Raw genomic sequence first — 45378 nt, 5'->3', positions numbered from 1 at the left:
CAGCACCACCGCGCAGGCCAGGAAGCCCAGCACGGTCGGGCCGGGCGCGTCCGGCGCGGTGCCGAGCGGCGCCTGCGCCATGCCCGCCGAGATCGGGTCCAGCCGTTCCTCCCGCCCCACGCGCACCTGCCCGGTCAGCAGGGCGGTACGGGGGTGCGCGTGCAGCAGCTCGGCGGCCCGCTCCAGCGCCCCCGGCGCCCAGTACGAGTCGTCGTCGGCGAACGCGACGAACGGCGTGTCGGCCAGCGCCACTCCGACGTTGCGGGCCGCCCCGGCACCGGCGTTGCGGCCCAGCGGCACCACCCGTACGTCGGGGAAGGCCCGCGCCACCGCTTCCGGGGTCCCGTCGTCGGAGCCGTTGTCCACCACGATCACCGGGGCGGTGTGCCGGGGCAGCAGCTCCAGCAGTTGGTCCCGACGGTTGCGGGTGGCCACCACGATCGTCACGTCCGTCATGGCCGCCCAGGTACCCGGGCCGGCGCGCGTTCACTCGATCCCGACCGGTGCAATTCCCGCCACCAGTCCGGTGCGCGAGCCCTCCGGCGGGAAGACTCACCGCATGGCCGAGCTGACCCTCTTCCTCGCCGGCGACGTGATGACCGGCCGGGGCGTGGACCAGATCCTGCCCCGACCCGGTCCGCCCGCGCTGCGGGAGCAGGCGGTCACCGACGCCCGCCGGTACGTCGAGCTGGCCGAGTCGGTCACCGGACCGCTCCCGCGCCCGGTACCGCCCGACTGGCCGTGGGGCGACGCGCTGCGGCTCCTCGACGCGCTCCGCCCCGACGTGCGGATCGTGAACCTGGAGACGTCGGTGACCGCCCGCGGCGAGTACGCCCCCGGCAAGGGCATCCACTACCGGATGCACCCGGAGAACGTCTCCTGCCTCACCGCCGCCCGCCTCGACATCTGCGCTCTCGCGAACAACCACGTGCTGGACTTCGGCCCGGAGGGGCTCGCCGACACCCTGGACACCCTTCGGCGGGCCGGGATCACGCCCGCCGGCGCCGGCCGGGACGACACCGCGGCGTGGCGCCCGGCCGAGGTGCCGCTCGATGGCGGCGGCCGGCTGCTGGTCTGGTCGGTGGGTGCGCCGTCCAGCGGGATCCCGCCGCAGTGGGCCGCCGGGGCCGGGCGCGCCGGCGTCGCCTACCTGCCGGAGATCTCCGAGGCGACGGCGGACGCGCTGGCCGATCGGATCGCCCGGGTGGCGGGCCCGGCGGACCTGGTCGTGGTCTCGGTGCACTGGGGGTCGAACTGGGGCTACGAGGTGCCGGACGAGCACGTCCGGTTCGCGCACCGGCTGGTCGAGTCCGGCGTGCACCTGGTCCATGGGCATTCGTCGCACCACCCCCGCCCGATCGAGCGGTACCGGGGCCGGCTCATCCTCTACGGCTCCGGGGACCTGATCGACGACTACGAGGGCATCGGCGGGCAGGAGACCTATCGGCCGGAGCTGCGGCTGCTGCACCTGCCGACGTTCGATGCCGCCACCGGCGAGCTGCGCCGGCTGCGGCTGGTGCCGGTCCGGATCCGGCGGATGCGCCTGGAACCGGCCCCGGCCCCGGACGCCGCCTGGCTGGCCGACCTGCTGGACGGGCTGGGCGCGCCCTACCGGACCCGGTTCACCCTGGATGAGCAGGGCCTGATCAGGCTGCGCTCGGCCTGATCCGGCACGTGGCCTGGGCCACCTTTCGGCGCCCGGCCTCGTGCCTGCTCGATCCTGGGACGCAGGATAGATACATGACGCATCCCACCGCCTCCCCGCGGGCCGCCGGGCCCTCGGCCGCCGAGCGGGCGTACCAGCACCTCAAGCAGGCGATCCTCGAGCAGGTCTACCCGGGCGGTCTGCTGATCAGCGAGGGTGAGATTGCCGAGGCGGCGGGTGTCTCCCGCACCCCCGTCCGCGAGGCGCTGCTGCGGCTGGAGGCAGAAGGGCTTGTCGCCCTCTACCCGAAGCGCGGCGCGCTGATCCGGCCGGTCTCCGCCCGGGAGATCGCCGACGTCATCGAGGCACGCCGGCTGGTCGAGCTGCACGCCGCCGAGCGGGTCTGGCCGCGCCGGGCCGAGATCCGGGCCGACCTGGCCCGCTGGCTGACCGAGATGCGCCGGGCGTACGCCGCCGGGGACGTCACCGCGCTGATGGCCGCCGACCGCGCGTTCCACGCCACCGTCGTGGAGGCGGCCGGCAACGAGATCCTCGCCGAGCTGTACCACCGGCTGCGCGACCGGCAGCTCCGGATGGGCGAGGCCGGTTTCCGGCTCTCGCCCGGCTGGGCCGAGGTGGTCCTCGCCGAGCACGCCGCCCAGCTCGCCGCCCTCGACAGCGACGACCCAGCCGCCTGGCTCGACGCCGTCGGCGCGCACATCGACAACGCCGCGAACGTGCTGCGGAACCTGCGGTGAGCGCCGGGCCCACCGTGACCCCGCGCCGCTCCGCCGCCCTGGTCTTCGGGGTCGCCGTCACCGCCTACGTGGCGGCGGTGTTCCACCGCAGCTCGCTCGGCGTGACCGGGGTGGACGCCGCCGAGCGGTTCCACATCAACGCCTCGGCGCTGGCCACCTTCTCCGTCGCCCAGCTCGCCGTGTACGCCGCCATGCAGGTCCCGGTCGGGGTGCTGCTCGACCGCTTCGGCTCGCGGCGGCTGCTGCTCGCCGGCGGGTCGCTCATGGTCGCCGGGCAGCTCTGCTTCGCTGTCGCCACCGACGTACGCCTCGCCGTCGCCGCCCGCGTCCTGGTCGGCCTCGGCGATGCGATGACCTTCATCAGCGTGCTCCGCATCGTGGCGTTCTGGTTCCCGGGACGGCGTAACCCGCTGCTGGTGCAGCTCACCGGCACCATCGGTCAGCTCGGCGCGGTCCTCGGCGCCGTACCCCTGGTGGCGCTGCTGCACCACGCCGGCTGGACCCCCGCGTTCCTGACCGCCGCGGCGCTCGGCGCGACGGTGCTGCTGCTGGTGCTCGTCGCGGTGCGGGACACCCCGCTCGCCGAGCACGTCACCGCCGTCGCCCCCACCCTGGCCACCGTACGCCGGCAGCTCGCCGACGCCTGGGCGCAGCCCGGCACCCGGCTGGGGCTCTGGTCCCACTTCGTCACCCAGTTCTCCGGCGCGGTCTTCGCGCTGCTGTGGGGCTACCCGTTCCTGGTGCAGGGGCAGGGGCTGAGCCCGACCGCGGCCGCCACCCTGCTGACCCTGATGACCGTCGCGACCCTGGTGTGCGGCCCGGTGATCGCGCACCTCTGCGCCCGGCACCCGTTCCACCGCTCCGTCGTGGTCTTCGCGATCACCGCCGGCACCGCGGCGGTCTGGGCGGTGGTACTTGCCTGGCCCGGGCCCGCGCCGCACTGGCTGCTGGTGACCCTGGTGATCGTCCTCGCCGTCAACGGCCCCGGCTCGGTGATCGGCTTCGACTACGCCCGCACCTCCAACCCGGTCCACCGGATCGGCAGCGCCACCGGAATCGTCAACGTCGGCGGCTTCGTCGCCTCCATGGTCCTGATCCTGGCCATCGGGGTGGTCCTCGACCTGACCACCCCCGCCGGCCACTCGGCCCCGACGCTGGACGCGTTCCGCTGGGCGTTCGCGGTGCAGTACCTGCTCTGGGGCCTCGGTGCGGTCCAGGTGCTGCGATACCGCAACGCCGCCCGCCGGCGGCACGCCGCCGAGCGCGCCGCCACGCCGGTCCCGGCCGTGGCGGGTGCCTGACAGTTCAGTGGCCGGCCCCGTGTAGCGGGGCCGACCCGGTCAGCGGCGCCGCCGGTGGGTCACCGAATCCAGCGCCAGGGTGAGCCCGGCACCGACCAGCCAGACGTCCTTGGCCAGGCCGATGCCCGCCTCGCTCGGCTTCAGGCTGTGCGGCTGCCGCATCCCGGGTGTCTTCAGATAGAGCTGCACCAGCCCCGCACCGAACGCGGCCAGCCCCAGACCGGCGAAGAGCGACGGCACGAACGGGGTGAGCAGGGCGGCACCCAGGGCGATCTCGCTGCGGGACAGCAGCTTCGCGAAGCGGTCCGGCTCGAACTGCTTGAGCTGCGGGATCGCGCCCACCGCCATGCCGTGCATTCCCGCGGCGGCCTCCCCCTCGAGGGTGCGCTTGCCGAGGCCGGAGTTGAGGATGAATGCCCCCGTGGCGAGGCGCAACGGCCAGTGCGTCAGCTTCATGATCACTCCCGTCGGTGCCGGACAGACGTTTCCCCCGCGTACCCGGCAGCGGCCGGGATAACCGGCCGTTCACCGGTGGGCCGACGAGCGTGATCGGCGGTAGTTTCGCCAGGGAGCGTGATCACCGACCAGGGCAGGAGGGGACCGTGAGCCAGGAAGTCCGGGGAGTCGTGTCGCGGCGCAAGGGGGCGCCGGTGGAGGTGACCACGATCGTGGTGCCGGACCCGGGTCCGGGCGAGGCGGTCGTCCGCGTCCAGTCCTGCGGGGTGTGCCACACCGACCTGCACTACCGGGAGGGTGGCATCACCGACGAGTACCCGTTCCTGCTCGGGCACGAGGCCGCCGGCATCGTGGAGCAGGTGGGGGAGGGCGTCACCGGGGTGGCGCCCGGCGACTTCGTGGTGCTCAACTGGCGCGCCGTCTGCGGTGTCTGCCGGGCCTGTCGTCGGGGTCGCCCCTGGTACTGCTTCAACACCCACAACGCGGCGCAGAAGATGACCCTCACCGCCGGCACCGAGCTGTCGCCCGCGCTGGGCATCGGCGCCTTCGCCGAGAAGACGCTGGTCCACGCCGGGCAGTGCACCAAGGTGGACCCGCGGGCCCGGCCCGCCGCCGTCGGCCTGCTCGGCTGCGGCGTGATGGCCGGCCTCGGCGCCGCGATGAACACCGGGCAGGTGACCCGGGGCGACTCGGTCGCCGTGATCGGCTGCGGCGGCGTCGGGGACGCCGCGGTGGCCGGTGCCGCGCTCGCCGGCGCGACGACGATCATCGCGGTGGACACCGACTCCCGCAAGCTCGACTGGGCCCGCGAGTTCGGCGCCACGCACACCGTCAACGCCTCCGACGACGACCCGGTCGAGGCGATCCGGGCGGCCACCGGCGGCTTCGGTGCCGACGTGGTGATCGACGCGGTCGGCCGGCCGGAGACCTGGAAGCAGGCGTTCTACGCCCGCGACCTGGCCGGCACCGTCGTGCTGGTCGGCGTACCGACCCCGGAGATGAGGATCGAGCTGCCGCTGTTGGACGTGTTCGGCCGCGGCGGCGCCCTCAAGTCCAGCTGGTACGGCGACTGCCTGCCCAGCCGGGACTTCCCGCTGCTCACCGAGCTCTACCTGCAGGGCCGCCTCGACCTGAACGCCTTCGTCACCGAGGAGATCGCCCTGGACCAGGTCGAGCAGGCGTTCAGCCGGATGCACCAGGGCGACGTGCTGCGCTCGGTGGTGGTCTTCCCGTGACCGCCCGCGTCGACCACACCGTCACCTCCGGCACCTTCTCCCTCGACGGCCAGACCTTCGACGTCGACAACAACGTCTGGGTGGTCGGCGACGAGGCCGAGTGCGTCGTCATCGACGCGCCGCACGACGTGGCCGCCATCCGCCGGGTCGTCGGGGGCCGCCGGGTGGTCGCCATCCTGGCCACCCACGCCCACGACGACCACGTCCGGGTGGCGCCGGAACTGGCCCGGGCCACCGGCGCGCCGGTGCTGCTGCACCCGGCCGACCGGGTGCTCTGGGACATGGTCCACCCCGACACCCCGCCGGACGGGGAACTGGCCGACGGGGCGGACGTCGAGGTGGCCGGTACGACGCTGCGGGTGCTGCACACCCCCGGTCACAGCCCCGGCGCGTGCAGCTTTTACGCCCCCGAGCTCGGCGTCGTCTTCACCGGCGACACCCTCTTCGCCGGTGGACCGGGTGCCACCGGTCGCTCCTACAGCGACTTCGGCACCATCATCGCGTCGATCCGGAGCCGGTTGCTCACCCTGCCGCCCGGGACGGTCGTGCGCACCGGGCACGGCGACAGCACCACCATCGCCGACGAGGCGCCCCACCTCGACGAGTGGATCGCCCGGGGGCACTGAGCCGGGCGGCTTGGCCGGTCCTCGGGCCGGCCCGCCCCGCCGGGCTCAGCGCTCGCCGTCGAGCACCGGCTTGACGTCCAGCACCGGGGTGCCGTCCAGTGCCTCGAGGTCGGCCACCCGCACCCGCAGGCCGTCCACCTCGCGCACCCGGACCCGGTGCAGCCCGATCGGGTTCGGCCGGTGCGGGGAACGGGTGCTGAAGACACCGGTCTCCGGGCGGGACCGGTCTCCGCGCGGCTGGACGACCAGCACATCCCGCCGGGCCCGGTCCAGCCAGGTCAGCACCAGCACGTCGGCGCCGGGTCGCAGGTCACGCAGCGCCGGGGCGTACGCCTCGTCGAAGACCAGCCACGCCTCCGGCGCCCCCTCGTCGCCCTGCTTCGGGGCCAGGTCCGGATCGGTGAGCGGGGACGCCACCCGGCCCACCGGGCGCACCGCGTACCCGCTCACGCCGTCCCCGCCCGGAGCATGTGCAGCCGTACCGTGGTGCCGGCCGCGGTGCTGTGCACCAGGACCAGGTCACAGAGGGCGTGCACGATGACCAGTCCGCGGCCGCCGATGCCGTCGTGCGCCGGCGCCAGCCGGCCGGCGAGCGGGTCGGCCAGCCAGCCGTCGTCGTGGACCTCGCAGACCAGATGCGTACCGGTCCGCCACACCTGCAGGGTCCCCCCGCCGCCGGCGTGTGCGACGCTGTTCGTCGCCAGCTCGGTCACCGCGATCTGCAGGTCGGCCACCCGGTCGGCGTCCAGGCCGGCACCGGCCGCGTGGTCCGCGACGAACCGGCGCACCTGCGGCAACGTCTCCAGGTCGTAGCGGAGCGCGGCCACCGCCTCGGGCGGGACGGGCAGCGGCCTGTTGTGCCGGGCGACCACGTCGGACGGGGCGTAGCCGCCACTGCGCCGCCGTCCACTCCGGTCGACCAGCACCGGGTGGGTGCAGCGCGCCTCCGCCAGCACCCCGGCGTCGAGCGACCGCGCGTCGTACGGGCAGAGGATGCTCGCGTCGCGGCCGGCGAACGCCCAGTTGATCGACGCCTCGTGCTGCGCGCAGGCCGGGTACTCCTGCTCGGTGCGGCCGGCCCAGATCGGCTCGCCGATGATCCGCACCCGACGCCCGGGATGCTTGTCGGCGAACGCCTGGAGCACCCACGGGATGATCCGACCCGGGTTGCGCCCCGCCTCGGTCATGTCCGCGTACCGGACGCGGTCCCCGGTCGGCCCCACCGCGGCGCGGATCAGCTCCAGCTGGGGCCCGGGCGTCGCCACCAGCACCGGCTCACCGGCGGCGAGACCGTCCTCGACGAACGGCACGGCGGTCGCCAGCAGGCCCGCGGCGTCGGTGTAGAAGAGTCCCTCGTGGACGAAGCCGTCCACCAGCCCAGCGGTCGGTGCGGTCATCCGGCCCGCTCCACGGGGCCACCGTCGCGGAGCAGGCCGAGCAGCCGGCGCAGCGCCGGCCGACACCCCACCAGCCGTACGCCCCCGGCGGCGTCCCGGTCCGCGCGGGCCAGGGCGGCGGCGGCACCGACGTCGGCGAAGCTCAGCTCGGAGACGTCGACCACCACCGGCCGGTCGGCCGGGGCCTCGCGGGTCAGGCCGGCGAGCAGGGCGGCGAACGCCTCCCGGTTGCTCCGGTCCACCTGCCCCACCAACCGCAGCCCCGGCGGGTCCGTCGTGCGGTACGTTCGCAGCAGCGGCGTCCAGTTCCGGTCCGCCTGTGGTCCGGCGGTCGCCGGATGCGCGGCCGCGACCGCCCGTAGCTGCTCGGCCGGGAAGAGCCGCCGGTCGTACAGGCACATGCCGGCGACCTGACCGTCCACGAACAACCGGTTGGCGTGCGCCTCGTACCGGCACAGGTCGTCGAGGGTGGTGCCGCTGCCCACCACCCACGCCATGTCACCGGCCAGCCGGAGACCGGAGTAGCCCTCCCGCTGCGCCCGGGTGACCTCCTCGACGAGGGCCGCGAGAAGGGGCTGCGGGACCAGCCGGCGCCCGGTCGGGTAGTGCTCCACCGCGGGCTGGATGCGCAGCTGGCCGGCAGCCACCGCCGCCTCGGTCGGCACACCCGCGGCCTCCAGGTGGGTCCGCACCGCCTGCGGGGTGGAGGCGTTCGTGAAGCAGATGACCTTGTGGCCGAGCCGAAGACCGGTGGCGGCGAAGCGGCCGACGGCGTCGAGAGCCTCGCTCTCGTCGTCGTGGGTCCAGCAGACGTGGTCTCCCAGGTTGACCTGGTCGACCACCGTCGGAGCAGTCACTCTGATGGCCTTCCGGTCGGCGCGTCCCTCACTGTAACGCCGGCCTGGCCCGGACCCAACGGGCCGTTGCCGGTGCGGCGACGGTCGCCCGGTGTGGCAGGGCTGCCGGAAGCCGGACCCCCGGGGTGCTTGCCCTGCCGGCCGGCGGGAGCTAACCTGCGGGAAGACCCGGATGCCGGCGCTCGGCGCCACCCGGAGTCCTCATCGCACCGAAGCCGGTCCTGCACCGCGCCGGTGCGTCGTCCCTCCCACCGGTCCCGTTCCTGCCGGTACGGCGATCCCGCCGCACCCGTCACGGCGACCAGCCGACGTCGTCCCACATCGCGGCGGCCTTCGCCGTGGGCGGCGTCGACTTCGCCGGCGAACCGCCGCGTCGTTTCTGTGGCGCCGCGGCCATCGCGGGGCGGCCGATGCGCGCACCGCGCCGGCCCTCACCACCACCCACACCGGCCCGTCCATACCCGCCCGACAGCGGTCGCGAGCCGGTACGCCTCCACCGAAAGGCACCCGATGAACACTGACACCACCCTCGTCCCGGTGGCCGGCATCATCGACGTCGACAACTATCGCGCCTTCGTCCGGATCCACGGCTACCTGCCGGCCCCGAACGACGTCTACGTCTCCGATGTCTCGATCAAGAAGTACGGCCTGCGCCGCGGTGACGCCATCACCGGCGCCGTGCGCCCCGGGACGGCGAGCAGCGGCCGACAAGCCCCGCTGGTCCGGCTCGACACCATCAACGGGATGGAGCCGGAGGAGGCGAAGCGTCGTCCGGAGTTCTACAAGCTCACTCCGCTGTACCCGCAGGAGCGGCTGCGGCTGGAGACCGAGCCGCACATCCTGACCACGCGGGTCATCGACCTGGTGATGCCGATCGGTAAGGGTCAGCGGGCGCTGATCGTCTCGCCGCCGAAGGCGGGTAAGACGATGGTGCTGCAGGCGATCGCGAACGCGATCACCCGCAACAACCCGGAGTGCCACCTGATGGTGGTGCTGGTGGACGAGCGGCCGGAAGAGGTCACCGACATGTCTCGGTCGGTGAAGGGCGAGGTCATCGCGGCCACGTTCGACCGGCCGCCGCAGGACCACACGACGGTGGCGGAGCTGGCGATCGAGCGGGCGAAGCGTCTGGTCGAGCTGGGGCACGACGTGGTCGTGCTGCTCGACTCGGTGACCCGGCTCGGTCGGTCGTACAACCTGGCAGCGCCGGCCAGCGGCCGGATCATGTCGGGTGGTATCGACTCCACCGCGCTCTACCCGCCGAAGCGGTTCCTCGGTGCGGCCCGCAACATCGAGAACGGCGGCTCGCTGACCATCCTCGCCACCGCCCTGGTGGAGACCGGGTCCATGGCGGACACGGTCATCTTCGAGGAGTTCAAGGGCACCGGTAACGCCGAGCTCAAGCTGGACCGGAAGATCGCCGACAAGCGGGTCTTCCCGGCGATCGACATCAACCCCTCCGGCACCCGCAAGGAGGAGGTCCTGCTCGCGCCGGAGGAGCTGGCGATCGTCCACAAGCTCCGCAAGGTGCTGCACTCGCTGGACTCGCAGGCGGCGCTCGACCTCCTGCTGGACCGGCTCAAGCAGTCCCGGACCAACATCGAGTTCCTGATGCAGATCGCGAAGTCGACGCCGGGGGAGTGACCCTCTCCCGACCGGAGCGATGAGAAGGGCACGGCCGCGAGGCCGTGCCCTTCTTCGCGTCCGGTCGCGGTGCCGCCGTGGCGCCGCACGTGACCGTCGGTGACGCTGGAGCACCGGAACCACACCCGACACGGTCGGTGATCGGTCGGCGGACGGCGGACGGCGGGTCGCTAAGGCGAGGAGCTGCCCCGACGCCGTGACCTGCGATCCTCCCTTCCCGTCGGGGTCCCGAGCAGGACTCGGCATTCCCCCTTTGCTCTGCTGCCCTCGGCGCAACAGGAGCGGAGGGTGACTGTTGCGGATCGTGCAGCAGAGCAAAGGACGTGACAGTGGGGGCTGGCCCCGCGCCCGGCACACGCTGCGTCAGGGGCAGAGAAGGCCGGGGGCACGCGCACCACCAGGAGGAAGGCGTGAAATTTTCCTTCGGCCAAGCCGGAGGGTATTGAAACTTCTATTCGGTGCCGGTTGACTGTCGTCCATGCGTATCCGCAGTCGATCCGCCCGTCTCGCCGGCGTCCTGCTGCTGACGCCACTGCTCACCCTCACCGGACCGGCCCCGGCCGGCATCGCGGCGCCCGGCGGATACACCGCCACCGCCGCCGAGGACGCCCCCGCCTCCTCGTCCTATCCCGCGTCGGCGGTGACGCTGGCCCGGGAGACCCCGGTCGCCACCACCACCGGCCTGGAACCGGCCGGCGGCCTGGAGACCGCGAAGACCGTCCGCCCGGTCGCGCCCGGTCTCGACCTGACCTCCTTCGACCGGTACGACGCCGACGGCTGGCTGCGCGCCGACGCGCTCACCGCCGACCTGTCCGGCGGGGTCAGCGTCGATTACGTCAACTCCGGGGCGGTCACCCGGGACGAGCCGCTGCGCGCCGCGGTGGACCGCTCCCGCGCCGTCGCCGCCGTCAACGGGGATTTCTTCGACATCAACAACTCCGGCGCCGCCCAGGGCGTCGGCATCCGCTCGGGCGAGCTGATCCAGTCGCCGGTCGCCGGGCACACCAACGCCGCCGCAATCACCGCCGAGGGGCTGGGCCGGATCATCCAGGTCGGCTTCGAGGGCACCGCCACCCTGCCGGCCGGGCCGGTCGCGGAGGTCGCGGTGAGCGGCGGCCGGGTCGCCGTGGTCGCCACTACGGCCGGCGACGGCCCGATCCCGGCCGGCACCACCGTGCTGCTCGGCCGGGACGCCGGGGCGGACGCGCTCGCCGCGCTGCGCCCCGGTGACCCGGTCGACCTCACCTGGCAGCCGAAGTCGTCCGACGGCGGCACCCTCCGCTCCGCGGTCGGCGGCGGCAACGTGCTGGTCCGCGACGGGATGGTGCAGACCGTCGCGGACCCGACCCTGGCCCCGCGCACCTCGGTCGGCTTCTCCGCCGACGGCCGCCGGCTGATCATGCTCACCGTGGACGGCCGGCAGGTGGACAGCCGGGGCGTCACCCAGACCGAAATGGGCCGAATGATGGTCGAGCTCGGCGCGTACACCGCGCTGAACCTCGACGGCGGCGGCTCGTCGACCCTGCTGGCCCGGGAGCCTGGCGCGGTGGCGGTGCAGGTGGAAAACAGCCCCTCCGACGGCACCGAGCGGCCCGTCCCGAACGGCCTGGCCATCTACGCGCCGCAGGGCAGCGGCCGACTCACCGGGTACTGGCTGGAGACCGCGACCGACCCCACCGCCGCGCCCGGCGTCGCCCCGGTCCGCGGCGGCCGGCCGGACCGGGTCTTCCCCGGGCTGACCCGCCGCCTGACCGCCGCCGGCTACGACGAGACGTACGGGCCGGCCGCCGGGGAGCCGCAGTGGCGGGCCAACCCGGCCGCGCAGGGGAAGGTGGACGACGACGGCGTGTTCCGCGCCGGAGCGCCCGGCCGCAGCACCGTCACCGCGTGGCGGGACGAGGCCAGCGGCACCCTCGACCTCGCCGTTCTCGCCCCGCTGGCCCGGATCGACTCCACCGTGGACCGGGTCGGCCTGAACAAGCCGGGCGACACCGGGCTCTTCGGGGTGGTCGGCTACGACGCGGAGGGGAACACCGCGCCCATCGAGCCGGCCGACCTGAAGCTGGAGTACGACGACAAGCTGCTCGCCGTCACGCCGACCGCCGACGGCAACCTATCCGTCAAGGCGCTCGGGGAGAGCGGCTCCGCCCTGGTCACCGTCCACGTCGGAAACTTCACCACCGTGCTGCCGGTGACCGTCGGGCTGACCGACGTTTCGATCGCCACCTTCGACGACGCCGCCTCCTGGACGTTCAGCCAGGCCCGGGCCAGCGGCTCGGTCGCCCCGGCACCCGGCCACACCGGCACCGGCCTGAAGCTGTCGTACGACTTCAGCCAGTCCACCGGCACCCGGGCCGCGTACGCCGACCCGCCGGCCTGGATCGAGGTGCCCGGCCAGCCGCAGGCGTTCGGGATGTGGATCTACGGCAACGGCAAGGGGGAGTGGCCCAGCCTGCACCTGCACGACGCCCAGGACACCCAGCACGTGCTGCGCGGCCCGTACATCACCTGGACCGGCTGGCGGTACGTCGAGTTCACCGTCCCCGCCGGGGTGCAGTACCCGGTCCGGGTCCGCCGGTTCTACGTCGCCGAGACCAACCCGGCCGCGCAGTACACCAGCGAAACCGTCATCGACGACCTGGTGGCGAAGGTGCCCCCGACGGTCGAGGCGCCGGCCGAGGCACCCCGCACCGACCGGGTGGTCCTCCGCGACGGCACCCTGGACGGGGCGACCTGGCGTTTCGCGGTCATGTCCGACGCCCAGTTCGTCGCCGCCGACCCGGACAGCGACCTGGTCGCCCAGGCCCGCCGTACGCTCCGCGAGGTCAAGGCGGCGAAGCCGGACTTCCTCGTCATCGACGGCGACTTCGTGGACACCGCGTACCCGGCGGACTTCACGCTGGCGAAGCGGATCCTCGACGAGGAGCTGGGCGGCGAGCTGCCGTGGTACTACGTCCCGGGCAACCACGAGATCATGGGCGCGCCGATCAGCAACTTCCGCAGCGTCTTCGGCGACACCTCGCGGGTCTTCGACCACCAGGGCACCCGGTTCGTCACCCTGAGCACCGCCACCGGCTCGCTGCGCGGCGGCGGGTTCGACCAGGTGGAGCTGCTCCGGAACACCCTGGACGCGGCGGCCGCCGACCCGGCCGTCGGCTCGGTCGCGGTGCTCTTCCACCACCCGCCGCGCGACCCCAGCCCGGCCAAGGCCAGTCAGCTCCTCGACCGGAAGGAGGCGGCCCTGGTGGAGCAGTGGCTGGCCGACTTCCAGCACCGCACCGGCAAGGGCGCGCTGATGGTCAACGGGCACGTCGGCACCTTCCACGCCGACCGGGTGGACGGCGTGCCGTACGTGATCAACGGCAACTCGGGCAAGAACCCGTCGACCCCGCCCCAGCTCGGCGGGTTCACCGGATGGACCGAGTTCGGCGTCGACCCGGTGACCCCGGAGGAGGCCGAGCAGGCCCGGCGTGACCCGCTGGCCGAGGGGCCGCGCTGGATCGAGGCGGAGTTCCACGCCCACGTCGACCGGCTGGCGCTGGCCGCACCGGCCAGCGTGGCGGCCGGCGCGGCGGCCCGGGTCAGCGCCACGCTCACCCAGCCCGGTGGCCGTACGGTCCCGGTGGCCGCGCCGGTCAGCGCGGACTGGTCCGGGTCGCCGAACCTGCACATCGGCTCGGCCGGCGGGGTCAAGCCGTGGCACGTGGCCCGCTTCGACCCGGCGACCGGGGAGCTGACCGCGCTCCGGCCCGACGCGCAGGTCGTCCTCGCGGTGACCGTCAACGGCGTACGCGCCGAGGCGACGGTCACCCTCACCGCGGCGGAGGTTTCGGGGGAGGCACCCGCCGCGTGACGGCCGGTCCCGGGTGCGGGGTGCCTGACCCCGCGCCCCGGGACCGGCCCCGGCTCGCCGACGGGCTCCTGTCCCGGGGGAGGAGCCCGTCGGCGTTCGCCGCCGACGCCGACTGGCCTGACCACCGCGGCCCGCCCGTCAGAAGTCGCCCTCGGCCACCTGGAAGACGGTCAGGCCGAGCGAACGCCACATCCGCACCACCTGCATCCGGTCGTCGAAGACGCCCACCACCCGGTAGCGGTCCCGGATCTCCCGCTCGTAGATCTCCTGCTTGACGATGGCGTCCTTGCGGTGGTCGCCGATCGCCCGCAGGTGCAGCGCCAGGTACGGCACTTTGACGTGCCGGGCCAGCCAGGCCTCCGTGTCCGCGCGTGCCGAGGCGTCCCGGCCGGAGCAGAAGATCACCCCGTGCCCGGCCGCGTGCATCGCCCGCACCGCGGCGATCACGGCCTCGTTCGGGACGTCCTCGCCGACCCGGGTCATGTCGTACGGGCTGCGGGAGACGTTCAGCGCGACCGTGCCGTCGATGTCCACCAGGACGATCGCCGGCCGTTCGGCGTCGGCCTCGTGCACCGCCGCCGGCCCGCCGGTTCGGACGGCCGGCACCGGCAGCGGTAACGCGCGGTTGGCCAGGTAGCGCTCGTGCAGGCGGCGGATCGCCGCCTCGCCGACCCGGTCGGCCTCCGGCCGCGCGGCGTCCCGGCGCAGGCACTCCTCCAGCGGTACGTCGGTGAAGTCGTGCACCTCGAACGCGGCGCCGTACCGTTGCGCCAGCTCGGCCCAGTCCCGCAGGGTCCGCGAGCGCAGGTTGGTGTCGTCGACGCAGACGCTCACCCGGGCCGCCAGCAGCGCCTCCACCTGGGCCCGCTGGACCTTGGTGACCTGTCCCTCGGCCCACTGGGTGAAGAGCCGCTCGCCGTGCATCATCCGGCGCAGGTCGTCCCGGTTGACCCGGATCACGCCCGGCTGGAGCCGGCGGGCGAAGGTGGTCTTGCCGGACGCGGGCAGCCCCCGGGTGGCGATCAGGCGGAACATTCCCGCACCTCCCGTTCGTCCCGGCTCCCGTGGCCGACCCCACCGTACGGCGTCACGAATCCCCGCGAGCCGAGCGGGAATGCGTACCGGGAGGTGAGCGTTGAGCCTGCCGGACCCCGTGTGTGGCCCGCTTACCGGGTCGGCCCACGCCCATGGCACACTGGTCAATCGGCCACCGGTTCCGGTTCACGCCCGAGCCCGTCGCGCAGCGACGGGACGACCGACGGCGACCCGGCGACCACCGACGAAAGGACCGAGGCGACATGAAGCCCAACATCCACCCGGAGTACGTGACCACCGAGGTCCGCTGCTCCTGCGGTCACACCTTCACGACCCGCAGCACCGCCAAGGGCGGCGCGATCAACGTCGAGACCTGCAGCGCCTGCCACCCGTTCTACACCGGTAAGCAGCGCGTCCTCGACACCGCCGGCCGGGTCGCGAAGTTCCAGCAGAAGTACGCCAAGGTTCAGGCCAAGAAGGCCAAGTAACTCTTCCGACGACGCCCGTGTCCGGCTCCGTGCCGGACGCGGGCGTTCGTCCGTTTCCACGCTTTTCCGCCGTACCGTCCGTTGTCGTCTTGTCGAAGGAGCATCCGCAGCATGAGCAGTGAGCGCCTGGCCGCCCTCCTCGACGAGTACGCCGAGCTGGAGAAGCGGCTGGCCGACCCGGCCATCCACGCCGACCAGGGCGCCGCCCGGCGGGTGGGCCGGCGCTACGCGGAGCTGGTCCCGCTGCAGAAGGCGGCCGCCGAGCTGGAGCAGGCCCGGGCCGACCTGGCCGCCGCCCGCGAGCTGGCCGCCGAGGACCCGGCGTTCGCCGCCGAGGCCGACGCGATCGCGGAGTCCCTGCCGGCGCTGGAGGAGCGGCTGGCGGAGCTGCTGATCCCGCGCGACCCGCACGACGCCAAGGATGTCATCGTCGAGATCAAGGCCGGCGAGGGCGGTGAGGAGTCGGCCCTCTTCGCCGGGGACCTGCTCCGCATGTACACCCGGTACGCGGAACGGCACGGCTGGGTCACCGAGGTGATCGACGCGCAGGACTCCGACCTCGGCGGGGTCAAGGACGTCTCGCTGGCCATCAAGACCAAGGGCGTGCCGGAGGGCGGTAACGGCGTCTGGTCCCGGCTCAAGTGGGAGGGCGGCGTGCACCGGGTGCAGCGCGTCCCGGTCACCGAGTCGCAGGGCCGGATCCACACCAGCGCCGCCGGCGTGCTGGTGCTGCCGGAAGCCGAGGACCTGGACGTCACCATCGACCCGAACGACCTGCGGATCGACGTGTTCCGCTCGTCCGGCCCGGGCGGCCAGTCGGTCAACACCACCGACTCGGCGGTCCGGATCACCCACGTGCCGACCGGCATCGTGGTCTCCTGCCAGAACGAGAAGTCCCAGCTCCAGAACCGGGAGCAGGCGATGCGGATCCTGCGGGCCCGGCTGCTCGCGGCCGCCCAGGAGCAGGCCGACGCGGCCGCCTCGGACGCCCGCAAGGCGCAGGTTCGCACGGTGGACCGCTCGGAGCGGATCCGCACCTACAACTTCCCGCAGAACCGGATCACCGACCACCGGATCGGCTACACCGCGTACAACCTCGATCTGGCCCTCGCTGGCGAACTGGACGGCGTGCTGGACGCCCTTGCCGAGGCCGACCGCGCCGCCCGCCTGGCCGGCGAGACCGAGCTCACCCGCCGCTGACGACGGGTCAGGAGGCGCGCAGGCGGGCCTTCGCGCGGAGCATCTCCCGGTCGGCCAGCTCGAACGCGACGCCGAGGGACTCGCGCAGGCTCGCGCCCGCGCCGCCCACCTCGGCGAAGCCGATGCTGACCCCGACCGGGGTGCCGGGCACCAGGGACTCCCAGTCCTCGGTACGCACCGCCGCGTTGATCCGGCGGGCCACCTCTGCCGCCTCGGTCATCCCGGCCCCGGGCAGCACGACCACGAACTCGTCCCCGCCGTAGCGGGCGACGAAGTCGCCCCGGCGCATCACCCGGTTGATCACCCCGGCGATCCGCTGCAGCACCAGGTCGCCGGAGTGGTGACCGTGCCGGGTGTTCACCGCCTTGAAGCCGTCCAGGTCGCAGACGCCGATCACCACCCGCTCGCCCTGGGCCACCACCGCGCCGATGTAGCGCTCCAGGCGGCGGCGGTTGGGCAGCCCGGTCAGCGGGTCGGTGAGCGCCTCGCCCTCGTACCGCGCCGCCTCGCGGCGCATGTCCTCGTGGTCGATCCGGGCGGCGATGCCGTCGATGTAGACGTCCCGCAGCCGGTCGCTGCGCTGCGCGGCGAGCCGGAACGCGTACCGGTCGGCCCGGTGCGCGGCGGCGTGGTCGCCGGCCCGGGCCAGCGCGATGCTGCGCAGCCGGGCCGACTCGGCCGCGCCGAGCGTCTCGGCGGAGACCTGGGCGGTGTCGAGCCGGGTGACCGCCTCGATCGGGCGACCGTCGGCGATGGCCAGGCAGGCCCGGCCGAGCTGGCGCATGTCCCGGGCGCGGGCGCTGTCGCCGCCGTGTTCGAGCAGCCGGGCCGGGTCGGCGTCGGTGCCGGACTCCACCCGGTCGCCGAGCGCGGCGCGGCGGGCGGCGGCGTAGCCGTACGCGGCCAGGCTGCTCGGCCGGATGTTGCCGGCCCGACCGGCACGCAGGAACCGGTTGAGATCCCCGGCCACGTCGCGGAGCACCCGCAGGCAACCGTCGCTGTCCCCGTTGTGGTCCAGTGCGACGGCGTTGCGCAGCCGGATGCCCGGCGCGGCGAAGGTCTCCTCCGGAATGCCGGCGGCCATTCCGACCTGGCGGGCCCGCTCGATCGCGCCGAGCGCGTGGCCGTGGAAGCTGAGGTAGGAGTAGGCCATCGCGAGGTCGTGCCAGCCCCAGGCGGTGTCCCGGTCCGGGTCGTCGTCGGCGCCCAGCGAGCGGGCAGCTTTGACCAGGTGGGTGACGCAGCGGTCGAGCGCGCCCTGGTGGTGCGCGGCGAGGGCCATCAGCGCGTTGAGGTGGCCGTGCAGGTAGGGCTCGGCCAGGTCGCGGACCGCAGCGGAGGCTTCCTCGATGGCCCGGGTGAACTCCGCCGTCCGACCGAGATTGATCAGCGCGGAGAGGCGCTGGACCAGCGCGTCGGCCCGGGCGTGCGGGTCGTCGGTGGTGCGGATGACCTGGTCGAGGACGGTGCACGCCTCCGCCGAGCGGCTCGCCTCCTGCAGCGCGCGGGCGTGCCGGAGGGCGTCAACCTGGTCGTCGACCCGGTCGAGCCAGCCCACTCGGACCTCCCTGTCGGTGTGCATCCGGACGCACCCGCTCGTGATGTCGCCCGCGACGCTTCATGATTATCTCGTGACCACCCTGCCGCAACAGCCGTCCGAAGGGACAGAACGTGAGCGGCCCTCCCGTGCGATCGCGCGGGCGGCCCGGGCGTTGACCGAGGCGGGGATCGAGGCGCCCCGGGCGGAGGCGGAGCAGCTCGCCGCGTACGTGCTGGATGTGCCGCGTGGCCGGCTGGCCCTGGCGGATGGATTCACGCCGGCGCAGCTCGGCCGCTTCGAGGCGCTGGTCGACCGGCGGCTCGCCCGGGAGCCGTTGCAGCACCTGACCGGTTCCGCCGGCTTCCGGCACCTGGAACTGGCGGTCGGCCCGGGCGTCTTCGTGCCCCGGCCGGAGACCGAGCTGCTCGCCGGCTGGGGCGTGGCGCAGGGACGGCGGCGGAGCGCCCCGCAGGTCGTTGACCTGTGCAGCGGCTCCGGCGCGATCGCCCTCTCGGTGGCTCAGGAGCTGCCGGACGCCCGGGTGATGGCGGTGGAACGATCCCCGGCCGCCCTGAAGTGGCTGCGGCGCAACGCCGCCGACCGGGCCGCCGCGGGGGACACCCCGATCGAGGTGGTGGTCGCCGACGTCACCGACCCGCAGCTGCTGGCCGAGCTGGTCGGCCGGGTGGACGTGCTGCTCTGCAACCCGCCGTACGTGCCGCGGTCGGTGGTCGTACCGCCTGAGGTGGCGGGGCACGACCCGGACGAGGCGGTCTTCGGCGGCGCGGACGGGCTGGACGTGATCCGGCCGGTGGTCGCCCGGGCGGCCGAGCTGCTGCGCCCCGGCGGGGTGCTCGGCATCGAGCACGACGACACGCAGGGCGAGGCGGTGCCGGCGCTGCTCGCCGCCGACGGCCGGTTCGAGCGGATCGAGGACCACCGGGACCTGGTCGGCCGCCCGCGGTTCGCCACCGCGTCCCGGCGGGCGGACGGCCACCACCCCACCTCGCGCCCGGCGTGGCAGACTGGCTCCTCGTGATGCTCTACGACTGTCGGTCGCTCGCCGACCGGGACCGCGGCATCGCCGCTGCCATCGAGGCGGTCAAGAACGGCGAACTCGTCGTCCTGCCGACCGACACGGTCTACGGGGTGGGCGCGGACGCCTTCACCCCGTACGCGGTGAAGGCGCTCGCGGACGCCAAGGGCGGTTCCCGGCAGGCGCCGCCGGTGCTGATCGGTTCCCGGCACACCCTCGACGGCCTGGTCTTCTCGCTGCCCCGTGCGGCGCGCGACCTGGTCGAGGCGTTCTGGCCGGGAGCGTTGACCATCGTGGTGGAGCACTCGCCCAGCCTGCAGTGGGACCTCGGTGACTCCAGCGGCACGGTGGCGGTGCGGATGCCGCTGCACCCGGTGGCGCTGGAGGTGCTGCGGGAGACCGGGCCGATGGCGGTGGCGTCGGCGAACAAGGTCGGCCAGCCGGCCGCGGTCACCGCCGAGGAGGCGCGGGAGCAGCTCGGCTACTCGGTCCGGGCGTACCTGGAGGCGGGTCCCGCGGCGGACCCGGTGCCGAGCACGATCGTGGACCTGACCGGCGAGGTGCCCCGGGTGCTGCGCCAGGGTGCGGTCCCGTTGGAAAAGCTGCGCGACGTGGTGCCGGACATCCTCGAGGCGCAGGGGGTCTGAGTGCCGCCGTTCACCGTCCTGCACGTCTGCATGGGCAACATCTGCCGGTCCCCGATGGCCGAGCGGCTGCTGGTGCTCGCCGTGCGGGAGCGGCTCGGTCGGCTGGGGGTCGACCCGTCCCGCTCCGACGAGCTGCTGCACTGCCACAGCGCCGGTACCGGCGGCTGGCACGCCGGCGAGGAGATGAACCCGCCGGCGGCCCGGCAGGTGATCTCCCGCGGCGGTGCCGTCGACGGCTTCGCCGCCCGGAAGCTGCGGTCGGATCTCATCGACGCGGCCGACCTGGTCCTCACCGCCACCGCCGACCAGCACGAGTACGTGGTGGCGCTGCGCCCGGACGCGGCGGCGCGCACGTTCGTGCTGGGCGAGTTCGGCCGGCTGCTGGGCGCGGTGGACGCCGCCGCGCTGCCCGCGGTGGAGGCCACCCCGGAGGCCGTGTACGCCCGCGGGACGGCCCTGGTCGCCGCCGCCGACGCGGCCCGGCAGGGCGCCTCGCCACTGCCCACCGACGACCTGGACGACCCGTGGGGTCGCGGGGACCAGTGCTTCAGCCGGGTGGCCGACGAGATCGAGGAGACCGTGCACCCGCTGGCCGTCGCGCTGCTGTCCTGACCGCGCCGGTCGACAGGTTCTCTGTCCGACTTCATCCTTTCCCGCGAAATTCCTGCGCGTTTTGGCAAAGGCGACGGGGTAACGCCCGTTTCCGGTCATCCTGAACGGGTCCGTACGGCCGGCTCCTGCGGGGAGAGCTGATGAACCGGGCCCATCTCGACAAGCTGTTCACCGTCCTACTCGCCGGCACGCTCGCCGGGCTCGCCCTGGCGGCGGCCGCGCTGCCGGCCGCGCTGGTCTTCGGACTCGGCTTCAAGGGGCTGATGCCCTACTCGAAGCTGCCGGAGGCGCTGGTGACGTCGCAGCCCGCCCAGCGGTCCAACCTCTACGCCAACGACGGTCGCACCCTGATCACCTCGTTCTACCTCGAGGACCGGGTGGACGTGCCGCTGAGCGAGGTGGCGCCGGTGATGCGGCAGGCCATCGTGGCCGCCGAGGACGCCAGGTTCTACCAGCACCACGGAGTGGACGTGCGCGGCGTGGCCCGCGCCCTCACGGCCATCACGGACGACGGGAGCCGGCAGGGCGCCTCCACGCTGACCATGCAGTACGTCCGCAACGCGCTGGCCGGCGATCCCCGGCTGACCGAGGAGGAGCGGGCCCGGGCCACCGAGATCAGCGTGGATCGCAAGATCCGCGAGATGCGGTACGCGCTGAAGCTGGAACGGGAGCTGGACAAGGACCAGATCCTCACCCGCTACCTCAACATCGCGTACTTCGGCGCCGGGGCGTACGGCATCGCGGCGGCCAGCAAGCGGTACTTCTCCACGAGCCCGGCGAACCTCACGCTCGCCCAGGCGGCGCTGCTCGCCGGGCTGGTCCGCTCGCCCACCACCGACGACCCGATCAACGGCGACGCCGAGGCGGCCCTGGCCCGCCGGGCGTACGTGTTGGACCGGATGGTGGAGACCGGCCAGGTGTCCGCCGAGGAGGCCGCGCAGGCCAAGGCCGAACAACTCCAGCTGCGGCCCAGCGCGACGCCGAACGACTGCACGGCGGTGCCCGACGAGCACAACGACTGGGGCTTCTTCTGCGACTGGTTCACCCGCTGGTGGGGCGAACAGTCGGCCTTCGGCGCGTCGCGGGACGAGCGGCAGCGGCTGCTGCGCCGCGGCGGTTTCTCGATCGTCTCGTCGCTCGATCCCGACATCCAGCAGCGGGCCACCGAGCAGGTGCTGCGGATCTACGACGTGGGCAACAGGCGCGCCGCGCCGACCGCCGTGGTGGAGCCGGGCACCGGCCGGGTGCTGGCGATGGCGGTGAACCGCTACTACAGCACCGCGGACAACCCGCCGGGCCAGGAGAACTACCCCAACACGGTGAACCAGCTGATCGCCGGCGGTGGGGACATCGTCGGCTACCAGGGCGGCTCGACGTTCAAGCTCTTCACGCTGCTGGCCGCGCTGGAGTCCGGGCTGCCGCTGAACACCACCTACAACTCGCCGTCGCGGATCATCACCAAGTACACCGTCGACGGCGGCCAGGCCAACTGCGGCGGCTACTGGTGCCCGGCCAACGCGAGCCCCGCCTGGATGAACGGCCCCCGCACCATGTGGAGCGCCTACGGGCGCTCGGTGAACACGTACTTCGCCTGGCTGACCCAGAAGGTCGGCGCGGACCGGGTGGTGGAGATGGCCCAGCGGCTCGGCATCGGCCTGCGGGCGAAGGACGACGCCGACATGGCGCGCTACAGCGCCCGGGAGTGGGGCTCGTTCACGCTGGGCGTGTCGGCCACCACCCCGCTCGACCTGGCCAACGCGTACGCGACGGTGGCGGCGGAGGGGGTCTGGTGCGCGCCCTCACCGGTCGCCTCGATCACCGACAGCACCGGGCACGAGGTGGCCGCCGGCAGGCCGAACTGCCGGCAGGCGCTCGACACGGACGTGGCTCGGGCGGCGGCGGACGCGTCCCGCTGCCCGGTCGGCGACCAGTCGATGTACCGGCGCTGCGACGGCGGTACCGCCGAGGAGCTCCGGCCCCGGCTGCGCCGGCCGCTGGCCGGCAAGACCGGCAGCTCCGAGCGGAACGCCACGGAGACGGTGGTCGCCTTCACCCCGCAGCTGGCGGTGGCCACCATCGCGGCGAACCCGGACGATCCACGGGACGCGGTCGGCGGTGGCGTGCAGGTGCGGCAGATCGCGGCGGTGGGTGACGTGCTCGCCTACGCCCTGCGCGGCCAGCCGGTGCGCGACTTCGTCCCGCCCAACTACTCGATCGCCTACCAGGTCACCGGTCCCCGCGGCGGCAACTGACCGGGGATGCCCGGCTCAGGCGGCGCAGGCCTCGCGGGCGGGGGCCTGCTCGGCGCCGCGGGCGATGTTGCGCGCCATGCCGCCGAAGACGATCGCGTGGAACGGGGCGACCGCGCCCCAGTAGAGGTGGCCGGCGAGGCCGCGGGGGAGGAAGACGGCCCGCTGGACGTACCGGCTGCGACCGCCGTCGGTCGGCTGGGCCCGCATCTCCAGCCAGGCGCGGCCGGGCAGCCGCATCTCCGCGCGCAGCCGGAGCAGCTCACCGGGCACGATCTCCTCGACCCGCCAGAAGTCCAGCGCCTCGCCGACCTGGAGGCGGTGCGGGTCGCGCCGGCCGCGGCGCAGCCCCACCCCGCCGACCAGCCGGTCCAGCCAGCCCCGCACCGACCAGGCGAGCGGGAACGAGTACCAGCCGTGCTCGCCGCCGACGCCCTCGATGACCCGCCAGAGCGCCGACGTCGGCGCGTCCACCGTCCGGCCGCGGACGTCGGTGTAGACCGTGCCGCCGGACCACTTCGGGTCGCTGGGCAGCGGCTCGGCCGGCGCGTCCGGCCCGCTCGCGGTCGACCAGCGGGTCTCCACCTGCGCGTCGCGGACCTTGGCCAGCGCCAGCGCCACCGCCTGGTCGAAGCCGGTCAGCCCCTCGGGCGGGTCGGGCACGTACCGGGCGATGTCGTGCTCGTGGGCGACCGCCTCGTGGATCAGGCTCTCCACCAGCGGTCGGGCGATGGAGCTCGGCACCGGGGTGACCCAGCCGACCCAGTGCGAGGAGAGCGACGGGGTGAGCGCCCGGACCGGCAGGACGATCCGGCGGCGCAGCCCGGCCACCCGGGCGTACCGCTGCATCATGTCCTCGAAGGTGAGGACGTCCGGTCCGGCGATGTCGAAGGCCCGGTTCACCTCCGGTGGCAGGCTCGCGCAGCCGACCAGGTAGCGCAGCACGTCGCGGACCGCGATCGGCTGGATCCGGTTGCGCACCCAGCGCGGGGTGACCATCGCGGGCAGCCGCTCGGTCAGGTAACGCAGCATCTCGAACGAGGCCGATCCGGAGCCGATGATGACCGCGGCCCGGAGCACCGCCGTGGGCACCCCGCTGGCCAGCAGGATCCGCGCCACCTCGGCCCGGGACCGCAGGTGCGGCGACGGGACCTCCCGATCCTCCGCCGGCTCCGGCCCACCCAGGTAGACGATCCGGCGTACGCCGGCGGCGCGGGCCGCCTGGGCGAAAGCGGTGGCCGCCTCCCGGTCGGCCGCCTCGAAACCGGCCTGGCCGAGCGAGTGCACCAGGTAGTACGCCACCTCGACGCCGTCGAAGGCGGCCGGCAGCGTCTCCGGCTTCCGCAGGTCGCCCTCGGCGATCTCGGCCTGGGACGCCCACGGCACGTCACGCAGCCGGCCGGCCTTACGGGCCAGACAGCGGACGGTGTGCCCCTCCGCCAGCAGCCGGGGCGCGAGCCGCCCACCGATGTAACCCGTGGCTCCGGTGACGAGGCATCTCACGGCTTTCAGTCTGCGGCTCCGTAGACTCGTTCGCTGTGGAGAACGCGAGCAACACCTTCTGGGGGCCGGACTTCCAGCAGCTCAGTGCCACCGACCCGGAGATCGCCGGGGTGGTGCTCGGTGAGCTGGAGCGGCTGCGCGGCGGCCTGCAGCTGATCGCCAGCGAGAACCTGACCTCCCCGGCGGTGCTCGCCGCGCTCGGGTCGACGCTGACCAACAAGTACGCCGAGGGCTACCCCGGGCGGCGCTACTACGGTGGCTGCGCCGAGGTGGACCGGGCCGAGGAGATCGGCCTCGCCCGGGCGAAGGAGCTCTTCGGGGCCGACCACGCCAACCTGCAACCACACTCCGGCGCGAGCGCCAACCTCGCCGCGTACGCCGCCCTGGTGCAGCCGGGCGACACCGTGCTGGCGATGGACCTGCCGCACGGCGGGCACCTCACCCACGGCAGCCGGGTGAACTTCTCCGGCAAGTGGTTCCACCCGGTCGGCTACACCGTGCGGCGGGACACCGAGCTGATCGACTACGACGAGGTTCGCGACCTGGCCCTGGCCCACCGGCCGAAGATGATCATCTGCGGCGCTACGGCGTACCCGCGGCTGATCGACTTCGCCCGGTTCCGGGAGATCGCCGACGAGGTCGACGCGTACCTGATGGTGGACGCCGCGCACTTCATCGGGCTGGTCGCCGGGAAGGTGCATCCCGTCCCCGGTGCCGTACGCCGACGTCGTCTCCTGCACCACCCACAAGGTGCTCCGCGGCCCGCGCGGCGGCATGCTCCTGTGCCGGGAGTCGCTGGCCGCCCGGATCGACAAGGCGGTCTTCCCGTTCACCCAGGGCGGCCCGCTGATGCACGCCGTCGCGGCCAAGGCCGTTGCGCTGCGCGAGGCCGCCCAGCCCGAGTTCCGGGCGTACGCCTCGCAGGTGGTCAGCAACGCCCAGGCGCTCGCCACCGGGCTGCAGGCCGAGGGGATGCGGCCGGTCTCCGGCGGCACCGACACCCACCTGGCCCTGATCGACCTGCGCGAGGTGGGGGTGAGCGGCGCCGACGCGGAAGCCCGCTGCGACGCGGCCGGCATCACGCTGAACAAGAACGCGATCCCGTACGACCCGGAGAAGCCGATGATCGCCTCCGGTATCCGGGTCGGCACCCCGAGCGTCACCACCCAGGGCATGCGCGAGGGGGAGATGCGGCGGGTGGCGGCGCTGATCGCCCGGGCGGTCCGCACCGATCCGGCCGCCCCCGGGGGCGCCGACGAGCTGACCCGGATCGCCGCCGACGTGACCGAGCTGGTCACCGCCTTCCCGGCGTACCCCCGTGGCTGAGCCCGGGACGCGCGCGGCGGAGGCGGCCGAGGACCGCAGCTGGCGGCTGCGCCACCTGCCGGTGCTGCTGGTCGCCACGGCGGTGCTGGGCGCGCTGGCCGCGGTGGTCGGCGGGGTGACCGGTGGCGCCGACGCGGCGCTTGGCGCGGCGGTCGGGGTGGCCGTCACCGCGGTCAGCTACACGCTCACCACCGTGGTGCTGGCCTGGGCCGACGCCCGCGACCCGCAGCTCGTGCTGCCCTTCGGGGTCGGCCTCTACGTCGCCAAGTTCAGCCTGCTGATCGCGCTGATGATCGGGGTGGCGTCGACTGGCTGGGCGGGTCTGATCCCGCTCTGCCTCGGCATTGCCGTGGGCGTCGCGGTGTGGACCGGCGTGCACGTCTGGTGGCTGACCACGGTGCATGCGCGCCGCGTCCACAACTGACCTGTCCCACGTTTCGGGCGGCACGCCGATGTGTCCGCGATCGGTCATTCTCTCAGTGGCGCAAGGGGAGTAGCGTGCCTCCAGACGACTTCGCCCACCCGTGTCCCACACAACCAGGTTGTGCGGGGGGTGAGGCACAGCCTCGTCCACTCGACTGATATCGTTCGCCCCGTCATGGCCGGTGACCAGAAACCCCCCAGCACTGGCGGCCCGGGCGACGTTCCGTCCGGTGCCGGCCAGGGCTGGACCGCGCTCAGCTACCTGATCGCGGGCATGCTCGTGTGGGGCTTCATCGGCTGGCTGGTCGACCGGTGGTTGCACACCGGTGGTGTCGCCACGGGGATCGGCATCGTGCTCGGCATGGCCGGGGGCGTCGTCCTGGTCATCCGTAAGCTCGGCACGCCTACTTAGGAAGGGACGCGGTGTTCGGACAGGCGAACGTCCTGGCTCAGGGCCAGGCGGAATTCCCACCCAGCGTGGAGGACTTCTACCTGCCCAGCATCCTGCCCTGGGGTGCGCACGACTCCTACTGGTTCACCAAGATCACGTTCATGGTCTGGCTGGCGGTCGGCGTCCTGATCCTGTTCTTCCTGCTCAGCTACCGGAACCCGCAGCTGGTGCCGACCAAGAAGCAGTGGTTCGCCGAGTCGGTCTACGGCTTCGTCCGGAACAACATCGCGGTAGACATGATCGGGCACGCGGGAGTGCGGTTCGCGCCGTACTTCACCACGCTCTTCTGCTTTGTGCTGATGACGAACCTCTTCGCCATCCTGCCGTTCTTCCAGGTCTCACCGAACTCGCACATCGCGTTCCCGGCGTTCCTCGCCCTGATCAGCTACGTGCTGTTCAACTACATCGGCATCCGGCACCACGGATTTAAGAAGTACTTCAAGCACGCGCTGATCCCGCCGGCGCCCTGGTACATCCTGCCGCTGCTGATCCCGATCGAGGCGTTCTCGACCTTCATCATCCGGCCGTTCTCGCTCGCCGTCCGTCTCTTCGCGAACATGTTCGCCGGCCACATGCTCCTGCTGGTCTTCACGCTCGGCGGCTTCGCGATGCTCAGCGCCAACAGCCTGCTCGCGCCGGTCTCCCTGGTCTCCTGGCTGATGACCGTGGCGCTGACCCTCCTCGAGGCGCTGGTCATCGTCCTGCAGGCCTACGTCTTCACCGTGCTGAGCGCCAGCTACATCCAGGGCGCGCTCGCCGAAGAGCACTGATCCACCGCACCAACCGTTGTCGTCCCGCGTGACCGTCACGCGTGATAACCAGGAGGAACCACTAATGGACGTTCTCGCCGCGGTAAATGGCAGCACCGCCGCCATCGGCTACGGCCTCGCCGCCATCGGCCCTGGCATCGGCGTCGGCCTGGTCTTCTCGGCCTACATCCAGTCGACCGCCCGGCAGCCGGAGTCGTCCCGGATGACCCTGCCGTACGTCTGGATCGGCTTCGCCGTCATCGAGGCGCTCGCGCTGTTCGGCATCGCCTTCGGCTTCATCTGGGCCAAGTAGAACCCGCCCCTCGACCGGGAGGTCATCCATGTACCTGCTCGCCGCAGAGGGTGGTGAGGTAGCCCACAACCCGATCCTGCCGATCTGGCAGGAGATCGTGGTCGGTGGCATCGCCTTCATCGTGCTCTGCTTCGTGCTGATGAAGTTCGTCTTCCCCCGCATGGAGCAGACGTTCCAGGCCCGGGTCGACGCGATCGAGGGCGGCATCAAGCGCGCCGAGGCCGCCCAGGCCGAGGCCAACAAGCTGCTCGAGCAGTACCGGGCGCAGCTCGCCGAGGCGCGTACCGACGCCGCCAAGATCCGCGACGACGCCCGGGCCGACGCCGAGGGCATCCGGCAGGACATCCTCGCCAAGGCGCGCGAGGAGTCCGACCGGATCATCGCGGCCGGCAAGGACCAGCTCGCCGCCGAGCGGGCCACCATCGTGCGCGAGCTGCGCACCGAGGTCGGCACCATCGCGGTGGACCTGGCCAGCCGGATCGTCGGTGAGTCGCTCGCCGACGAGGCGCGTCGCAAGGGCACCGTCGACCGGTTCCTGAGCGGTCTCGAGAGCACGGGGGCCCGCTGATGCAGGCCGCCAGCCGGGAGTCGTACAAGATCGCGGCCGAGCGCCTCGACGCGTACGTCCGCGGCGCGGAGCCGTCGGCGGTGGCCTCCACCGCCGACGACATCCTCTCCGTCGCCACCCTGTTGCGGCGCGAGCCGCGGCTGCGCCGGGCGCTGTCCGACCCGGCCCGGTCCGGCGCGGACCGCGCCGGCCTGCTCGGCGAGATGCTGCGGGGCCGGATCGGCGCGGACGCGCTCGACCTGCTCGCCTCGCTGGCCTCCGGCCGGTGGTCGGCACCCTCGGAGCTGCTCGAGGGCACCGAGCGGCTGGGCGTGGAGGCGCTCCTCGCGAGCGCCGACAAGTCCGGTGACCTCGGTGAGGTCGAGGACGAGCTGTTCCGCTTCGGCCAGGTCGTCTCGGGTCAGTCGGCGCTCTCCAACGCGCTCTCCGACCCGATCGCTCCGGCTGAGCAGCGGGCCGGCCTGGCCCGCGAGCTGCTCGCCGGCAAGGCCCGTCCGGTCACCGTCCGCCTCGTCGAGGTGGCGCTCGGCGGGTTCGGGGGACGCTCCTTCATCGGCGCGCTCACCCGGCTGGTCGAGCTGGCCGCCGAGCGGCGGGACCGGCAGGTCGCGTACGTGACCGTGGCGGCCCCGCTGAGTGACGAGGAGGAGCGACGCCTGGGTGCCCGCCTCTCCGAGATGTACGGTCGAGAGGTTTCCGTCAAGCAGACGGTCAACCCCGAGGTGCTCGGTGGGGTGAGCGTGCGGGTCGGCTCCGACCTGTACGACGGCACCGTCCTGCGCCGCCTCAACGAGACCCGCAACGCGCTCGCGAAGAGCTGACCAGCGCTTCCGCAGCCCTGATTCGACGCCATCGGACCGGTCGGTACTAGGTATCCCGGGCCCCTGATACTTAAGGAAGCAGAGGATGGCCGAGCTGACCATCTCGACGGAGGAGATCCGCGGCGCCCTGGAGCGCTACGTCTCCTCCTACACGGCCGACGTCTCCCGTGAGGAGGTCGGCACCGTCGCCGACGCCGGCGACGGCATCGCCCACGTCGAGGGTCTCCCCTCGACCATGACCAACGAGCTCCTGGAGTTCGAAGACGGCACGCTCGGCGTGGCGCTGAACCTCGACGTCCGGGAGATCGGTGTCGTCGTCCTCGGTGACTACGGCGGTATCGAGGAGGGGCAGCGCGTCAAGCGCACCGGCCGCGTGCTCTCCGTGCCGGTCGGCGACGCCTTCCTCGGCCGCGTGGTCAACTCGCTCGGCCAGCCGATCGACGGCCTCGGTGACATCGCGGACGAGGGCTACCGCGAGCTGGAGCTCCAGGCCCCGAACGTGATGGCCCGCCAGTCGGTCTTCGAGCCGATGCAGACCGGCATCAAGGCGGTCGACGCCATGACGCCGATCGGCCGCGGCCAGCGCCAGCTGATCATCGGTGACCGGAAGACCGGTAAGACCACGGTCGCCCTGGACACGATCCTCAACCAGCGCGAGAACTGGCGCTCCGGCGACCCGCAGAAGCAGGTCCGCTGCATCTACGTCGCCATCGGCCAGAAGGCCTCCACGATCGCCTCGATCAAGGGCCTGCTGGAGGAGGCGGGCGCGATGGAGTACACCACCATCGTCGCCTCCCCGGCCTCCGACCCGGCCGGCTTCAAGTACCTCGCCCCGTACACCGGCTCGTCCATCGGGCAGCACTGGATGTACGGCGGCAAGCACGTCCTGATCGTCTTCGACGACCTGACCAAGCAGGCCGAGGCGTACCGGGCCGTGTCGCTGCTGCTGCGTCGCCCGCCGGGCCGCGAGGCCTACCCGGGTGACGTCTTCTACCTGCACTCCCGGCTGCTGGAGCGGTGCGCGAAGCTCTCCGACGAGATGGGCGGCGGTTCGATGACCGGCCTGCCGCTGATCGAGACCAAGGGCAACGACATCTCGGCGTTCATCCCGACCAACGTCATCTCGATCACCGACGGCCAGATCTTCCTCGAGACCGACCTGTTCAACCAGGGCGTGCGGCCGGCCATCAACGTCGGCACCTCGGTCTCGCGGGTCGGTGGCGCCGCGCAGGTGAAGCCGATGAAGAAGGTCGCCGGTTCGCTCCGGCTCAACCTGGCCCAGTACCGCGAGCTGGAGGCCTTCGCCGCCTTCGCCTCCGACCTGGACAAGGCCTCCCGCGCCCAGCTGGACCGCGGTGCCCGCCTGGTCGAGCTGCTCAAGCAGCCGAACTACTCGCCGTACCCGGTGCAGGACCAGGTCGTCTCGGTCTGGGCCGGCACCGAGGGCAAGCTGGACGACATCCCGGTCGGCGAGGTCCGGCGCTTCGAGTCGGAGTTCCTCCAGTACCTGCGGCACAAGCACGAGGGCACCCTCGCGGCGATCGCCGACAACAAGTGGGATGACGAGATCATCGGTACCCTGGACCGGGCCATCGCCGAGTTCAAGCAGATGTTCCTGGGCAAGGAGGACGAGCAGCGGATCAACGAGGCGCCGGCCAAGCCGCTCGAGGGCGAGGAGAACCGCGAGACGGTGACCCGCTTCCGTGAGGGCACGACCGACCGCCCGGCTGAGAGCTGATCATGGCCGCCCAGGTTCGCGTTCTTCGTCAACGGATCCGCTCGGCGAAGTCGATGAAGAAGATCACCAAGGCGATGGAGCTCGTGGCGACGAGCCGGATCGCCAAGGCCCAGGCCCGGGTGGAGGCGTCCCTGCCGTACGCGCAGGCCATCACCGGGGTGCTCACGGCGCTGGCGTCCAACGCGCGGATCGACCACCCGCTGCTTACCCCACGCGAGCGGGTGCGGCGGGCGGGCGTCCTGCTGGTCACCAGCGACCGGGGCCTGGCCGGCGGCTACAGCACCAACGCCATCAAGACGGCGGAGTCGCTGATCGCCCGGCTCAAGGCCGACGGGAAGGAACCGGTCCTCTACGTCATCGGGCGTAAGGGCGTCACGTTCTACCGGTTCCGCAACCGGGAGATCGCGGCCAGCTGGACGGGCTTCTCCGAGCAGCCGTCCTTCGCCGACGCCCGCGAGGTGGGCGAGACGCTGATCAAGGCGTTCTCGGCCGGCGCGGACGACGTGGAGGGCAAGGCCGGGGCGGACGGGATCCTCGGGGTCGACGAGCTGCACATCGTCCACACCGAGTTCAAGTCCCTGATGACTCAGACCGCGGTTGCGAAGATCATCGGCCCGATGCAGGTCGAGGACCGGCCGCGGTCCGAGGGCCTGCTGCCGGCGTACGAGTTCGAGCCGGAGGCGGAGGCGCTGCTCGACGCGCTGCTGCCGAAGTACATCAACACCCGGATCTACGCGGCGTTGATCGAGTCGGCGGCCAGCGAATCGGCCGCCCGGCGGCGGGCGATGAAGAGCGCCACCGACAACGCCGAAGAGATGATCGAGAAATACACGCGTGAGATGAACTCGGCCCGCCAAGCCAGTATCACCCAGGAGATCAGTGAGATCGTCGGCGGCGCGAACGCGCTGGCCGCGTCGGGAAGTGAAGTGTGATGACTGCCCCAGTAGAGACCAAGACGGCCACCGGTCGCGTGGTCCGGGTCATCGGCCCGGTCGTCGACGCCGAGTTCCCGCGCGACGCCATGCCGGAACTGTTCAACGCCCTGCACGTGGACGTGACGCTCTCCGGCGGAACGAAGACCCTGACCCTGGAGGTCGCCCAGCACCTGGGTGACAACCTGGTCCGGGCCATCTCGATGCAGCCCACCGACGGCCTGGTTCGTGGCTCCGAGGTGGAGGACACCGGTGCGCCGATCAGCGTGCCGGTGGGCGACGCGGTCAAGGGCCACGTGTTCAACGCCATCGGCGAGTGCCTCAACCTGACCGAGGGTGAGACCATCCAGGCCGACGACCGGTGGGGCATCCACCGCAAGGCCCCGGCCTTCGCGGACCTGGAGCCGAAGACCGAGATGCTGGAAACCGGCATCAAGGTCATCGACCTGCTCGCCCCGTACGTCAAGGGCGGCAAGATCGGCCTGTTCGGCGGCGCCGGCGTGGGCAAGACGGTGCTCATCCAGGAGATGATCACCCGGGTGGCCCGGAACTTCGGTGGTACCTCGGTCTTCGCCGGCGTGGGTGAGCGGACCCGTGAGGGCAACGACCTCATCGCCGAGATGACCGAGTCCGGCGTCATCGACAAGACCGCGCTGGTCTACGGCCAGATGGACGAGCCGCCGGGCACCCGGCTGCGGGTCGCGCTGTCCGCGCTGACCATGGCGGAGTACTTCCGTGACGTGAAGAAGCAGGAGGTGCTGCTCTTCATCGACAACATCTTCCGCTTCACCCAGGCCGGTTCAGAGGTCTCCACGCTGCTCGGCCGCATGCCGAGCGCCGTGGGTTACCAGCCGACCCTGGCAGACGAGATGGGCGAGCTCCAGGAGCGGATCACCTCCGTCCGGGGCCAGGCCATCACCTCGATGCAGGCGATCTACGTGCCCGCCGACGACTACACCGACCCGGCGCCGGCCACCACGTTCGCCCACCTGGACGCGACCACCAACCTGGAGCGGTCGATCTCCGACAAGGGCATCTACCCGGCCGTGGACCCGCTGGCGTCCTCGTCCCGGATCCTCGCCCCGGAGTTCGTCGGCCAGGAGCACTTCCAGGTCGCCACCGAGGTGAAGCGGATCCTGCAGCGCTACAAGGACCTGCAGGACATCATCGCCATCCTCGGTATCGAGGAGCTCTCCGAGGAAGACAAGATCACCGTGCAGCGCGCCCGGCGGATCGAGCGCTTCCTGTCGCAGAACACCTACGCCGCCGAGCAGTTCACCGGCGTGCCGGGCTCGACGGTTCCGATCTCCGAGACCATCGAGGCGTTCAAGAAGATCAGCGAGGGCGAGTACGACCACTTCCCTGAGCAGGCCTTCTTCATGTGCGGCGGTCTGGAGGACCTGGAGCGCAAGGCCAAGGAGCTGATGGAGGGCTAAGACCTCGATCACACCCACGGAGGCCACCCCGGCGGATGCCGGGGTGGCCTCCGCCCATTTGGGGCCCGCTCCCAGCAGGTGTCCGGTTCTCGGACAGGCGGTTCTGTCACGCCGGGGGTACCGTTCGTGGCACGACGCTCACCGACCCGAGCGTTGATCTTTGCAACGAATCGGTCGCCTGCGCCCGTCTACCTGTTGTGGGCGTGACGAATGGAGATGCTCGTGGGTAAGGCCGGCGCGGACGGCGGCAAGCGGTCCCTCTGGCGTGGCGTGCCGCGGTGGGCCCGGTTGTGCACCATCTTCGGGGTCGTGCTCATGACGCTCAGCGGCGCCGTGCTGGTCGGCTACGAGACTCTGCTCCACCGGTACGAGGGCGCGGTCGGCAAGGGCGACCTCTTCGGCGACCAGGCGGCCGGCGCGCAGGAGCGCAAGAGCACCATCAAGGGACCGTTGAACATCCTCCTGGTCGGCATCGACCCCCGTAATGCGTCGATGCGGCCGCTGGCCGACTCGATCATGATCCTGCACGTGCCAGCCGGGATGGACCGTGGCTACCTCTTCTCGCTCCCACGGGACCTGCGGGTGGAGATCCCGGAGTTCCCCAAGGCGAACTTCGCGGGCCGCACCGACAAGCTGAACGCCGCCATGTCGCACGGCAGCTTCGTGCCCGGGCAGAACCCGGACGCCGCGCGCGGTTTCGAACTGCTCGCCAAGACCGTGCAGCAGGTGACCGGAATCGAACGCTTCGACGCTGGCGCGATCATCAACTTCACCGGGTTCAAGAAGATCGTCGACGCGATGGGCGGCGTCGACATGTACATCGAGCGGGATGTGCGCTCCGAGCACCGCAAGCCGGACGGCACCATGCGGGAGCTCAGGCCGGGCGGCGGGGGATACCTGGGCCCGCAGGCGGAGTACAAGAAGGGCAACGCGCACCTCAACGGCTGGCAGGCGCTGGACTACGTCCGGCAGCGCTACCCGAAGAACGGCGTGCCGGACGCCGACTACGGCCGGCAGCGGCACCAGCAGCAGTTCATCAAGGCGATGGTCGACCAGGCGTTCAGCGCGGACGTGGTGACCAACCCGATCAAGCTCGACAAGGTGATCCGGGCCGCGGGCCAGTCGCTGATCTTCAACGGCCGGGGCAACAGCGTGGTCGACTTCGCGCTGGCCCTGAAGAACATCCGGTCGTCGTCGATCGAGACGATCAAGCTGCCGGGGGCGCCCATCGGCACCGGCTCGGCGTACAAGGGGGAGAAGCTGCTGCCGCCGGCGCAGGACTTCTTCGCCGCCCTGCGCAACGAGCAGGTGGACGCGTTCATGCTGGAGCACCCGGAATTCAAGCAAAAGAACAGCTAACCTGACCGCCAGCGGGCCCCGGCGCCGGCCGGGCACGCTGGCGTGATCGGTGGGCGCGGACGACGCGTGTCGCAGCTCTCGCCACCCGCGTTGGGTGCCCCTCGGGGCCGCGACTAGACTTTCGGCAATCCGCCGCCGCAGCAAGGAGACAGCGTGGCACAGCAGCTTCACGTCGAGCTCGTAGCCGTCGAGGAGAAGGTCTGGTCCGGCGAGGCCGAGATGGTCGTCGCCCGGACGACCGAGGGTGAGCTGGGTGTGCTGCCGGGGCACGCGCCCCTGCTCGGCCAGCTCGCCGAGCCCAGCCAGGTACGCATCAAGCAGGTCGGTGGCGAGCAGCTCGCGTACGACGTCGCTGGCGGTTTCCTTTCGGTGACCGGTGAGGGCGTCACGGTCCTCGCCGAGAGCGCCACCCCCGCCACTCCGGCGCGCTGAGCCGACCCGCCGATGGAGATCGTGGAAGGGATCGGAATCGGCATCGCGGTGGTGCTTGCCGCGCTTCTGATCCTCTTCATCCGGCGGGCCCTGTTCACGCGCAGCGGAGGCATCATCCGGCTCAGCGTCCGGGTCTCCACGATCCTCGACGGCCGCGGCTGGTCGCCCGGCTTCGGCCGGTTCGTCGGCGACGAACTCCGCTGGTACCGGATGTTCAGCTTCGCCCTGCGACCCAAACGGGTGCTCTCCCGTAAAGGGCTGGCCGTGGAGCGTCGGCGACTGCCCGAGGGACAAGAACGGCTCTCCATGCCGGCCGACTGGGTGATCCTCCGCTGTACCAGTCACCACGCGCCGGTGGAGATCGCCATGGCCCGCTCCACCGTCACCGGTTTCCTGTCCTGGCTCGAGGCCGCCCCTCCGGGGGCGGTCTCGCCGCGTCTGGCGTCCCAGGACTGGCCCGCCGCCTGATCCGCTCCACCTCCGGTCGCTTGCGCCGTCGGTAGCCGCCTTGTCAGGCGGCGACCGCCGTGCCCGGCTCCGGTCAGGCCCGATCACTGCTCCGGTCGCGGCGGGGCCCCGACCCGGTCGTGGTCCCGGGGTCACCCGGGCCGTGGTCCCGCGTCGCCCGGCCGCGCGTCACCGGCCCGGCGATCCCTCGGCCATCCGCTGCTCCCCTCCCGTCATGACGTGCGTGTCGGCGTCCGCCGTACGTCCGCCCGCCCGGTTCACGAAGCCCGGAGGCGGGGCCGTCGCCACCCTGGAGTGCATCTCGCCCGGCTGGCCCGGCCCGGGGCAGCCGCTGGCGCGTTCTGGGGCGATTGTCCGTTTGCCGTCCCCCGTTCAGTGCGGCGAGTGGAACGTCCTGGAGGTCTCCTGGCTCCGATGACGTCCATGGTGTTGCGACGAGGCGGGGGTGTGGGTGGCGTCGTCTGGCCCGGGCCATATGTCCGGTTTGTGGGTGTGACCGGCGGCATCCGGGGGCCGGAATCGTGGGCGGGCGCGAGTCGTTGAACACCGGTGAACGGCCGAGGGAGACCCCCCGCGAGGCGGGGTGCGCGCCCGGAATGATGGTGGCCCGCCGGTCGTTACACATGGTCCCGGCGCCGCGAAGAGGCCCCGCCCCGCGCGCCGGATCCCCAAGACTTTCCCCCCTTTGAGCGCCTGACGGTGCTTGCGCACGTGCCGACCCCCCTTTCGGCGTTGTGCGCCAACCCCCGAATGGAGCTTTCCCCCATGAACACGATCTTCCGTAAGAGCGTTCTTGGTGTTGCTGGTCTCGCCTTCGCCGGTGGTGTGTTCGCCGGTCCGATGACCGCCCACGCCGCCACCCCGGTCGACGCCAAGCCCGCCGCCGTGGCCGTGCAGGCCGACAAGCCGGGCGTGGACACCGCCAAGCTGATGCCGCATGGTGTGCAGGGCGCGCAGTCGAAGATCACCCTGAACGACGAGCAGGTTGGCAATGCGAAGGCGATCATCGCCGCCACCAAGAAGTCGGGCCTGAACGAGCGGGCCGCGGTCATCTCCATCGGCACCAGCCTGCAGGAGTCGAAGCTGGAGAACCTGGGTCACCTGGGTGACCGCAACGACCACGACTCGCTGGGCCTGTTCCAGCAGCGCCCCTCCTCGGGTTGGGGTACCCCGGAGCAGATCACCGACCCCGAGTACTCGACCATGGCCTTCCAGAAGGGTCTGAAGCAGGTCGACGGGTGGCAGGACATGCCCCTGACCGAGGCCGCGCAGACGGTGCAGGTGTCGGCCTACCCGGACGCCTACGCCCAGTGGGAGCAGCAGGCCGCTGACCTGGTCGCCCAGCACTGGAACAACTGACAACTCAAAACGTGAAACGACCGCTGGCCGGTATCCCTGACGGGGTGCCGGCCAGCGGCGTCTAGTCGGTCGACGCGACCAGTTCCACCTCGTAGCCCTGTCCGTCGGCGAGGTACGCGGCGTACGTCTGCGGGCCGCCGGCGTGCGGGTGCCGGTCGGGGAAGAGCAGGGTCCAGCCGTGCTCCGCCGCGGCGGCGACCAGCCGGTCCACGGCGGCCGGCGGGCCGGCGTGGAAGGCCAGGTGGTTGAGCCCCGGCGCGAGCCGGTCGTGCACCCGCCCGGAGAGCGCCGGGGGCTCCTCCAGCACCAAATAGGTGGCGCCGAGCCGCCAGGACCGCCCGGCCGGCCAGTCCTGGAACGGCGTCCAGCCCAGCTCGCCCAGGAGCCAGCCCCAGCTGCGCCGAGCGGCGTCGAGGTCCGGCACCCAGACTTCGACGTGGTGCAGGGCGCCGACGGTCAGCGCTTCCCGCCCGGCACCCATAGCACATCTCCCTCCGGATTTGCCGTTCTTGCCAGGATAAAGAGCAGATCGGAGAGCCGGTTGAGATACTTTGCCGGAAGGGAGCTGGTCCGATCGGGGTCGTGCGCGACCAGGGCCCACGCCGCACGCTCGGCGCGCCGGGCGATCGTCCGTGCCACGTGCAGCAGCGCCGCGCCAGGGGTGCCGCCGGGGAGGATGAAGGAGTCAAGCTTGCTCAGGCGTGCGTTGTACTCGTCGCACCAGCCCTCGAGGCGCTCCACGTACTCCTCGGTGACCCGCAGCGGCGGGTACGCCGGGTTCTGCTCGACCGGGGTGGCCAGGTCGGCGCCGACGTCGAACATGTCGTTCTGGATGGACCCCAGCACCGCCCGCAGCTCGTCGTCGAGCTGCCCGAGCGCGAGTGCGACGCCGATCGCCGCGTTGCACTCGTCGACATCCGCGTACGCGGCGATCCGTGGATCGGTCTTCGGCACCTGCTCGTTGTTGCTCAGCCTGGTCATGCCGGCGTCGCCGGCCTTGGTGTAGATGCGCGTGAGGTGGACGGCCATGACGCACAGCCTACGGATACCGGACCTGACCATCCCGGCGCGGCCGGGCGCGATCGGGTGGCCCGCCGGGGTGGGTCCGGGCGACGCCGGCGACGCGGCGCTCAACGACGTCGACGTCATCCGGGTGCACGGTGAGGCGCGGCTGGCCGGCACCGTGCACGTGGTCGGGGCGAAGAACTCGGCGCTGAAACTGATGGCCGCCGCGCTGCTCGCCCCCGGCCGGAGCGTGATCACGAACGTGCCCCGGATCACCGACATCGCGATCATGGGTGAGGTGTTGCGCCGGCTCGGCTGCGGCGTCCGGTTCGCCGCCGACGATCCGGTCGACCCGATGGTGGCCCGGGGTGGGGTGGAGCGGTCCCGGTCGGTCGTCATCGACGTACCGGAACAGCCCGGCGCCGAGGCCGACTACGACCTGGTCCGGCGGCTGCGCGCGTCGATCTGCGTGCTCGGCCCACTGCTGGCCCGCCGAGGGTACGTGCGGGTGGCCCACCCCGGCGGCGACGCGATCGGCTCCCGCGGCCTGGACATGCACATCGCCGGCCTCACCCGGATGGGCGCGGACATCTCCGGCGAGCACGGCTTCGTCATCGCCGCCGCGCCGGACGGGCTGCACGGCGCGGACATCGTGCTGGACTTCCCCAGCGTCGGCGCGACCGAGAACCTCGTGATGGCGGCCGTGCTGGCCCGGGGCACCACGGTGATCGACAACGCCGCCCGGGAGCCGGAGATCGTGGACATCTGCACCATGCTCAACGGGATGGGGGCGCGGATCGAGGGAGCCGGCACCTCCACCCTGCACATCGTCGGGGTGCCGGAGCTGCGTCCGGTCCGGCACGCCACGGTGGGGGACCGGATCGTCGCCGGGACCTGGGCGTTCGCCGCCGCGATGACCCGCGGCGACGTCACGGTGACCGGCATCGACCCGGCGTTCCTCGAGGTCGCGCTCGACAAGCTCATCTCGGCGGGCGGCCTGGTGGAGACCCGCGGCGAGGCCTTCCGGGTACGCATGGACGACCGCCCGACGGCGGTGGACGTGGTGACCCTGCCGTTCCCGGGTTTCGCCACAGACCTGCTGCCGATGGCGATCGGGCTGGCCGCGGTGAGCGATGGCGCGTCCCTGATCACCGAGAACATCTTCGACGGCCGGTTCATGTTCGCCAACGAGATGATGCGGCTGGGCGCGGACATCAAGACCGACGGCCACCACGCGGTGGTACGCGGCCGGGACCGCCTCTCCGGCGCCCCGGTACGCGCGACGGACATCCGGGCCGGCGCCGGGCTGATCATCGCCGGGCTCTGCGCCGACGGGGTCACCGAGGTCTCCCACGTGCACCACGTGGACCGGGGCTATCCGGACTTCGTCGCCGACCTGCGGGCGCTCGGGGTGGCGGTGGAGCGCGGCACCGTACCGGAGGAGCCGGCCCTGGAGATCTGACCGGGAGACGGCTTAGCGGTCGTTCAGGCTCGCCGACTAGGGTGCTGGCAGACACTCAATCAGGCGAGGGAGAAGCAGATGGCGGGTCGACTCGCGGTCGTCGGTGCCGGGCTGATGGGCTCGGGTATCGCCCAGGTGGCGGCGCAGGCGGGCTGGCAGGTGACGCTGCGGGACCTGGACGACGCGGCCACTAAGCGGGGCGTCGACGGCATCCGGAAGTCGCTGGAGAAGTTCGCCGAGAAGGGGAAGATCGAGGCGTCCGACGTTGAGGCGGCGCTGGGCCGGATCACCCCGACCACCGACCTGGAGGCGGTTGCCGACGCGGACATCGTGGTCGAGGCGGTCTTCGAGCGGCTGGATATCAAGCACGAGGTGTTCCGCGCGCTGGACAAGATCTGCAAGGCGGATGCCGTGCTGGCCACCAACACCTCGGCCATCCCGGTCACCCAGATCGCTGCGGTGACCGAGCGCCCGGAGGCGGTCGTCGGCACCCACTTCTTCTCGCCGGTGCCGATGATGAAGCTCTGCGAGCTGGTCCGCGGTTACAAGACCAGCGATGAGACGCTGGCGACGGCGAAGGCGTTCGCCGAGGAGATCGGCAAGACGGTCGTGGTGGTCAACCGGGACATCGCCGGGTTCGTCACCACCCGGCTGATCGCCGCGCTGGTCGTCGAGGCGGTCAAGCTGGTCGAGTCGGGTGTGGTCTCGGCCGAGGACCTGGACACCGCCTGCCGGCTCGGCTTCGGCCACGCCATGGGCCCGCTGGCCACCACCGACCTGACCGGCGTGGACGTGCTGCTGCACGCCTCGAAGAACATCTACACCGACACCGCGGACGAGAAGTTCTTCCCGCCGGAGCTGCTCCAGCGCATGGTCACCGCCGGCGACCTGGGTCGCAAGACCGGCAGGGGCTTCTACACGTACTGAGCCGCAGCGCGACACCCCCGGTCGTGTGCCGGGGGCGTCATGCTGCGCGGGGCGGCGTGAGGGCGGCACCCAGGAGGGCGAACGCGTCCGGGATGACGGTGCTCCAGTAGGCGAAGTTGTGCCGGCCGTCGGCCCGCTCGGCGCGGACCGGCGGCTCGGGCAGCGCCCGAGCCAGGGCGCGCACGGCGTACCGCGTCGGTGAGGAAGCGGGCGAAGCCGAAGCCCGGGAAGTCCTCGGCGGTGGCGGAGGCGCCGTGCAGGACCAGGCAGACGGGCAGGCCGCGGCCGTCGCCGTACCCTTCCGGGACGGCGGTCCAGAAGCCCACCTCCCGGCCGCGGGCGGCGGACCTGATCCGGATCAGGCGCTCGTCGCCCACCGGGGCGTCCGGCTGGGTCGGCGCTGGTCCGAGGCGGGGGCGGGACAGCTCCCGGGCGGTGAGACCGCCGACCACGGCCACGGCGGCCGCGCCGGAGCCGGCCAGCAGCAGCCGGCGCCGGGTCAGTGGGTGAGCCATGCCGGTGAGTGTGACAGCCGCCGGCCCGCCGGACGGCCCTGCGCGGCGGTCAGCCGTCGCGCTTGGTGGTCCAGCGGAAGGTGGCCAGGCAGAGCATCAGGCCGATCACGCACCAGAGGCCGAGCACGAGGGCGACCCGGCCAAGCTCGAACGAGCCGCCGGGCTCCTGGGCGCCGAAGCTCTCCGGCAGGAAGACCGCACGCAGCCCCTGGCACATCCACTTGAGCGGGAAGAGGGCCGCCACCTGCTGCATCCAGCTCGGCAGCTCGGTGAAGAGGATGAAGACCCCGGAGATGAACTGGAGCACCAGCGCGACCGGGGTTACCACGGCCGAGCCGCTGCGCGCGGTCCGGGCCAGGGATGAGATGGCGATGCCGCAGAGCGTGCAGGCGGTGACGCCGAGCAGCGAGACCCAGCCGAAGGTGAGCCACCTGCCGGCGGTGGACGGCAGTTGCAGGTCGAAGAGCGCGACCGAGACGGCCAGCAGCAGGGCGGTCTCGGCGATCCCGATCGCCACCACCATGATCACCTTGCCCGCGAAGTAGACCCACTTGGGCATGGGCGTGCCGCGGTACCGCTTGAGCACCCCTCGGTCCCGCTCGATGGGGATCCAGATGCCGAGGTTCTGGAAGCTCACCATCATCAGGCCGGTCGCGATCATGCCGGTGATGAAGTACTGGGTGTAGCGCACCCCGGGCGCGATCTCGTTGCCGAAGATCGAGGCGAAGACCAGGACCATGATCACCGGGAAGCCGATGGTGAAGACGACGGATTCCCGGCTGCGCAGGAACTGGGTGATCTCCAACCGTCCCTGCCGCAGGACGAGGGCGCCCGGCCCGAGCCGCCGAACCGGGGTCGCGGCGGTCGCCGCCGCTGGCTTCAACGTGGTCGTCATGAGTGTCCGATCATCTTCAGGTAGACGTCTTCCAGGGTCGGCCGGGTCACCGTGAGTCCGGGGACCTCGCCGCCGTAGCGCGCGGCCAGCTCCGCCACCAGCGCCGTCGGCGTCGCGCTCTCCGCGCTCTCCCGCGCCCCGTCCGGGGTACGCCAGGAAACCGTGGCCAGCGCCTCCTGCCGGTTGCCGAGCCGGTTGGGCGGGGCCACCTCGACCAGCCGGCCGCCGGCGATCACGCCGACCCGGTCTGCGAGCGCCTCGGCCTCGTCCAGGTAGTGCGTGGTCAGCACGATGGTGGTGCCGGCGGCCACCAGGTCCCGGATCAGCTCCCAGAACTCGCGCCGCGCCTCCGGGTCGAAGCCGGTGGTCGGCTCGTCGAGGAAGAGCAGTTCGGGGCGGCCGATGATGCCGAGCGCCACGTCGAGGCGGCGCTTCTGCCCGCCGGAGAGGGTGTGCGTACGCGCCTTCGCCTTGTCGGCCAGCCCAACCCGTTCGATGACCTTGTCCGGGTCGTCGGCGTCGGGGTAGAAGCCGGAGAAGTGCCGGACCACCTCGCCCACGGTCAGCTGGTCGAACTCGCCAGTGCCTTGGAGCACGATGCCGACCCGGGAGCGCCAGTGCGGGTCGGGGTGGGCCGGGTCGCTGCCGAGCACGCGTACCTCGCCGGCGTCGCGCTGCCGGTAGCCCTCCAGGATCTCCACCGTGGTGGTCTTGCCGGCGCCGTTCGGGCCGAGTAGGGCGAACACCTCGCCCCGGTGGACGTCGAGGTCCACGCCCGCCACCGCGACGTTGTCGCCGTACGCCTTGCGCAGTCCCCGTACAGAGATCGCGAGCTCGTCATCCATGACGTCAAGTGTGCGACCTGGTCGCCAGCGCGGGGTGCCCGGGGTGTGGCGATCCGGACCATGCCGGGCGCTCTGCGACCGGGCGTCCGCGACATGGACCTGTGTGGTTTTCCACAGCCCGTTTTACTGAACGGTAACTTAGACTCCGGCCATGGATGAGAAGGCACTCCCTGGCCGGCTGCCGGAGCGCGATCGGCCCTGGGTGATGCGCACCTACGCCGGGCACTCCTCCGCCGCGGCCACCAACGCGCTCTTCCGCCGCAACCTGGCGAAGGGGCAGACCGGTCTGTCGGTCGCCTTCGACCTGCCGACCCAGACCGGGTACGACCCGGACCACGAACTGGCCGCCGGCGAGGTCGGCCGGGTCGGGGTGCCGGTGGCGCACCTCGGCGACATGCGGGCCCTCTTCGACGGCATCCCGCTCGCCGAGATGAACACCTCCATGACGATCAACGCCCCGGCGATGTGGCTGCTCGCCCTCTACGGCACCATCGGCCTGGAACAGGGTGCCGAGCTGTCCCGCTGCGCCGGGACCACCCAGAACGACATCATCAAGGAGTACCTGTCCCGGGGGACGCACATCTTCCCGCCGGCGGCGTCGCTGCGGCTCACCGCCGACGTCATTGCGTACACCCTGCGCGAGATGCCCCGCTGGAACCCGGTGAACATCTGCTCGTACCACCTGCAGGAGGCCGGCGCGACGCCGGTGCAGGAGGTCGGCTTCGCCCTCGCCACCGCCGTCGCCGTGCTCGACGCCGTACGGGACTCCGGGCAGGTGCCCGCCGACCGGATGGGCGACGTCGTCCAGCGGATCTCCTTCTTCGTCAACGCCGGGGTGCGCTTCGTCGAGGAGATCGCCAAGATGCGCGCGTTCGGCGCCCTCTGGGACGAGATCACCCGTGAGCGCTACGGCGTGGAGAACCCCAAGCAGCGCCGCTTCCGGTACGGCGTCCAGGTCAACTCGCTCGGCCTCACCGAGGCCCAGCCGGAGAACAACATCCAGCGCATCGTCCTGGAGATGCTCGGCGTCACCCTCTCCCGCGACGCCCGGGCCCGCGCCGTGCAGCTCCCCGCCTGGAACGAGGCGCTCGGCCTGCCCCGCCCGTGGGACCAGCAGTGGTCCCTGCGCATGCAGCAGGTGCTGGCGTACGAGTCGGACCTGCTGGAGTACCCGGACCTCTTCGAAGGCTCGCACGTGATGACCGCGCTGGTCGACGACATCGTCACCGGAGCCCGGGTCGAGCTGGAGAAGGTGCTGGAGATGGGCGGCGTGGTGGCCGCCGTGGAGACCGGCTACCTCAAGAGCGCCCTGGTCGCCTCGCTCGCCGAGCGGCGCCGCCGGATGGAGGCCGGCACCGACGTGGTGGTCGGCGTCAACCGGTTCACCGAGACCGAGCCGTCCCCGCTTACCGCCGCAGGCGCGGAGGCCGTCGAGCAGGTCGACCCCGCGGTCGAGGCGGCCGCCACGGCCTCCGTACGCGAATGGCGGGCCGGACGGGACGCCGCGGCCGTCGACGCGGCGCTGGCCCGGCTCCGGGCGGACGCCGCGACCACCACCAACCTGATGACCGCGACGCTGGAGTGCGTGCGCGCCGGGGTTACCACCGGCGAGTGGGCCGGCGCGCTGCGCCAGGTCTTCGGCGAGTACCGCGCCCCCACCGGCCTCTCCGGCGCGGCCGGGGTCGGCGGCGACGCGACGCTCACCGCGGTCCGGGAGCGGGTCGCCGCCACCGCACGCGAGCTGGGCAGCGGCCGGCTGCGCCTGCTGGTGGGCAAGCCCGGCCTCGACGGGCACTCCAACGGCGCCGAGCAGATCGCGGTACGCGCCCGCGACGCCGGCTTCGAGGTGGTCTACCAGGGGATCCGGCTCACCGCCGGGCAGATCGTGGCCGCCGCCGTCGAGGAGGACGTCGACCTGGTCGGGCTCTCCGTGCTCTCCGGCTCGCACCTCGCCGCGGTGCCGGCGGTGCTCGACGGGCTGCGGGCGGCCGGGCGGAGTGACCTGCCGGTGGTGGTCGGCGGCATCATCCCCGCCTCAGACGCGGACACGCTGCGGGCGGCCGGTGTCGCCCGGGTGTTCACCCCGAAGGACTTCGCCCTCACCGGCATCATCGACGAGCTGGTCACCGTCATCCGCGAAGCCAACGGCCTGTCGTGACGCGCCTCGGGCCCGCACCCGCCGGGCCCGAGGGCGTCAGCGGCTCACGTACGTCTGGCAGTCCGCCAGGTCCGTCCGCGGGCCGACGGTGATCGCCGGAGCGTGGCACTCCAGGTCGGAGTTGTGCTGGCAGTCGGCGCGCTGGCACGCCCCGACCTGGGCGTTGATCTGCTCGATGCCGCCGCGTACCGGCGCCTCGATGAAGGTGTGGCAGTGCGCGTGGTCGCTGCTGCCGATCGTGATGGCAAAGGCGTGGCAGTCGTTGGTGTGGTTGTAGGCGCAGGACCTGACGGCACACTCCTGGACCCGGGGCATCTCCATCGCTCTGGTCACGGCTGACCCTCCTTAGGCTCTGGGTCCGATTTTAGGCTTTTGTTCCGTCTTGCGGTGTGCTTCGGGGGTGGCTGGCTTTGGGCCGTCCGTGTTGCGGCCTTGGGTGGTTGGGTGGTGGGGTGTGGCCCGCCGTGTCCGGCTCCGGGCGGTCAGGCTTGATCCCTGCGCTGGTCATGGCGGGCCACACCCCTGACCTGCGCGCGGTCCGTGCCGGCCGTGCGGCCGGGGCGCTTCGCGCGGCCGGTGCGGGCCGTTTCCCGCAACTCGCGCCTGCCTCCCCAAGATCCGCGCAGTTTCCCCGAAGGTGGTGCCTGAACGCGTTCGGAGGGGCCTGTTTCCCTGAAGTTGCGCGGATCTTGCCGTGCCGGCCCCGGTCATCCCGGCTGCGACCGTGGGGCCGGTGTCCGGTTTGGGGGTGTGACCGGCGGCATCCCGGCGGCGGAATCGTGGCGGGGGTGGGGGCGTTACACATCCTCGACGGCCGAGGTAGCAGCCTCGCCCCCGGCGGGATTTCTCTGCGGGATGGTCTGGCCCGGAATGATGGCCGGCCGGTGGTCGTTACACATGGTCCCGGCGCCGCGAGCAGGCCCCCCGGCCCCGCGGTCGACCCGGATGAAGACTTTCCCCTTTTTTGCTTTCTTGGGCGCCTGACGGTGCTTGCGCGCGGCCCTGACCCCCGTCGGGCGTGCGCCGACCCCCGAATGGAGCTTTCCCCCATGAACACGATCTTCCGTAAGAGCGTTCTTGGTGTTGCTGGTCTCGCGTTCGCCGGTGGTGTGTT

Annotated in this window: 43 protein-coding genes and 2 pseudogenes; 30 read left to right on the top strand and 15 right to left on the bottom strand. The window is 72.2% G+C overall.

Annotated features, from left to right (window positions below):
• Positions 1–456, bottom strand: a 456-nt coding sequence (locus DKL51_RS18700; protein WP_148097815.1) for a glycosyltransferase family 2 protein, incomplete at its 3' end; no start/stop codon positions are given.
• 103 nt (positions 457–559) lie between these two features.
• On the opposite strand from DKL51_RS18700, the gene DKL51_RS18695 reads away from it, so the two are divergent.
• From DKL51_RS18695 to DKL51_RS18685, 3 genes are all read left to right on the top strand, one after another.
• Complete coding sequence (locus DKL51_RS18695; protein ID WP_124812308.1) at positions 560–1666, top strand: CapA family protein; 1107 nt, start codon at positions 560–562, stop codon at positions 1664–1666.
• Positions 1667–1740: 74 nt separating this feature from the next.
• Entirely contained in the window at positions 1741–2403 is a 663-nt protein-coding gene (locus DKL51_RS18690; protein WP_109943636.1) for a GntR family transcriptional regulator, read from the top strand.
• Positions 2400–3704 (top strand): MFS transporter, encoded by a 1305-nt coding sequence (locus tag DKL51_RS18685; RefSeq protein ID WP_243420699.1) that lies wholly within the window; start codon positions 2400–2402, stop codon positions 3702–3704. Before DKL51_RS18690 ends, DKL51_RS18685 begins: the two co-directional genes overlap by 4 nt.
• A gap of 39 nt (positions 3705–3743) precedes the next feature.
• On the opposite strand, the gene DKL51_RS18680 is transcribed toward DKL51_RS18685, so the two are convergent.
• On the bottom strand, positions 3744–4160 hold the full coding sequence (locus DKL51_RS18680) for a hypothetical protein (protein WP_109943648.1): 417 nt from the start codon (positions 4158–4160) through the stop codon (positions 3744–3746).
• A 146-nt stretch (positions 4161–4306) separates the two neighbouring features.
• Here DKL51_RS18680 and DKL51_RS18675 point away from each other — a divergent pair, with 146 nt between their 5' ends.
• Both DKL51_RS18675 and DKL51_RS18670 read left to right on the top strand, forming a co-directional pair.
• Positions 4307–5395: an S-(hydroxymethyl)mycothiol dehydrogenase gene (locus DKL51_RS18675; RefSeq protein WP_124812307.1), complete on the top strand. Its 1089-nt coding sequence runs from the start codon at positions 4307–4309 to the stop codon at positions 5393–5395.
• Positions 5392–6021 (top strand): MBL fold metallo-hydrolase, encoded by a 630-nt coding sequence (locus tag DKL51_RS18670; RefSeq protein WP_109943638.1) that lies wholly within the window; start codon positions 5392–5394, stop codon positions 6019–6021. Before DKL51_RS18675 ends, DKL51_RS18670 begins: the two co-directional genes overlap by 4 nt.
• 45 nt (positions 6022–6066) lie before the next feature.
• Here the strand turns inward: DKL51_RS18670 and tsaA are convergent, their stop codons facing one another.
• Genes tsaA through DKL51_RS18655 form a run of 3 tightly spaced genes read right to left on the bottom strand, consistent with a single transcriptional unit; the run spans position 6067 to position 8275 of the window.
• Positions 6067–6471, bottom strand: coding sequence for a tRNA (N6-threonylcarbamoyladenosine(37)-N6)-methyltransferase TrmO (tsaA, locus tag DKL51_RS18665; RefSeq protein WP_124812306.1), 405 nt, complete (start codon positions 6469–6471; stop codon positions 6067–6069).
• The gene (locus DKL51_RS18660; protein ID WP_124812305.1) at positions 6468–7418 is read right to left on the bottom strand and encodes a sensor histidine kinase; all 951 of its coding nucleotides are present in this window, start codon (positions 7416–7418) and stop codon (positions 6468–6470) included. The genes tsaA and DKL51_RS18660 overlap by 4 nt, the downstream gene beginning before the upstream one ends.
• On the bottom strand, positions 7415–8275 hold the full coding sequence (locus tag DKL51_RS18655; protein ID WP_185734844.1) for an MEDS domain-containing protein: 861 nt from the start codon (positions 8273–8275) through the stop codon (positions 7415–7417). Before DKL51_RS18655 ends, DKL51_RS18660 begins: the two co-directional genes overlap by 4 nt.
• 519 nt (positions 8276–8794) lie before the next feature.
• Here DKL51_RS18655 and rho point away from each other — a divergent pair.
• Both rho and DKL51_RS18645 read left to right on the top strand, forming a co-directional pair.
• A pseudogene (gene rho / locus DKL51_RS18650) lies at positions 8795–9919 on the top strand (transcription termination factor Rho); the annotation flags it as partial.
• A 478-nt stretch (positions 9920–10397) separates the two neighbouring features.
• On the top strand, positions 10398–13772 hold the full coding sequence (locus tag DKL51_RS18645; RefSeq protein ID WP_124812303.1) for a phosphodiester glycosidase family protein: 3375 nt from the start codon (positions 10398–10400) through the stop codon (positions 13770–13772).
• Between the two features lie 138 nt (positions 13773–13910).
• On the opposite strand, the gene DKL51_RS18640 is transcribed toward DKL51_RS18645, so the two are convergent.
• The gene (locus DKL51_RS18640; RefSeq protein ID WP_109946088.1) at positions 13911–14807 is read right to left on the bottom strand and encodes a phosphatase domain-containing protein; all 897 of its coding nucleotides are present in this window, start codon (positions 14805–14807) and stop codon (positions 13911–13913) included.
• Positions 14808–15070: 263 nt separating this feature from the next.
• Between DKL51_RS18640 and rpmE the strand changes: the two genes are divergently transcribed.
• Complete coding sequence (rpmE, locus tag DKL51_RS18635; RefSeq protein WP_109946087.1) at positions 15071–15295, top strand: 50S ribosomal protein L31; 225 nt, start codon at positions 15071–15073, stop codon at positions 15293–15295.
• A gap of 111 nt (positions 15296–15406) precedes the next feature.
• Positions 15407–16495, top strand: coding sequence for a peptide chain release factor 1 (gene prfA / locus DKL51_RS18630; RefSeq protein ID WP_109946086.1), 1089 nt, complete (start codon positions 15407–15409; stop codon positions 16493–16495).
• 7 nt (positions 16496–16502) lie between these two features.
• Here the strand turns inward: prfA and DKL51_RS18625 are convergent, their stop codons facing one another.
• Positions 16503–18053: a GGDEF domain-containing protein gene (locus tag DKL51_RS18625; protein ID WP_109946085.1), complete on the bottom strand. Its 1551-nt coding sequence runs from the start codon at positions 18051–18053 to the stop codon at positions 16503–16505.
• Positions 18054–18126: 73 nt separating this feature from the next.
• On the opposite strand from DKL51_RS18625, the gene prmC reads away from it, so the two are divergent.
• The 4 genes from prmC (at position 18127) to DKL51_RS18605 (ending at position 22582) form a co-directional block, all read left to right on the top strand.
• Entirely contained in the window at positions 18127–19074 is a 948-nt protein-coding gene (gene prmC, locus DKL51_RS18620) for a peptide chain release factor N(5)-glutamine methyltransferase (protein WP_185734843.1), read from the top strand.
• Positions 19074–19718, top strand: coding sequence for an L-threonylcarbamoyladenylate synthase (locus tag DKL51_RS18615; RefSeq protein ID WP_109946092.1), 645 nt, complete (start codon positions 19074–19076; stop codon positions 19716–19718). Before prmC ends, DKL51_RS18615 begins: the two co-directional genes overlap by 1 nt.
• Complete coding sequence (locus DKL51_RS18610) at positions 19719–20330, top strand: arsenate reductase/protein-tyrosine-phosphatase family protein (RefSeq protein WP_109946084.1); 612 nt, start codon at positions 19719–19721, stop codon at positions 20328–20330.
• 140 nt (positions 20331–20470) lie between these two features.
• Complete coding sequence (locus DKL51_RS18605; protein ID WP_109946083.1) at positions 20471–22582, top strand: transglycosylase domain-containing protein; 2112 nt, start codon at positions 20471–20473, stop codon at positions 22580–22582.
• Positions 22583–22597: 15 nt separating this feature from the next.
• Here DKL51_RS18605 and DKL51_RS18600 read toward each other — a convergent pair whose 3' ends face one another.
• On the bottom strand, positions 22598–24082 hold the full coding sequence (locus tag DKL51_RS18600; RefSeq protein WP_109946082.1) for an SDR family oxidoreductase: 1485 nt from the start codon (positions 24080–24082) through the stop codon (positions 22598–22600).
• A gap of 35 nt (positions 24083–24117) precedes the next feature.
• Here DKL51_RS18600 and glyA point away from each other — a divergent pair.
• The 14 genes and pseudogenes from glyA (at position 24118) to DKL51_RS18530 (ending at position 36457) form a co-directional block, all read left to right on the top strand.
• Positions 24118–25408: pseudogene (gene glyA / locus DKL51_RS18595) on the top strand (serine hydroxymethyltransferase).
• Complete coding sequence (locus DKL51_RS18590) at positions 25401–25832, top strand: hypothetical protein (RefSeq protein ID WP_109946080.1); 432 nt, start codon at positions 25401–25403, stop codon at positions 25830–25832. The pseudogene glyA and the gene DKL51_RS18590 overlap by 8 nt, the downstream one beginning before the upstream one ends.
• 174 nt (positions 25833–26006) lie before the next feature.
• Positions 26007–26243, top strand: a complete 237-nt coding sequence (locus DKL51_RS18585; protein WP_109946079.1) for an AtpZ/AtpI family protein — start codon at positions 26007–26009, stop codon at positions 26241–26243.
• A gap of 11 nt (positions 26244–26254) precedes the next feature.
• On the top strand, positions 26255–27052 hold the full coding sequence (gene atpB, locus DKL51_RS18580) for a F0F1 ATP synthase subunit A (protein WP_109946078.1): 798 nt from the start codon (positions 26255–26257) through the stop codon (positions 27050–27052).
• Between the two features lie 64 nt (positions 27053–27116).
• The gene (locus tag DKL51_RS18575) at positions 27117–27344 is read left to right on the top strand and encodes an ATP synthase F0 subunit C (RefSeq protein ID WP_109946077.1); all 228 of its coding nucleotides are present in this window, start codon (positions 27117–27119) and stop codon (positions 27342–27344) included.
• A gap of 28 nt (positions 27345–27372) precedes the next feature.
• Positions 27373–27912 carry a F0F1 ATP synthase subunit B gene (locus DKL51_RS18570; RefSeq protein WP_109946076.1) on the top strand — a complete coding sequence of 180 codons (540 nt, stop codon included), beginning with the start codon at positions 27373–27375 and terminating at the stop codon, positions 27910–27912.
• Positions 27912–28733, top strand: coding sequence for a F0F1 ATP synthase subunit delta (locus DKL51_RS18565; protein ID WP_109946075.1), 822 nt, complete (start codon positions 27912–27914; stop codon positions 28731–28733). Before DKL51_RS18570 ends, DKL51_RS18565 begins: the two co-directional genes overlap by 1 nt.
• Positions 28734–28818: 85 nt before the next feature.
• Positions 28819–30471 carry a F0F1 ATP synthase subunit alpha gene (atpA, locus tag DKL51_RS18560; protein ID WP_109946074.1) on the top strand — a complete coding sequence of 551 codons (1653 nt, stop codon included), beginning with the start codon at positions 28819–28821 and terminating at the stop codon, positions 30469–30471.
• Between the two features lie 2 nt (positions 30472–30473).
• Positions 30474–31403, top strand: a complete 930-nt coding sequence (locus tag DKL51_RS18555; protein WP_109946073.1) for a F0F1 ATP synthase subunit gamma — start codon at positions 30474–30476, stop codon at positions 31401–31403.
• The gene (atpD, locus tag DKL51_RS18550) at positions 31403–32839 is read left to right on the top strand and encodes a F0F1 ATP synthase subunit beta (RefSeq protein ID WP_109946072.1); all 1437 of its coding nucleotides are present in this window, start codon (positions 31403–31405) and stop codon (positions 32837–32839) included. The genes DKL51_RS18555 and atpD overlap by 1 nt, the downstream gene beginning before the upstream one ends.
• A 216-nt stretch (positions 32840–33055) precedes the next feature.
• Complete coding sequence (locus DKL51_RS18545) at positions 33056–34198, top strand: LCP family protein (RefSeq protein WP_109946090.1); 1143 nt, start codon at positions 33056–33058, stop codon at positions 34196–34198.
• Between the two features lie 153 nt (positions 34199–34351).
• A complete protein-coding gene (locus DKL51_RS18540; RefSeq protein WP_109946071.1) occupies positions 34352–34630 on the top strand; it encodes a F0F1 ATP synthase subunit epsilon in 279 nt (92 codons plus the stop codon).
• A 12-nt stretch (positions 34631–34642) separates the two neighbouring features.
• A complete protein-coding gene (locus DKL51_RS18535; RefSeq protein ID WP_109946070.1) occupies positions 34643–35098 on the top strand; it encodes a DUF2550 domain-containing protein in 456 nt (151 codons plus the stop codon).
• 765 nt (positions 35099–35863) lie between these two features.
• A complete protein-coding gene (locus DKL51_RS18530) occupies positions 35864–36457 on the top strand; it encodes a hypothetical protein (protein WP_109946900.1) in 594 nt (197 codons plus the stop codon).
• A gap of 61 nt (positions 36458–36518) precedes the next feature.
• On the opposite strand, the gene DKL51_RS18525 is transcribed toward DKL51_RS18530, so the two are convergent.
• Together DKL51_RS18525 and DKL51_RS18520 are read right to left on the bottom strand one after the other, a co-directional pair.
• On the bottom strand, positions 36519–36938 hold the full coding sequence (locus tag DKL51_RS18525; RefSeq protein WP_109946899.1) for a VOC family protein: 420 nt from the start codon (positions 36936–36938) through the stop codon (positions 36519–36521).
• On the bottom strand, positions 36914–37486 hold the full coding sequence (locus DKL51_RS18520; RefSeq protein ID WP_109946898.1) for a cob(I)yrinic acid a,c-diamide adenosyltransferase: 573 nt from the start codon (positions 37484–37486) through the stop codon (positions 36914–36916). The genes DKL51_RS18525 and DKL51_RS18520 overlap by 25 nt, the downstream gene beginning before the upstream one ends.
• Here DKL51_RS18520 and murA point away from each other — a divergent pair.
• Both murA and DKL51_RS18510 read left to right on the top strand, forming a co-directional pair.
• Positions 37485–38924 carry a UDP-N-acetylglucosamine 1-carboxyvinyltransferase gene (gene murA, locus DKL51_RS18515; RefSeq protein WP_109946897.1) on the top strand — a complete coding sequence of 480 codons (1440 nt, stop codon included), beginning with the start codon at positions 37485–37487 and terminating at the stop codon, positions 38922–38924. The genes DKL51_RS18520 and murA overlap by 2 nt on opposite strands.
• A 78-nt stretch (positions 38925–39002) precedes the next feature.
• Positions 39003–39851, top strand: a complete 849-nt coding sequence (locus DKL51_RS18510) for a 3-hydroxyacyl-CoA dehydrogenase family protein (protein ID WP_109946896.1) — start codon at positions 39003–39005, stop codon at positions 39849–39851.
• On the opposite strand, the gene DKL51_RS18505 is transcribed toward DKL51_RS18510, so the two are convergent.
• Genes DKL51_RS18505 through DKL51_RS18495 form a run of 3 tightly spaced genes read right to left on the bottom strand, consistent with a single transcriptional unit; the run spans position 39839 to position 42106 of the window.
• A complete protein-coding gene (locus DKL51_RS18505) occupies positions 39839–40366 on the bottom strand; it encodes an alpha/beta hydrolase (RefSeq protein ID WP_243422633.1) in 528 nt (175 codons plus the stop codon). The genes DKL51_RS18510 and DKL51_RS18505 overlap by 13 nt on opposite strands.
• Before the next feature lie 49 nt (positions 40367–40415).
• Complete coding sequence (locus DKL51_RS18500) at positions 40416–41261, bottom strand: ABC transporter permease (RefSeq protein ID WP_109946895.1); 846 nt, start codon at positions 41259–41261, stop codon at positions 40416–40418.
• A complete protein-coding gene (locus DKL51_RS18495) occupies positions 41258–42106 on the bottom strand; it encodes an ABC transporter ATP-binding protein (RefSeq protein WP_109946894.1) in 849 nt (282 codons plus the stop codon). The genes DKL51_RS18500 and DKL51_RS18495 overlap by 4 nt, the downstream gene beginning before the upstream one ends.
• A gap of 151 nt (positions 42107–42257) precedes the next feature.
• Here DKL51_RS18495 and DKL51_RS18490 point away from each other — a divergent pair, with 151 nt between their 5' ends.
• Positions 42258–44264, top strand: coding sequence for a protein meaA (locus tag DKL51_RS18490; protein WP_109946893.1), 2007 nt, complete (start codon positions 42258–42260; stop codon positions 44262–44264).
• A gap of 36 nt (positions 44265–44300) precedes the next feature.
• Here DKL51_RS18490 and DKL51_RS18485 read toward each other — a convergent pair whose 3' ends face one another.
• Together DKL51_RS18485 and DKL51_RS35790 are read right to left on the bottom strand one after the other, a co-directional pair.
• A complete protein-coding gene (locus tag DKL51_RS18485; RefSeq protein ID WP_109946892.1) occupies positions 44301–44597 on the bottom strand; it encodes a DUF1540 domain-containing protein in 297 nt (98 codons plus the stop codon).
• Between the two features lie 464 nt (positions 44598–45061).
• Positions 45062–45378: hypothetical protein (locus DKL51_RS35790; protein ID WP_221623204.1), on the bottom strand; the 317-nt coding region annotated here is incomplete at its 5' end.

The sequence above is a fragment of the Micromonospora globispora genome (genome assembly GCF_003857015.1).
In the GTDB taxonomy this organism is placed as follows: domain Bacteria; phylum Actinomycetota; class Actinomycetes; order Mycobacteriales; family Micromonosporaceae; genus Micromonospora; species Micromonospora globispora.
Note: the sequence above shows the minus strand (reverse complement) of the source record. Positions and strands in the feature narration are given on the sequence as shown.

What these genes read in the sequence shown, in the direction of transcription:
- DKL51_RS18695 (WP_124812308.1), top strand. Translation starts at nt 560, where the DNA reads ATGGCCGAGCTGACCCTCTTCCTCGCCGGCGACGTGATGACCGGCCGG.
- DKL51_RS18690 (WP_109943636.1), top strand. Translation starts at nt 1,741, where the DNA reads ATGACGCATCCCACCGCCTCCCCGCGGGCCGCCGGGCCCTCGGCCGCC.
- DKL51_RS18680 (WP_109943648.1), bottom strand. Translation starts at nt 4,160, where the DNA reads ATGAAGCTGACGCACTGGCCGTTGCGCCTCGCCACGGGGGCATTCATC.
- DKL51_RS18660 (WP_124812305.1), bottom strand. Translation starts at nt 7,418, where the DNA reads ATGACCGCACCGACCGCTGGGCTGGTGGACGGCTTCGTCCACGAGGGA.
- DKL51_RS18645 (WP_124812303.1), top strand. Translation starts at nt 10,398, where the DNA reads ATGCGTATCCGCAGTCGATCCGCCCGTCTCGCCGGCGTCCTGCTGCTG.
- DKL51_RS18640 (WP_109946088.1), bottom strand. Translation starts at nt 14,807, where the DNA reads ATGTTCCGCCTGATCGCCACCCGGGGGCTGCCCGCGTCCGGCAAGACC.
- rpmE (WP_109946087.1), top strand. Translation starts at nt 15,071, where the DNA reads ATGAAGCCCAACATCCACCCGGAGTACGTGACCACCGAGGTCCGCTGC.
- prfA (WP_109946086.1), top strand. Translation starts at nt 15,407, where the DNA reads ATGAGCAGTGAGCGCCTGGCCGCCCTCCTCGACGAGTACGCCGAGCTG.
- DKL51_RS18615 (WP_109946092.1), top strand. Translation starts at nt 19,074, where the DNA reads ATGCTCTACGACTGTCGGTCGCTCGCCGACCGGGACCGCGGCATCGCC.
- DKL51_RS18605 (WP_109946083.1), top strand. Translation starts at nt 20,471, where the DNA reads ATGAACCGGGCCCATCTCGACAAGCTGTTCACCGTCCTACTCGCCGGC.
- DKL51_RS18585 (WP_109946079.1), top strand. Translation starts at nt 26,007, where the DNA reads ATGGCCGGTGACCAGAAACCCCCCAGCACTGGCGGCCCGGGCGACGTT.
- DKL51_RS18575 (WP_109946077.1), top strand. Translation starts at nt 27,117, where the DNA reads ATGGACGTTCTCGCCGCGGTAAATGGCAGCACCGCCGCCATCGGCTAC.
- DKL51_RS18570 (WP_109946076.1), top strand. Translation starts at nt 27,373, where the DNA reads ATGTACCTGCTCGCCGCAGAGGGTGGTGAGGTAGCCCACAACCCGATC.
- DKL51_RS18565 (WP_109946075.1), top strand. Translation starts at nt 27,912, where the DNA reads ATGCAGGCCGCCAGCCGGGAGTCGTACAAGATCGCGGCCGAGCGCCTC.
- atpA (WP_109946074.1), top strand. Translation starts at nt 28,819, where the DNA reads ATGGCCGAGCTGACCATCTCGACGGAGGAGATCCGCGGCGCCCTGGAG.
- DKL51_RS18555 (WP_109946073.1), top strand. Translation starts at nt 30,474, where the DNA reads ATGGCCGCCCAGGTTCGCGTTCTTCGTCAACGGATCCGCTCGGCGAAG.
- atpD (WP_109946072.1), top strand. Translation starts at nt 31,403, where the DNA reads ATGACTGCCCCAGTAGAGACCAAGACGGCCACCGGTCGCGTGGTCCGG.
- DKL51_RS18545 (WP_109946090.1), top strand. Translation starts at nt 33,056, where the DNA reads ATGCTCGTGGGTAAGGCCGGCGCGGACGGCGGCAAGCGGTCCCTCTGG.
- DKL51_RS18535 (WP_109946070.1), top strand. Translation starts at nt 34,643, where the DNA reads ATGGAGATCGTGGAAGGGATCGGAATCGGCATCGCGGTGGTGCTTGCC.
- DKL51_RS18530 (WP_109946900.1), top strand. Translation starts at nt 35,864, where the DNA reads ATGAACACGATCTTCCGTAAGAGCGTTCTTGGTGTTGCTGGTCTCGCC.
- DKL51_RS18525 (WP_109946899.1), bottom strand. Translation starts at nt 36,938, where the DNA reads ATGGGTGCCGGGCGGGAAGCGCTGACCGTCGGCGCCCTGCACCACGTC.
- murA (WP_109946897.1), top strand. Translation starts at nt 37,485, where the DNA reads ATGACGCACAGCCTACGGATACCGGACCTGACCATCCCGGCGCGGCCG.
- DKL51_RS18520 (WP_109946898.1), bottom strand. Translation starts at nt 37,486, where the DNA reads ATGGCCGTCCACCTCACGCGCATCTACACCAAGGCCGGCGACGCCGGC.
- DKL51_RS18510 (WP_109946896.1), top strand. Translation starts at nt 39,003, where the DNA reads ATGGCGGGTCGACTCGCGGTCGTCGGTGCCGGGCTGATGGGCTCGGGT.
- DKL51_RS18505 (WP_243422633.1), bottom strand. Translation starts at nt 40,366, where the DNA reads ATGGCTCACCCACTGACCCGGCGCCGGCTGCTGCTGGCCGGCTCCGGC.
- DKL51_RS18500 (WP_109946895.1), bottom strand. Translation starts at nt 41,261, where the DNA reads ATGACGACCACGTTGAAGCCAGCGGCGGCGACCGCCGCGACCCCGGTT.
- DKL51_RS18495 (WP_109946894.1), bottom strand. Translation starts at nt 42,106, where the DNA reads ATGGATGACGAGCTCGCGATCTCTGTACGGGGACTGCGCAAGGCGTAC.
- DKL51_RS18490 (WP_109946893.1), top strand. Translation starts at nt 42,258, where the DNA reads ATGGATGAGAAGGCACTCCCTGGCCGGCTGCCGGAGCGCGATCGGCCC.